Genomic DNA, 55026 nt, shown 5'->3' with positions numbered 1-55026 from the left:
CGTCATGGCTCGCGACGGTAAGACCAACCGGCAGAACATCGACATAAAAGACATTCCGCCGTCCATGCAGAATGCAGCGATCGCGGCGGAGAACGCGTCCTTCCGGACGGACTCCGGAGTGGACCCGATGGGTATCGCGCGTGCCGTGTTCAACATGGCCAGGGGCGGCGAGACCCAGGGTGGCTCGACCATCACTCAGCAGTACGTCAAGAACGCCATGCTGAACCAGCAGCAGACCTTCGATCGCAAGTTCAAGGAGCTGTTCATCGCGATCAAGGTCGGCTGGCGGATGGACAAGCCGAAGATCCTGCAGGGGTATCTGAACACCAGCTACTACGGTCGCGGTGCCTACGGGATCCAGGCGGCGGCCCAGGCGTACTACGGCAAGAACGCCGACAAGCTGAAGCCGGACGAGGGCGCATTCCTCGCGACCGTGCTCAAGGGCGCCGACCTGTACGACCCGGCGGGGGGCACCGGCCCGGGAGCCACTCGGGAGGCGAACACCAAGCGCGCCATCGCGCGGTGGAAGTGGATCCTCGACCGGGAGGTCGAGAACGGCCTCATGTCGAAGTCGGAGCGGGCCGAGTACACGACGTTCCCCAAGCCCATCACTCCCAAGCCGGTGGCCAGCAAGAGCGGTCAGATCGGCTATCTGATGGACACCGCCAAGAAGTACGTGCTGAAGCACGGGGACATCAGCGAGGCCCAGTTCGACAAGGGCGGCTACACGATCCGGACGACCTTCGACAAGAAGAAGACCCGTCAGCTCGCTGACTCCGTCAAGAAGGTCCACAAGCGGTACATCAACCCCAAGGAGCGCGAGAAGGACAAGTACGTCCAGTTCGGTGGTGCTTCCGTGGTGCCGGGGGACGGCAAGATCGTTGCCCTGTACGGCGGCGAGGGCTATGACAAGGGCCACTTCAGCAACAACGCCGACACCTTCGGTGTGCCGGTCGGCTCGACCTGGAAGCCGTTCGTGCTCGCGGCGGCGATGAAGTACGGCGTGCCCGCGACCGAGCCCCAGGGGCTCTCGCCCCTCAGCCGGTACAACGGCAATGACCATCTCAAGGTGAAGAAGGCGGACGGCACCTACGTCCTCAAGCGGGACAACTCGCCCTTCTACCAGGAGAACGAGAGCGCCCATCGCTGGGGCTACATCTCCTTGGTCAAGGCGATGGAGCAGTCCGTCAACACCCCGTTCGTGCAGCTCGGCATGGATGTCGGGATGGCGAAGGTCCGGGACATGGCGCAGGCCGCGGGCATCTCGCCAGCCAGCTTCGACAAGAACCTCAACCCGTCCTTCGCACTGGGCACCTCCACACCGAGCGCGATTCGCATGGCCGACGCCTATGCGACGTTCGCCGCGTCGGGCACGAAGGTGGAGCCGTACTCCGTGACCAAGGTGACGTTCGAGGGCGAGGACCAGCCGGGCTTCGAGAAGCCCAGCCAGGAGACGGCGATGGACTCCAACATCGCCAACAACGTGACCAAGGTCCTGGAGAACGTCATCGACAACGGCACGGCGAAGGACGCCAACCGGCTGAACATGCCGGCCGCGGGCAAGACCGGTACCACCGACGAGAACAAGTCGGCCTGGTTCGTCGGCTACACCAAGCAGCTCTCGACGGCCATCACGATGTTCCGCGAGGACGCGCAGAATCCGCGCCAGCTGTCCATGAACGGAGTCGGCGGCTTCGACTCGATTCACGGTGGTGCGCTGCCGACCGAGGTGTGGACCGAGTACATGCTGCAGGCGATGAACGGCGTCACCCCGGAGCCGTTCCCGGCCGCCATCCCGATCGGAGAGCGGGCGGACGAAGCGGGTATGCCGTCCCCGACGCCGACTCCCACCCCGTCGGACACCCCCTCGGCGACCCCGTCGGAGACTGCCACCGAGTCCGCTCCCCCGTCGGACAGCCCGAGCCCGACTCCGACCAAGCCCTGTTCTCCCTGGGACGTCAACTGCAACGACAACGGTGGGACGACCACCGGCGGCGGACCGGGTGGCGACACCGGGGGCGAGACGAGCACTCCCACCGTGGACCCGGGTAGCAGTGGCGGAGGCAACGGGAACGCCAACGGCGGAGGTAACGGAGGCTTGTTCGGTGGCCCGTCCGGCTCATAGGCACCGCGCCGGCCGTTTCACGTGAAACATGGCGCCGACCGTTTCACGTGAAACAACGGTGACCGTTTCACGTGAAACATGAGCCACGAAGCCCCTGCCCGGCTTGCCGGGACAGGGGCTTCGCCATGTTCTGCGCCTGGTCGTACGGCAGGATGGGGCCATGACGAGCGTGCGACAGGATGAGCCGGTACGGCCGACAAGGCGGGATGAGGTGGCGGCGGCCGGCAGCGAGCTGGTCGGAGGTCCGCTCGGCCGGCGCGCCCTGCTCGGTACGCACTGGCTGACACCGGTGCGGGTCGTCGCACTCGTCGCCATCGGGATGTTCGCGCTCGGCATGGTGCAGAAGCTGCCTTGCTACAACGGCGGCTGGTTCTTCGGGGCGACGAGCCAGTACACCCATGCCTGCTACTCCGACATCCCCCATCTCTATGCGGGGCGAGGCTTCGCGGACGGGCTGATCCCGTACTTCGACCGGCTGCCCGGCGATATGGAGTACCTCGAGTACCCGGTGCTCACCGGCGTCTTCATGGAGGTCGCCTCATGGATGACACCGAACGCGGGGACGATCCAGTACCGGGAGCAGATCTACTGGCTGGTCAACGCCGGGATGCTGATGATCTGCGCCGCCGTGATCGCGGTGTGCGTGGCCCGTACGCATCGGCGCCGCCCCTGGGACGGCCTCCTCGTCGCCCTGGCACCCGCCTTCGCCCTCACCGCGACCATCAACTGGGACCTGCTGGCCATCGCCCTGACCGCCGGCGGGATGCTGATGTGGTCACGCAGCCGCCCGCTGAAGGCAGGGATGCTGATCGGCCTGGCAACCGCGGCGAAGCTGTACCCGGTGCTGCTGCTGGGCCCGCTGCTGGTGCTGTGCTGGCGGGCGGGAGCCTGGCGCGCGTTCGGGAAGGCAGCGGCCGGAGCGGTGGGGTCCTGGCTGGTGGTGAACCTGCCGGTGATGATCACGCACGATGCGACGGGGTTCCATATCCGCGAGGGCTGGGCGAAGTTCTACACCTTCAGCCAGGAGCGGCCCATCGACTTCGGTTCGATCTGGTTGCTGATCTCGCAGCGCACCGGCAATCCGCTGGAGAACGCCAACACCTATGCCACGCTGCTGATGCTCCTGGGCTGTGCCGCCATCGGGGTGCTGACCCTCTACGCGCCTCGGCGGCCGCGGTTCGCCCAGCTCGCGTTCCTCGTCGTCGCGCTGTTCATCCTCACCAACAAGGTCTACTCGCCGCAGTACGTCCTGTGGCTGACCCCGCTCGCCGTGCTGGCCCGGCCACGCTGGCGGGACTTCCTCGTCTGGCAGGCCTGCGAGGTCATGTACTTCCTGGGGATCTGGATGTACCTCGCCTACACCGGCAGCGGCGACAAGCACCAAGGCCTGCCGCCGGAGGGCTACCAGCTGGCCATCGCGCTGCACCTCCTGGGCACCCTCTACCTGTGCGCCGTGGTCGTACGGGACATTCTGATGCCGGAGCGCGACGTGGTCCGCAGGGACGGTGACGACGATCCGTCGGGCGGTGTCCTGGACCGCAGCCCCGATGTCTTCGTGCTCGGCAGGACGTACCACCCGCCCCGGCACGCGGTGCACTTCGAGGGGGCGCCACGGGTGCGCTGGGGCGTCGTACGGGACTGAGCCGGGGCCGGTGGCGCATGCACGGGGCCCGGTGCCGCAGAGAAGGTCTGCGGCACCGGGCCCTTGGTGTGCGGTGGAGCGCCGGCGGCTCAGCGGTCCACGAGGCGGTCGAACTGCGTGGTGGTGTGCCGCAGATGGGCCACCAGCTCCTCGCCGACCTGCGGCTGCGGAGCGTCCCCCGGCACGAACAGGATCGACACCTGCATGTGCGGCGGCTCCGCGAACCAGCGCTGCTTCCCGGCCCAGACATACGGCGCGAGATTGCGGTTGACGGTCGCCAGACCGGCCCGGGCCACGCCCTTGGCACGCGGCATCACACCGTGCAGCGCCTTGGGGGACTCCAGGCCCACACCGTGCGAGGTGCCGCCCGCCACCACGACCAGGTAGCCGTCGGAGGCCGCCTTCTGCTGGCGGTAGCCGAAGCGCTCGCCCTTCGACACCCGGGTGACGTCGAGCACCGAGCCGCGGTACTCGGTGGCTTCGTGGTCGCCGAGCCACAGCCGCGTACCGATCCGCGCGCGGAAGCGGGTCTGCGGGAACTGCTGCTGGAGGCGGGCGAGTTCATCGGCCTTGAGGTGGCTGACGAACATGGTGTGCAGTGGGAGGCGGGCGGCGCGGAGCCGGTCCATCCAGCCGATGACCTCATCGACCGCGTCGGAGCCGTCGGCACGGTCCAGCGGCAGGTGGATCGCGAAGCCCTCGAGCCGGACGTCCTCGATGGCCGTGGCCAGTTTCGGCAGGTCCTCCGGCTTGACGCCATGGCGCTTCATGCTGCTCATGACCTCGATGACGACCCGGGCGCCGACCAGGCCGCCGACGCCCTCGACCGAGGAGACCGAGCGGATCGCCCGGTCGGGCAGCGGCACCGGCTCCTCGCCGTGCCGGAACGGGGTCAGGACGAGCAGGTCACCGCTGAAGAAGTCCTTGATACGGGCCGCTTCGTAGGTCGTCCCGACCGCGAGGATGTCGGCGCCCAGGCGGGTCGCCTCGTCGGCGAGGCGCTCATGGCCGAAGCCGTAGCCGTTGCCTTTGCAGACCGGGACCAACCCGGGGAACTGCTGGAGAACGCTCTGCTGATGCGCCCGCCAGCGCGCGGTGTCGACGTAGAGGGTGAGCGCCATGGCCGGGGCCGGAACCTTTCTCGTAGCGGAGTGTCTCAGGGTACGAAACGGTGCGGGGGAGCTGCCGCCGGTGCGCAGGCTATCCGCGGAGCGACATCGCGATGTCGAACGCCTTCTGCAGGACCTTGCTGAGCGGGAAGTCCCACTCGCCGAGGTACTCCGCCGCCTGCCCACCCGTGCCGACCTTGAACTGGATCAGACCGAAGAGGTGGTCGTTCTCGTCCAGGGAGTCGCTGATGCCGCGGAGGTCGTAGACCGAGGCGTCGAGCTTGTAGGCGTCCTGCAGCATCTGCCACTGCATGGCGTTGGAGGGACGGACCTCCCGGCCGATGTTGTCGGAGGCGCCGTAGGAGTACCAGACGTGCCCGCCGACGACCAGCATCGTCGCGGCCGACAGGTTCACACCGTTGTGCCGCGCGAAGTACAGCCGCATGCGGTTGGGGTCCTCGGCGTTGAGCGCCTTCCACATGCGCTGGAAGTAGCCGAGGGGGCGCGGCGTGAACCGGTCGCGCTCCGCGGTGATCTCGTAGAGGCGCTGCCATTCGGCCAGATCGTCGTAGCCGCCCTGGACGACCTCGACGCCGGCCTTCTCGGCCTTCTTGATGTTCCGGCGCCACAGCTGGTTGAAGCCCTTGTGGACCTCTTCGAGGGAACGATTGGCCAGGGGCACCTGGAAGACATAGCGGGGCTGCACGTCGGCGAAGCCGGCGCCGTCCTCCTCACCCTGCTGCCAGCCCATACGGCGCAGCTGGTCGGCCACCTCGAAGGCGCGCGGCTCGATGTGCGTCGCCTCGACCTGACGCAGGCGCTTGACGTCCGGGTCCTGGATGCCGGCCTTGATCGCTGCGGCGTCCCAGCGGCGGATGACGACCGGAGGACCCATCTTCACGGTGAAGGCGCCCTGCTTCTTGAGGTGCGCCAGCATCGGCTCGAGCCAGTCCTTGAGGTTCGGCGTGAACCAGTTGATGACCGGCCCCTCGGGCAGATACGCGAGGTAGCGCTTGACCTTGGGCACCTGGCGGTAGAGCACCAGGCCGGCGCCGACCAGCTCGCCGCTCGCGTCGAACCAGCCCAGGCTCTCCGAACGCCATTCGGCCTTCACGTCCGCCCAGGCCGGAACCTGCATGTGGCTCGCCGCGGGCAGGCTCTGGATGTACGCCAGATGCTGCTCTCGGCTGATGGTCCTCAGGGTCAGGCTCATGCGGGGCGCTCCTCGGCAGGTGTGTCCCCATGGTCGGGGCTCCGGCTCTCGCGCCGAAGCCTACTGTGACCGGGGAGCGCCCCGTCTGGGCCGTACGGGCTGGGCCCCGTATGCCACACGGTGAGACGGCCGGGCGCCTCAGCCGATGAGTCCGCCGAATGCCACACCTAGGTAGAAACCGAAGGCGGACGCGCCCAGCCCGATGATCAACAGGAAGCGTTCGCCTGTCGTCGACGAGATGAACTGGCCCCACAGGCCGGTGCCGATTCCGATGAGACCGACCCAGGAACTGATCAGGTGCAGACTGGGAGAGAGCGTGGTGAAGGCGGCGATCGCGCCGAGCACCAGGGTGACGAGGGCGAAGGTGTTCTCGACGGGATGCTCCTTGCCGTCGCTGTTGAGAAGCGAGAGCAGGTCGCGCTGGGTCCTAGCTGCCTGTGCCATGCGGCACCTCCGATGACAGGGCGGCGCACTGTAACGCCGCTCACACCCGTTGTGTTCCAGATTGAGGGGTGCACCGGCCGGATTTCAACCGGAAGGCTTCAGGCAGGTACTCTGTACGGTCTGCGCCCATGTCTGTCCGGATGACCGGCCGGGCTCGGCGCGGAAACGCATATTGACCCTCCTGCCACGGAACGACCGTGGCCGCTGAGTCCAAAGGAGGTGGGTTCACCATGCGTCACTACGAGGTGATGGTCATCCTCGACCCCGATCTCGAGGAGCGCGCTGTCTCCCCGCTGATCGAGAACTTCCTCTCCGTCGTCCGCGAGGGCAACGGAAAGGTCGAGAAGGTCGACACCTGGGGCCGTCGTCGTCTCTCTTACGAGATCAAGAAGAAGCCCGAGGGCATCTACTCGGTCATCGACCTGCAGGCCGAGCCTGCGGTCGTCAAGGAGCTCGACCGTCAGATGAACCTGAACGAGTCGGTCCTCCGGACCAAGGTCCTCCGTCCCGAGACCCACTGAGCGCCTCAGCGTTCAGCGGTAACCGGGTCCGAGTAGCAGCAACACCAGCAGCCAGCAGCACACCCGCCGAGAGGTTCCCCTAATGGCAGGCGAGACCGTCATCACGGTTGTCGGCAATCTTGTCGACGACCCCGAGCTGCGCTTCACCCCGTCCGGTGCGGCGGTTGCGAAGTTCCGCGTCGCATCCACCCCCCGCACCTTCGACCGTCAGACCAATGAGTGGAAGGACGGCGAGAGCCTGTTCCTGACCTGCTCGGTGTGGCGTCAGGCGGCTGAGAACGTCGCCGAGTCCCTTACGCGGGGTACCCGCGTGGTCGTACAGGGCCGCCTCAAGCAGCGCTCGTACGAGGACCGCGAGGGCGTGAAGCGCACGGTCTACGAGCTCGACGTCGAGGAAGTGGGCGCGAGCCTCAAGAACGCCACGGCCAAGATCACCAAGACCAGCGGTCGTGGTGGCCAGGGCGGCGGCTTCGGCGGCGGTCAGCAGGGCGGTGGCCAGGGTGGCGGCGGCTGGGGCGGCGGCCCCGGCGGCGGTCAGCAGGGCGGCGGCGCTCCTGCCGACGACCCGTGGGCGACCAGCGGCCCTGCCGGCGGCGGCCAGCAGGGTGGCGGCGGCGGTGGCTGGGGCGGTAGCTCCGGCGGTGGCTACTCGGACGAGCCGCCCTTCTAGGTCTCTGTATCCGGACCGGATCCGCGTTGTTTCACGTGAAACAGCGCCGTGAAACGGCCGGGGGCCTTGAGGGCGTCAGCACAAACTTCTTGAACTCATTGGAGAGAGACAATGGCGAAGCCGCCTGCTCGCAAGCCTAAGAAGAAGGTTTGCGTGTTCTGCAAGGAGAAGATCTCCTACGTCGACTACAAGGACACGAACCTGCTGCGGAAGTTCATCTCCGACCGCGGCAAGATCCGTGCCCGCCGAGTCACCGGCAACTGCACTCAGCACCAGCGTGACGTCGCCACGGCCGTGAAGAACAGCCGTGAGATGGCGCTGCTGCCCTACACGTCCACCGCGCGATAAGGGAAGGGTGACCGACTCATGAAGATCATCCTCACCCACGAGGTCTCCGGCCTCGGCACCGCCGGCGACGTCGTTGACGTCAAGGACGGATACGCCCGCAACTACCTGGTCCCGCGCGGTTTCGCGATCCGCTGGACCAAGGGTGGCGAGAAGGACGTCGAGCAGATCCGCCGCGGTCGCAAGATCCGCGAGATCGCCACGATCGAGCAGGCCAACGAGATCAAGGGCCAGCTCGAGGGCGTCAGCGTGAAGCTGGCCGTCCGTGCCGGCGACGCGGGCCGCCTGTTCGGCTCCGTCACCCCGGCCGACGTCGCTGCGGCGATCAAGGCCGCTGGTGGTCCGGACGTCGACAAGCGTCGTGTCGAGCTCGGCTCGCCGATCAAGACCCTGGGCGCGCACCAGGTCTCCGTGCGTCTGCACGCCGAGGTCGTTGCGAAGCTGGGCGTCGAGGTCGTCGCCGCCTGATCGCAGGACACCGCAGAAGGGCCGCACTCCGTCATCGGGGTGCGGCCCTTCGCCGTGCCGGGGTGTAAGAGGCCCGGGCTCAGTCCTCGTCCTGGGCGTGCTTGTACAGCTCGGCGATGTCGTCGTCGAAGTACGCCGCGTAGGAGACATCGTCCTCGTCGCCGCCGCCCTCATGGCCGCCCAGGACGCCGATGACCGTGCCGGTGTGGCTCTTGGGGTCGTAGTCGGCGAGCCAGGGGCTGCCGCTCGTACCGCCCTCGAAGTCGGTGCACTGGACGCGCATCTGGGTGTCGCTGTACTTCGTGGTGCGGTTCTGGCACGAGATCGGGGAGTTTCGGCTGGTGGGATAGCCGGTGATCTTGACCTCGTTGTCGAAGCCACGGTCTATGCCCAGCGTGTTCCCGCCCAGGACGTCCTGGATCTGCTCGCCGTCCTTCTTGTCGAGGATGAGGAAGGCGACGTCGAGGTCCTCGTCCTGCGACTTGGCCCAGCGGTCGTCGACGATCACCTTCCTGACCTTCCACAGGCCCGAGGGCTCTTCGCCGTCGCGGTAGTCGGGAGCGAAGAGGAGATCGTCCACCGTGGAACCGGCGTCGGCGTCGAAGGCGCAGTGCGCCGCCGTGATCAGCATGTTGCGGCCCGGGCTCTGCACCACACTCGCGGTGCAGAAGTGGTCGCCGGAGTCGTTCTTCTCGAAGACCACGCCGACCCGGGCGTTCTGCTCGGTCCGGCGCGGGGTGTACGCATTGCCGATGTCGGCCGGCGCCGTCGCGGCGGGATCCTGGTCCTGGGGGTCCTGGCCCGCCTCGCCGGACTTGCCGAAGCTGCTGTGGCCGATGCCGCCGTGGGTATCGGACTCCTCCGCGGCGTAGCCCACCACGGCAGCGGCCATGATGACGACGAACGTCATGGGCAGCACGGACTTCCTGGCAAGCGAGCGCACCCCGTCATTATCGACATGCACTGTGTGTTGCGGGAGGTGGTTCAGCGGGAGGCCCCGGTCACAATCCACCGGCCGGAGCGGGTGCGCAGCCAGAGCGTCGCCATACGGACGGCCATCATCAGCGCCATCGCCCACCACAGGGCGACCAGTCCGCCGCCGAAGGCCGGTACGGCGAGCGCGGCCGGCACGAACAGGGCCAGCGTCACCACCATCGCCCAGGCGAGATACGGGCCGTCGCCCGCGCCCATCAGGACGCCGTCGAGTACGAAGACGATCCCGGCGACCGGCTGGGTCACGGCCACGACCAGGAGCGTGGTCAGCAGCGGGTCCTGCACGGCGGGGTCGGCGGTGAACAGCGGAGTGAACACCGGGCGGGCGAGCGCGACCAGCACACCGAGCACCAGGCCCGAGGCGATGCCCCACTGGATCATGCGGCGGCAGGCGGCCCGGGCTCCGTCGCGGTCGCCCGCGCCGAGGTAGCGGCCTATGATGGCCTGCCCCGCTATGGCTATCGCGTCCAGCGCGAAGGCCAGCAGGGACCACAGCGTGAGCACGATCTGGTGGGCGGCGACCTCGGCGTCGCCGAGCCGGGCGGCGATGGCGGTGGCGATCATCAGCACAGCGCGCAGCGAGAGCGTACGGACCAGCAGCGGAACGCCGGCCTGGGCACAGGCGCGGATCCCCACGGCGTCGGGGCGGAGCGAGGCACCGTGCCGTCGGGCGCCGCGGATCACCACGGCGAGGTAGGCGGCGGCCATGGCGCACTGGGCGATGACCGTGCCCCAGGCGGAGCCCGCGATGCCGAGGCCGGCGCCGTAGACCAGGGCGACATTGAGCGCGGCGTTGGCGGAGAAGCCGCCGAGGGCGACGTAGAGCGGGGTCTTGGTGTCCTGGAGGCCGCGGAGCACGCCGGTGGCGGCCAGCACGACGAGCATCGCGGGTATGCCGAGCGCGCTGATGCGCAGATAGACGGTGGCGTGCGGGGCGGCGGTGGCCGAGGCACCGAAGGCTTCGACGAGCCAGGGGGCGGTGGGCAGCACGGCCGCGACGACCCCCGCGCCGAGCAGCAGGGCGAGCCAGATGCCGTCCATGCCCTGGCGGATCGCCGCGGGCAGGTCGCCCGCGCCGACCCGTCGGGCGACCGCCGCGGTGGTGGCGTAGGCGAGGAAGACGAAGACGGCGACGGCGGTGGTCAGCAGGCCGGCGGCGACGCCGAGGCCGGCGAGCTGGGAGGTGCCGAGGTGGCCGATGACGGCGCTGTCGACCATGACGAAGAGGGGTTCCGCGACCAGTGAGCCGAAGGCGGGCAGGGCCAGAGCGATGATCTCGCGGTCGTGGCGGCGGTCGGAGCGCCGCCGGGTCGCGGGAGCCGGTGTCATGGACTCAATCTAATCTTCCACAGGTAAGAGACGCAAACCCTTTGTGATCCTTACTTTCCGTTGGGCGGAGCCTCCTCCTCCGTGCCGTTTGTCGTGATCTTGAACGGCTGGCAGAAGTTTTTCTCCCCCACAGCCTATGGATGAGAAAACTGCAGGTCAGGAGGGTGGGGGTGGGGTGATTGTGTGCTTGTCCACAGAAGTTTCCCCCGCGCCGTGCACAGGATCTGGGGACTTCTCCACAGCTGTGGGGCGGTCATCCACATGGCCTGTGGATAACCAGATTGGCGGACGGTGCCCACGGGCCTACCGTGGTCCGGCACCCGCCGCCTGTTCCGGCCTGAGACATCGTCCGAACTCGACGCGCCGTAACCGGAGTCGGGCGTCTCGATTGTCAGAGCTGTGCCGTATGAAAGAACAGCACAGCAAGGTCCGCGCCGCGGACGGGAGGAGGTGCCGGGGTGAGCATTCCCGAGCCCATGGAAGACCCCTGGGCGGACTCCGGTCCGAGCGACCGGCTGCCGGCTCCCCGCTCCCGCCGAGGCGACGGCAAGGGCCGCGGCCGCGGTGACAGACCGGACCGCGACGACGACGGCGGTTCCTGGGCCGGCGGCTTCGAGCGGGTTCCCCCGCAGGACCTGGACGCCGAGCAGTCCGTGCTCGGCGGCATGCTGCTGTCCAAGGACGCCATCGCGGACGTCGTCGAGGTCCTCAAGGGCGAGGACTTCTACCGCCCCGCCCACGAGCTGGTCTTCCAGGCGATCCTCGACCTCTACGCCAAGGGTGAGCCGGCCGACCCGATCACCATCGCCGCCGAGCTGACCAAGCGCGGCGAGATCGGCCGGGTCGGCGGCGCCTCGTATCTGCACACCCTCGTCCAGTCCGTCCCCACGGCCGCGAACGCCGAGTACTACGCCGAGATCGTCCACGAGCGTGCCGTGCTCCGCCGGCTGGTCGAGGCCGGCACCCGTATCACGCAGATGGGATACGCCGCGGACGGCGATGTCGACGAGATCGTCAACAGCGCCCAGGCGGAGATCTACGCCGTCACCGAGCAGCGGACCAGCGAGGACTATCTGCCGCTCGGCGACATCATGGAGGGCGCTCTCGACGAGATCGAGGCGATCGGCTCACGCCAGGGCCAGATGACGGGCGTGCCGACGGGGTTCACCGACCTGGATTCCCTCACGAACGGTCTGCACCCGGGGCAGATGATCGTCATCGCGGCGCGTCCGGCCATGGGTAAGTCGACCCTTGCGCTGGACTTCGCGCGGGCCTGCTCGATCAAGAGCAATCTGCCGAGCGTGATCTTCTCCCTGGAAATGGGGCGCAACGAGATCGCGATGCGTCTGCTGTCCGCCGAGGCACGGGTGGCGCTGCATCACATGCGCTCCGGCAGCATGACGGACGAGGACTGGACACGGCTGGCCCGGCGGATGCCCGACGTCTCGGCCGCGCCCCTGTACATCGACGACTCGCCGAACCTGTCGATGATGGAGATCCGTGCCAAGTGCCGACGGCTCAAGCAGCGCAACGAGCTGAAGCTGGTGGTGATCGACTACCTCCAGCTGATGCAGTCCGGCGGTTCGAAGCGCGCCGAGAGCCGCCAGCAGGAGGTCTCGGACATGTCGCGAAACCTCAAGCTGCTGGCGAAGGAGCTGGAGCTCCCGGTCATCGCGCTCTCCCAGCTGAACCGTGGCCCCGAGCAGCGCACGGACAAGAAGCCGATGGTCTCCGACCTCCGTGAATCCGGTTCGATCGAGCAGGACGCCGACATGGTCATCCTGCTGCACCGCGAGGACGCCTACGAGAAGGAGTCCCCCCGGGCGGGCGAGGCCGACCTGATCGTGGCCAAGCACCGTAACGGCCCCACGGCCACGATCACGGTGGCGTTCCAGGGTCACTACTCGCGCTTCGTGGACATGGCGCAGACCTGAGCGGACGCGCGGTGGGCTCTTGGGCTCCGTGCCTGTTTCTGCGCTGTCGTGCCGTGGCGACGGCAGTCGTGACGCTCCAGCTCACGCCGTGACGGGCAGGCACTCGGCGAGCAGGCCGACGACGTCGCGCCAGGCTCGCTGCGCGTGCTGCGGGTGGTAGCCGACGCCGGGGGGCGTGGTGTGGTCGACCGGTGGGTGGTGGAAGGCGTGCAGGGCTCCGCCGTAGACCGCGAGACGCCAGTCGACGCCCGCGGCCTGCATCTCGGCGGCGAAGGCGTCCCGTTGCTCGGCGGGCATGATCGGGTCCTCCGAGCCGACCCCGGCCCATACGGGGCAACGGATGCGCGCCGCTTCGCCCGGCCGGCCGGTGGTCAGTGCGTTGACCGTCCCGATCGCGCGCAGGTCGACGCCGTCGCGCCCGAGTTCCAGCGCGATCGCGCCCCCGGTGCCGTAGCCGATAGCGGCGATCCGGTCGGGGTCGGTCCGCGGTTCGGCGCGCAGCACATCGAGTGCCGCGTGGCCGATACCCCGCATCCGGTCGGGGTCGGCGAGCAGCGGCATGCAACGGGCCAGCATCTCCTCGGGGTCGGCCACATAGCGCCCGCCGTGGAGGTCAAAGGCCAGCGCCACGTACCCCAGCTCGGCCAGGGCATCGGCTCGGCGGCGCTCGACGTCGCTGAGTCCCATCCCCTCGGGTCCGATCAGGACTGCGGGCCGGCGGTCGGCACCGGCGGGGAGTGCGAGGTGCCCGAACATCGTCAGGCCGTCGGCCGGGTAGGCGACCGTGTGCGTGGTGACCGTCGTCATGGGACTGGACTGTAGTGATCGTCGAGCCCGGGTAGGCCGGTCTTCACCGTCGGCAGAACAGTGCGGTGGCACGACCTGTCAGCAGGAGACCCAGGGGGCGTTCGGCGATCGCGCCTTGCCGGCACCCGGGGCGCGCTGTGGGCACCGCGTCCGGCCGGGGATCGGTGGCCGGCCCGCCGAGGCGGCCAGGCCGTTTGAGCGCACCGGTCATCGGTGCGCTCAGAACGACCTGGCAGCGGACGGTCCTTCCCCATCGGCATGGTCTTCGTGCACAGCGCCAACCCCATCGGTGCCGAAACCGTCGTCCGGTCGCTCGCGCGCTGGAACCACCGAGTCCGGCGGACGACGCTTGGCGAACCTGGCACTGGGTGGGGACGCCCAGGTCAGAGCAGCCGTCTGGCGATGAGCTGGACCAGGCCCTCCTCGTTGCGGGTGCGGGGGGCCGCCGGGCGCTGTCGGACGTTCTGGCTGTCCTCCTTGAAGTCCTTGAAGTCCTTGAAGTCCTTGGAGGGTGGCACCTTGTTGGAGCAGTTCATGACGGGTCCGACCCTTGTGGTCTGTGGGGCCTCGTTCAGCAGGCCGATGCGGGGCAGCACCAGGATGTGCCGGGAGTTCGTCGAGCATTGGTGCGTCTGCCTGACGATGCGCTTGCCGTCCTTGTTGGTGTAGACGGACTGGCTCTTGTGCATGCAGGTGATGCCCTGTGCGGTGCGGGTGCAGTCGCTGGGCGTTGCTGCGGCGTAGGCCTGGGTGGCACCGGCGCCGGTCACGGCGAGGCCGCTCAGGAGCACCGAGACGGCTGCGATCTTCTTTCGACTGAACATGTTGCGGGGTTCCTTTGCGATCGATGCCGGGGCGTCATGCGCGGCGCACCGGATTGCGCCCAGGCCCTGATGAAGCTCGGAGAGGGCCCCGGCGCCGAGCCGGTGGCTCGGGCGCCGGGACATGTGCCAGTTGTCAGTGGCCGTTGCAGCCCATGCTCGAGCCGACCCCGCCGAACTGTCCGCCCGGGCCGCCCTCGCCGTTGAGCGCGTTGCCCAGCAGGCCGTTGAGGATGCCGACCTGGCCGAGGACGTCGACGTTCAGGTCGTGGGAACGGCACCAGTTGCCGCCCCCGCCGGCGTTGGCGGTGCCCGCGCCGAGGAAGCTGACGCTGCCGATGACTGCGGCCACGACGGCAGCCTTGCGAAGCTTGCGCATTTCTCCTCCAGAGATTGACGGATGCGATCTGTAACAGATCAACTTCGTACAGTGACTGGGATGCTAATATGAAAAATGCGACATCGCGCATCGGTACTGCCATCCGGGTTCTCGGGGGCTCTGCCTACGGCGGCGAGGGGACTGGGCAGCGGACGCCGGCGCTCCGTCCTGTGGGTGACGGAGCCAGTTGGCCACTCGGCGAACGGAATTGAGAGCGCCGCTCCTCAACGGAAGCCCCAACTTCGCGCGCTGGCAGCGGTGTTGGCCGAAGTCGTGGGTGGTGAGATACCGATGGTCGGAGCGGAGCCGGAGACGGCAGAGGTCCGCCAGGTGGAGCACCGCCGCCGCGGTAGGGGCTTTGACCTTCAAGCTGGTTGAAGCTCCACAATCGCGTCCATGGACGACAGCGAGGAACTGCTGGGCATCGGCGCATTTGCGCGACGGGTAGGGCTGGCGCCGAGTGCTCTGCGGTTCTACGACGACTGCGGGATGCTGCGGCCGGCTCAGGTGGATGCCGTGACGGGCTACCGGCGCTATGCGGCGGGGCAGGCGGCGCGGGCGGTACGGCTGCGGCGGTTGCGGGAGGCGGGGCTGCCGCTGGTGGATGCCGCAGTCGTGCTGGACGGGCGGGAGGAGGCGGCGCGGAACGTGCTGCGGGCGCACCTGGAGCGGACGCGGCGGACGGCGGACGCGGCGCGGGCGGCGGTGGAGGGGCTTCTCCGGGAGGCGGTCGGCGGCTCGCAGAGCGGTCGGCGATGGGCCAGGGCGAGGGTGGGAGGTGCCGAACTCGCCAGTGCGGTACGGCAGGTGGCCCCCGCGGCCGCGACCGGGGCGCCCCGGAAGGAGTATCCGCCACTGGGCTGTGTGCTGCTGGAACTCGCCGACGGTGAGGTGCGGTTGGTGGCCACCGACCGCTATCGCCTGGCGGTACGGGTGCTGCGGCCGGTGGAGTTCGAGGGCGGGCCGCGACAGGTCCTGATCGGCGCGGAGACGGCGCGGAGTCTGGCGGAGTGGGCCGTACGGCAGGTGGCGGTCGAGGTGGAGTGTGCGAACGACGGCGCGAACGAGGGCGCGGGCGTTCGGCTTCGAAGCGAGGCGGACTGCCGCGAGGTGACGGAGAGCGCGGGTCGACGACAGGGCGACGACACGCCCGAGGTGTTTCCGGACTACCGGCTGATGCTGGAGGGCCTGGAGGCCGGGCGGCATCGCGTCATCGTCGACCGTTTGGCGCTACGGGATGCGGTGGCCGGACGGGCGGGGGTGGTGTCGTTGTCGACCACTGCGGGCGACGACGGCGGGGATGGTGCAGGCGGCCGGAGCGAGAGCGTTGTTTCACGTGAAACAACGCCTGAGCCCACGGCAGAGCAGCCCGGACCCTTGGCGGAGCAGGCGTTGTTGGTGTCGGGCGGTGGGCGTGAGCCCGTCCTGCTGCGGATGGTTCGTACGGGGCCTGGGCTACGGATCGCCTTTGATCCGGCGGTACTTGTGCCCGCGCTGGAGGCCGGGGTGGGGCCCGATGTGCTGCTGGAGAGCGTTTCGGCCGACCGCCCCGTCGTGGTCCGCTCCGCCGACCAGGGAAGTTTCACCACGTTGGTGATGCCGGTGCGCGAGACCGAGGCCAAGGACTGACTGCTGGTGACTGCTGAGGGGAATGAGCCGATGGATCCGGAACTGCCTGTGGTGCGATGGTGCGTGGAAGGGATGCAGGCCGAGGCGGAGGGTGACGCCGAGGCGGCGCTCGGGCTCTTCCAGCGGGCCTGGGACATCGCCGCCGACGACTATGAGGCGTGTATCGCCGCGCACTATCTCGCCCGGCACCAGACCCTGCCCGAAGCGACGCTGCGGTGGAACCAGGAGTGCCTGACCCGGGCCGACCGGGTGGGCGACGAGCGGGTCCAGGGGTTCTATCCGTCGTTGTACGTGAACATCGGGCTCGCCTATCGGCAGCTCGGCCAACCGGCGCCGGCGCATGCGTACTTCCTGCGCGCGGCGGAACGGGTGAGGGACGCCCCCGAGGGGCAGTACGGCGACTGGAACCGGTTCGCGATCGCGGAGGGCCTGCGGGGTACGGCCTCTGCGCCGTCCGAGAAGGGAGCCTGGCAAGGCGGCGAAACCGGAGTGGACGCGGCGCCATGGGCTCTCGACGCGGTGGTCGACGCACGCGTCCGGGAGCTTCTGTCGCGTTGGTGTGCGCGGGCCGATCTCAAGGCGCTGGGACTGACGCTCCCGGCCTACCTCGGGTACCTCGGTACGGACGAGGACCGCGTGCGGCTGCGTACCGCGCTGCACATGGTGCATGCGGCGCGCTGGCTGCCGGAGGCGGAGCAGACCGAGCTGGGTAGCGTGCTCGGGGCGGCGGCGCTGCGCTGAAGAGCCGATGCGCGGCTGTGGGCGAACGGGGAATCGGCTGAGGTGGATCGACCGGGGCCGGACAGGCGAAGCTGTCCGCCTGAACTGATCGGTTGCATCGCATCCGCCGTTGAGGAGCACCATGACCATCACCCAGTCCGCCGAGCCTCAGGAGCCCGGGGCGGAGGAGCCCGCGCCGGTCGGCCAGGTGCCGGTGCCCGTCGACACCTGCGAAGCCTTCGTGGGGCTGCTGCCCCAGACACGGCGGTCGCTGCTGCGGCGGCTGGCGATCGGGCAGGCGGAGGGGCGGGCGCCCTCGATGATGGGTGCGGTGGTCCGCGACGGCCGAGCGGTGTGGAGCGGAGCCAGGACGTCGGTGGAGGGAGAGGTGCCGCACGGTGATGTGCAGTACCGGATCGGTTCGCTCACCAAGACCTTCGTCGCCGTGCTGGTGATGAGGCTCCGGGACGAGGAGCTGCTGCGGCTGGAGGACCCGGTCGGCAGGCATCTGGAGGGCACTCCGGTGCCCGACGCGACGATCGCTCAACTGCTCGCGCACAGCTCGGGGTTGGCGGCGGAGGCGAGAGCTCCCTGGTGGGAGCGGACCTCGGGTGAACTGCGGCCGGAGCCGGCCGATCTGTTCGGCGACCGGCCGCAGCGGCTCCCCGCCGGGCGGTGGCACCACTACTCCAACCCCGGCTATGCGCTGCTGGGTGCGCTGGTCGAACGCCTTCGGGGCGGTACGCCATGGGAAGAGGTGCTGCGGCGCGAGGTGCTGCAACCGCTGGGCATGGGCCGTACGACGCTGCAGCCGGAGACGCCGCACGCGGGCGGCTGGGCGGTGCACCCATGGGCCGATGCGATGCTGCCGGAACCAGCTCACGACACCGGATTGATGGGCCCGGCGGGGCAGCTGTGGTCCACGCTGGACGATCTGTGCCGGTGGGCGACGTTCCTGCTCAGGGGCGATGAGCGGGTGCTGAGTGCGGCGAGTCTGGCCGAGATGCGGACACCGGCCGTGCCACCGGAGGGGAGCGGGTGGGAGGCGGGGTACGGGCTGGGGCTTCAGCTGGTGCGCCGAGAAGGACGGACGCTGGTGGGCCACAGCGGCTCGATGCCCGGCTTCCTGGCGGCGCTCTGGGCCGATGTCGAGGAGGACGTCGCCGGGGTCGTGCTCGCCAACTGCACTTCCGGCCCGGCGGTTCTGGCGATCGCCGCAGATCTCACCGGGATCGTGATCGAGCACGAACCCCGGATTCCCGAGCCCTGGCGACCGCTGCCCGGCCCACTGGATCCGGACCTGCTGGCGCTGACCGGCCTCTGGTACTGGGGAGCGAACCCGCACACGCTGCGGCTGCGGGCCGAGCGCGGACTTGAACTCGCTCCGCTGTCCCGTGCGGGGCGCGCCTCGCGGTTCCGGGCCGAGGAGGACGGCACCTGGACCGGACTGGAGGGCTATTACGCGGGCGAGACCCTGCGAGCGGTGCGGGGCCCGGACGGTTCGGTCAGCCATCTGGATCTCGGCACCTTCGTCTTCACCCGCGGCCCGTACGAGCCGGCGGAGCCGGTGCCGGGGGGCGTGGATCCGGAGGGCTGGCGGGTGTGAGGCCCGTGCTGTGGGCGGCGATGCCTGTGCGGTGAGGGCGCGGGCGTCGGGCCGTACAGTCGAGCGAGACGTCAGGAGCCGCGTCGAGGCGGCTCGCTACCGCTGGAAGGCCCTGTGACTGCCGTGTCTGACCCGACCGCGAACTCCGCCGCCCCGCACCTGCTCGACCTACCTCCTCTCACCGCGTCCCACTTCGCGCGGATCGAGGACAAGGTCGCCGCGCTGCTGCGCACCCGCTGCGATGTCGTGGCGATGCAGGGCGAGGCGCTGCTGCCCCTGGAAGCCTGTATCCGCTCGGCCGTGCGTCCCGGCAGCACGGCGCTCAACATCATCACCGGACCGTACGGGGAGACCTTCGGCGGCTGGCTGCGGTCCTGCGGCGCCGAGGTGATCACCATCAGTGCGCCGTTCACAGGTGCGGTCGCGCCGCAGCAGGTGGCGGATGCGCTGCGGAAGCACCCCGAGATCGACTTTGTGAGCCTGGTGCACGCCGAGGCCGCCACCGGCAACACCAACCCGGTCGGTGAGATCGGTGCGGTGGTGCGGGAGCACGGCGCGCTGTTCATGCTCGATGCGGTCGCGTCCGTGGGCGCCGAGCCGCTGCTGACCGACGAGTGGGGCGTGGACCTGTGCGTGATCGGCGGGCAGAAGGCGATGGCCGGCCCCGCCGGCGTGTCCGCGGTATCGGTCAGTGCCCGTGCGTGGGAGCGGATCGCCGCCAACGAGCAGGCTCCGCGCCGCTCGTACCTCTCGCTGCTGGACTGGAAGGAGCGCTGGATCGACGGCGGCCGAGCCGCGCTGCCGCACGCTCCGGCGCAACTGGAGATGCTCGCTCTGGAGCAGGCCGCCGACCGTATCGACGCCGAGGGGCTGGACGCGGTGATCGTCCGACACCGGGCGGCGGCCGCGGCTACCCGGGCCGGTGCGCGGGCGATGGGTGGGCTCGCCCCGTACGTCGTGCGCGATGAGGACGCGGCGCCGGCTGCGACGACGCTCCGTGCGCCGGAGGGAACGGACGCCCGGGAGATCGTCGCCGCTGCGCTCGCGGTGGACGCCGCAGTGCCGGTACAGGCCGCGGCGGGCACGCTGGCCAAGGAGATGATCAGGGTGAACCACTATGGCCGCGCGGCCGATCACGCGGTGGTCAGGGCCTCGCTGATGGCACTGGCGGGCGGGCTGCGTGCGCTGGGGGTGGCCGTGGACGCCGAGGGCGCCGCTGTGGCTGCGGACGAGGCCTGGGATGAGGTCGCCGGTAGCTGAAGGCATTGGTGGGGCCGTGTTTCACGTGAAACACGGCCCCACGTGTGTATGCGTAACGCGGCCGTGTGGAGGTGCAACGCGGCTTCGTTTCACGTGAAACGGGGCTCGGGCTCCCGCGCGGGACAGCCGCCTCGTTTCGCATAGGTCGAGGTCGAGGTCGAGGTCGAGGTCGAGGTCGAGGTCGAGGTTCGCGGGCGGGTTCCTTTGCGCTCGACTATTTCGCCAAGGCCCTTATCCTGGGCCCGAGTTGGGCGCCGTCGACAGAGGCGCGCGGTCGAGGCGCGTACGCCCGGGGGGCACGTCGACGGCCTCACAGAGAGCGCCGGTACTGGCCAGCTGCAGCTGCCTGACATCCGTCATTCACCACCCGTCATCTGCTCTCCGTAGTCTGCCGTTCGCTGCCCGCTGCCCGCTGCCTGCCTTCCGCCGTCCGCCATTAGGCGGCGGTTCGCCGCGCCTCCCCCTCGCGCCCTGCTCCCTCCTCTTCGCCGTACTTCCTCCTCCTCGCCCCGGCTCCCTCCTGCTCACCTGCTTCCGCTCACCTCGCTCCCTCCCGCTAGCCGTGCTTGCCCCACTCGCTTGGTCGACCCGGTCGCCACGACCGCGTCCGAGCCTTAAGGATCATGTGTAGATCCCTCCCGTAGAATCGGAATGGTCGACCCGTTTAAAACGGCGGTTCTCGACGCGGACGTCGATGGTTCTCAGGAGGCCCGGGAAATGGCGGACGGCGGTGCCGCACGTGGTGTCCCGTACGCGCGTGCGGATGCGCGGCGCAACAGGGCACTGGTGCTCCAGGCAGCCCGATTCGCCTTCGAGGAACAGGGGTTGGGGGTTCCGCTCGGGGAGATCGCACGCCGCGCGGGCGTCGGGGCGGGCACCGTCTACCGCCATTTTCCTTCCAAGGAAGCCCTGTTCAGGGCGACCATCGTGGAACGGATCGAGCTTTTCACCGACACCGCAAGGGACTTGATCGATGTCGAGGACCCCGGCGAGGTCTTCTTTCGCTTCCTGTCGTCGGTGGTGCGGCTCGCCTCACGGAACAAGGCGTTGTGCGACGCGCTCGTGGCGGCCGGCGCAGGGCGCTTCGAGCCGTCGCCGGGGGTGGGGCGGGACTTCGACGAGGCGCTGGAGGCCCTGCTCGCCAGGGCTCAACAGGCGGGTGCGGTGCGGAAGGACGTCGGGATAAGGGACCTCAGGGCCCTGCTGGTGGGCTGTCTTGCCATGGAGCAGGCCGCATCGGCGGCGGATCCGGAGTCCGCGGCGCGGGGACGGATGACGGTGCTGATGTGTGATGCGCTGCGGGCGGGCCCCGCCGTAACGAAACTTCCACCTGGTGTGGTGAACCGTAACGAATCGCGGTGTGAGGTGTGCGGTACGGCGATTGCCGTGGCTCGTACGGGACGGCCCGCGCGCTTCTGCGGCGGCGCCTGCCGGCAGAAGGCCCACCGGGCGCGGCGGCGGACGCGGCGGAGCTGAAGGCCACCGTGGAGTGAACGCGCCCATCAGAGTGAGCGCGTCCTTCACGGCGTGCGCGCATCCTTCAGAGCGTGAGCTTGAAGCCCAGGTGGGAGGCCTCGAACCCGAGGCGCTCATAGAAGCGGTGCGCATCGATCCGGGTCGCGTCAGAGGTGAGCTGCACCATCTGGCAGCCGAGCGTGCGGGACTCCGCTACCGCCCACTCGATGAGCTGGCTGCCCAGGCCGCCGCCCCGCTCGTCGTGGTGTATCCGTACGCCCTCGATGATCGAACGGGTGGCGCCGCGCCGCGACAGGCCGGGGATGACCGTCAGCTGGAGGGTGCCGATCGTCCGCCCCTCGCGCACGGCGACCACCAGGTGCTGCTGCGGGTCGGCGGCGAGTGCCGCGTATGCGGCGTGATACGGGGCGAGGTCGTCGGGCGACTCGCGGGCGGCGCCCAAGGGGTCGTCGGCGAGCATCGCGACGATGGCGGGCAGGTCGGCTTCGGTCGCGCGGCGTATCTCGATGTCGCTCATGGGCGCGACCCTATGCCGCGCGCTCACAGGGCGGCAGGCGGGTGACCGGGCCGGACGCCCGGCCACCGGACCGTACTCGTCCCCGCGGTCAGTGTTCCGTCGAAGGTGCGAGCGTCTCGACGGCGGTGACCAGCGGCGCCAGCTCAGGACGCTGAGCGGCGTCGTGGAGGGCCTCACGCAGTGCGCCGTCGTGCGTGGGCCGGGCCTCCACCAGGAGCGCGAGCCCGTCAGGCGTGACGTTGGTGTAGATGCCGCGCCGGTCGTCGGGGCACAGGTAGCGCGAGAGGAGCCCCCGATCCTCGAGCCGGGTGACCAGGCGGGTGGTCGCGCTCTGGCTGAGGACGACGGAGTCCGCCACCTGGTGCATCCGCAGATGGCCGCCCGGTCCGTCGTGCTGCTCGCTGAGCACGTTGAGGACCGAGAACTCGCGGACGCTGAGGTCGTGCTGCGTCTGCAGGGCGCGCTCGATGTGCGACTCGATCCGGCCGTGCAGGGCGGAGAGCGCGCACCAGCCCTGCGCGAGCCCGGGGGGCGACGCCGGCGGGCAACCGGGCTCGGCCGTCGCCGGCTGCTGGGCCGCCGCCTGCTCCCGCGTTTCCAGCTTCTCCCGCGTCTGCTGCGTCATCGAAGACCTCCTCAAGGGGCGCACGAACCAGGATAGGGCACTTTCGAAATATCCGGCGCTTGCAATTAACCCGCGTCTGCAATTATTGTGAACGCTCGTAAAGGACGGACGCAATGATCTGAAGGGATCCGTCATGCCTCTCGCGCTCCTGGCCCTTGCCATCGGCGCCTTCGGGATCGGAACGACCGAGTTCGCGGTCATGGGCCTGCTGCCCGACATGGCGGCCGGTTTCGGTGTCTCCATCCCGCTCGCCGGATACGCGACCACCCTCTACGCCCTCGGCGTGGTCATCGGCGCCCCGCTGATGACCGCTCTCGGCACGCGCTTCACGCGCAAGCAGATGCTGACGCTGCTCATGGGCCTGTTCATCGTGGGCAACCTGCTCACGGGCCTCGCGCCCAACTTCGGGATCATGCTGGCCGGGCGGATCGTCTCGGCGTTCACGCATGGCGCTTTCTTCGGCATCGGCGCGCTCGTGGCCGCCGACCTGGTCGCGCCCCAGAAGCGCGCCAGCGCCATCTCGCTGATGTTCAGCGGCCTGACCATCGCGAACGTCGTGGGTGTCCCGGCTGGCACGATGCTCAGCCAGCAGTTCGGCTGGCGCACCACCTTCTACGCCATCACGGCGCTGGGTGTGATCGGCCTGCTGGGCATCGTCAAGCTCGTTCCCGCGCAGCGGGCGAGGGCGGCCTCCCCCATAGGCAGCGAACTGGCGGTCTTCCGCAACCCCCAGGTCGGCCTCGCGATGCTGATGACGATCCTCGGCTTCGGCGGTGTCTTCGCAGCCGTCACCTACCTCGCCTCGATGATGACCGAGGTCACCGGCTTCGCACCGTCCTCCGTCATCTGGCTGACGGCCATCTTCGGCCTCGGCATGGTCGGCGGGAACCTGGTCTCCGGCCGCTTCACCGACCGCGCCATGATGCCGATGCTCTACGTGTCCCTGACCGGTCTGGCGCTCTCACTGGCCGCCTTCCCCTTCACCGCGCACAACAAGATCGCCGCAACCCTCACCATCGCGCTGATCGGCGTCTTCGGCTTCGCGACCGTGCCGCCGCTGCAGAAGCGGGTGATGGACCAGGCGGCCGCGGCGCCCACTCTGGCCTCGGCCGGCAATATCGCGGCCTTCAACTTCGGCAACGCACTGGCCGCCTGGCTCGGCGGGATCGTCATCTCGGCCGGCCTCGGCTACACCGCACCCAACTGGGTCGGTGCGCTGATGACCGTCGCGGCGCTCGTGGTGGCGATATTCGCCTCCGCCCTGGAGCGGCGTCAGACGGGCCGTGGCCGGGTCGTGGCCACCGGGCTTCCCGGTGCGATCGCCGACGAGCCCGTACCGGCGGCGCAGAGCTGACGGTTCCGGACACCGCGCCGGCAGACGCCCCTCCGCACTACTCGCAACACCAGCAATGCCAGCAACACCAGCACCAGCGGCGCCCCGAGCGCCAGCGCCACCCGCACCACACCCCCAAGGACACTTCTCATGAGCACCACCGCCCCCCAGGCCTCCAACCCCCAGGTCTCCACCGCCGATGCCGCCCCCGCTGTCCGCCCCCTCACGGCCCGCGATGCCGACGTCCTCATCGAGGCCGCCGTGCGGGCCGCCGAGGACCTCGGGGTCCGAGGCAGCGTGACCGTTGTCGACGCGGGTGGCCATCTGCTCGGCTTCCGGCGGGACGACACGGCCGTGCTGATCTCCGGGGAGACCAGCACCCGCAAGGCCTACACCGCCCTGCAACTGGACGCGCCGACCGCCGACCTCGTCGATCTCGTGCGGCCTGACGGCCTCTTCCACACGCTGCCCACCGCGTTGGACCGGCCGCTGCTCTTCCTCGCGGGCGGCGTGCCGCTGCACAGGGACGGCCGGCTGATCGGCGCGATCGGCGTCGGCGGCGGTGCCCCCGACCAGGACCACCGGATCGCCACCACGGCGATAGCGGAGGCCGACCTCGCCTGACGACGGTCTTGCCCCGTCCGCTAGCGGACGCCCGCGCCCTCCTTGCCGCTTCGTCGCGCCTGGGGGGTGCGGGTCCCGGTCGACTGCGCCGCACGCAGTCGGCGGCCGTGTTTGGTCAGTCCCCAGGGCTTGAGGACGGAGATCGCGGTGATGAAGAGGTAGGTGGCCGTGGCGACCGCCGGTGCGACGACGAGGCTGAAGTCGGGGGTGGGGCTGCCCGCGGCCGCTTCGGCGGCCAGTTGGTCGATGCCCGGGCGGAGGGAGAAGACCGTCAGCAGCACGGTGACGAGCGTCAACCAGAACTTGATGAAGACCCAGCGGTGCCTGGCCAGTCCCCATGCGGTGCCCAGCGACAGCACCAGTCCGCTGACCAGCGTGGCCAGGGCGATCGGGAGGACCAACCAGTCGCTGAAGATCTTCATCGCGCGGTAGGCGATCGCCGCCGTCTCGGGGGAGCCGGCGGTGAAGCCGGTGACGCTGAGGGTCAGAAGCCCGAGAGTGAGCCCGAGCCAGCTGACGGATACGGCGACATGGAGGACGAGGAGGGCCCGGCGGGCGGGCCGGCGAAGCTGCTGCATACGGTCCACGGTGGCCTCCGCGGCCCCGCCGTACATCTGCCGCCGGGAGTATCCGCGCATACGCGCACCTGAGTACGGCCTCCGTGTCCGCTCCCCTACGGCACCAGGGCCCGTCCGATGGGCCAGAACGCGCAGGCCCTAAGCTCCGCCCCATGGGCACGCTGCATCTGTTCGACATGGACGGGACTCTGCTCCACGGGTCCGCGGCCGCCATCGAGATCTCCCGGCAGCTCGGGCTGGACCGGGAGATCGCCGAGCTGGAGCGCGGTTTCGTGACGGGGGAGCTGACGCCGCTGCAGTATGCGCAGCGGGCATGTGATCTCTGGGCCGCCGAACTGACCGAACTCCATGTGGCCGCGGCCTTCGACGGCGCACCCTGGCTGGCCGGAATTCAGGAGGTCTGGGCGGATATCCGAGCGCGGGGTGAACGGTGCGCGGTGATCTCCCTCTCGCCCAGCTTCTTCGTCGACCGGCTGGTGGGCTGGGGGGCCGACACCGCGCACGCGTCGCGTTGGCCCGCGGTGCCGATCCGGCAGCCGATGGACCCGACCGGCATCCTCTCGCCGGCGGCGAAGGTGCGGATCGCGGATGAACTCTGTGTGAGATACGGGCTGACCCGGGCCGACTGCGTGGCGTACGGCGATTCGCAGTCGGATGCCGAACTGTTCGCGGCGGTGCCCCGATCCGTGGCCGTGAATGCCGATCACCACGTCAGTGACCTGGCCTTCTATGCCTACGCGGGACGCGATCTGCGCGAGGCATACGAACTGGTGCGTACTGGCCGGTAATTCCGAGTTCTCTGCCGGGGATTCGCCCACTGTGTGTGCTGAAAATGCACTCTGTGGGGAGGAACACGCTTATCGGAAGGGCCGTTCGGAGTGTTCCAAGATCAGGTCTTGTGGTTTCAACTACTGCCGGTATGGTCGAGTCCGGCTTGGCGGGGGTGAGGGCTCCCGCGGGTCACTAAGCGCGGGCAAAGCTCGTCAGCATAGCGGTGAAGCGGCCCGTGACGACCGGACTTCCGACTGTTTGTCCGTTGTGATGGGCGGGACTGTCATGCTGCTGACGCGGCGTCTGCTCCGCATTGTCGCAAGGGAGTGGGGTCTGTCCGCTTTGGAGGGGGTTGCCGGAATCGCTTGAGTCGATTAAGAATTCCGGGGCAGGACGGGGGAATTCCGGGCAGTTCCGATCCGCGGAAGTGCTAAGTCAACCGAAAGACGTTCGAGGCGAGGCAGACCATGGACGCTCCGACCACCACGTCGGCCGATGGCGGCTCTTCTGGCGGCAACAGTGGCGGTTGGGGTTGGTTCAATCCGCCGACGAAGAAGTCCTCCGGAGAACAGCAGGAGCGACAGGACGTCCAGGACCGGCAGGACCAGGACGGCCGGCCCGAAGCGAACGACCGGGGCGCACACGACGACCGCGGCCGGCACGCGGACTTCGGCGAGCGGTACGAACCCGGCGAACGGGATGAACGGAACGAACGGGAACGGATACCCAGCCGGCCGGTCAATCCGATCCGGCCGGTAGGCACCGCTGCCACGCGTGAACGCGAGGCGGAGCCGCCGCAGGTTCCTCAACCGCGGCGCGATACGGGCCGTCGGCCCACCGCATCCCCTTATGCCGAGCAGGCCGCCGCATCCCCCTATGCCGAGCAGGCCGCAGCGGGCCACGGGTACGGCGCCCCCTCGTCTCCGTTCGACCCGCCGCACCTCGTGCCCGAGCCCGCCCAGGAACGCGAGCCGTCCCGGGGCCGTGAGCCCGAACCCGTCCACGAGTCGATACGCCGCCCGGCAGCCCCCGCCGGCGGCGTCCCCGCCGCGCAGAACACGGCCCCCGCCCCCTCCGTCTTCACCCCTCAGCGCCCCGCCGCCCCTGCTCCGGAGCCCTCCCTCGACACTCTGGAAGCCTCGGCCTCCGACGCGGCACCGGCCTCTCCCGACGCGATCCTCATCCGCCGCACCATGGCCGAGATCGGGCCGGTGGCGGACAAGGTCACCTCGTACTTCTACGCGCTGCTCTTCGTCCAGCATCCCGACCTGCGGGCGCTGTTCCCCGCCTCGATGGACACCCAGCGCGACCGGCTGTTCAAGGCGCTGCTCACCGCGGCCCAGCACGTCGACAACGGCGAAGTGCTCACCGCGTACCTGTCGAACCTCGGCCGTGGGCATCGCAAGTACGGCACCCAGCCCGACCACTACCCCGCGGTCGGCGAATGCCTGCTCAGGTCGCTCGCGCGCTATGCGACCTCCAGTTGGGGCCCGGAGACCGAGGCCGCATGGGTGCGCGCGTACACCGCGATCTCGCAGATCATGATCGACGCCGCTGCCGAGGACGAGGCCGTGGCACCCGCCTGGTGGCAGGCCGAGGTCGTCTCGCACGAGCTGCGCACGCCCGAGATCGCGGTGGTGACGGTCCGCCCCGACCAGCCCTACCCGTTCCTTGCCGGTCAGTACACCAGCGTCGAAACCCCCTGGTGGCCGCGGGTCTGGCGGCACTACTCCTTCGCCTCCGCGCCGCGCTCGGACGGCCTGCTCTCGTTCCACGTCAAGGCGGTCCCGGCCGGCTGGGTCTCCAATGCCATGGTCCACCGCGCGCGGCCCGGTGACGTCATCCGGCTCGGTGCCCCGGCCGGCTCGATGACCGTCGACCACACCACCCGCAACGGTCTGCTGTGCGTCGGCGGCGGCACCGGCATCGCCCCGATCAAGGCCCTGGTCCAGGACGTCGCCGAACACGGCATCCGGCGCCCGGTCGAGGTCTTCTACGGCGCCCGCAGCGATCACGACCTCTACGACCTCGACACCATGCTGAACCTCGAACAGACCCACCCCTGGCTCTCGGTCCGCCCGGTCGTCGCCACCGGGCCCGCGGTCCGGGGCGGGACCAGCAGTGAGACCGGTCAGCTTCCGGACGCAGTACGGCAATACGGGCCGTTCCGGGAGTACGACGCCTATCTTTCCGGGCCGCCCGGGTTGATCCGCAGCGGCGTGGACGCTTTGGTGGGGGTCGGTATTCCGACCGACCGCATACGGCACGACTCCATAGAAGAGCTGGTCTCGGCAGGAGATTGAGGTCTTGGCAGCACAGGGTGAATTCGAGCCGACAGGCGAGGGGTGGGGCATGCGCGCGCAGGCGCGCCCCGGAAGCGACGGCGAGCACTTGGTGCAGCAGAGGCTTGGCACGACCGAGCGCGCCGACCGCTTCTACCGGGACCAGGTCCTGGACCATCTCAACGCCCGTATGCAGGAGTTCGTGTCCCGGCAGGAGATGTTCTTCCTGTCCACGGCCGACCGGCACGGCGACTGCGATGCGACGTTCCGGGCCGGGCCGCCCGGGTTCCTCCAGGTGCTCGACGAACGGACGCTGGCCTACCCGGAGTACCGCGGCAACGGTGTCATGGCGTCCATCGGCAACATCTCGGAGAACCCCCGCCTGGGCATGCTGCTGGTCGACTTCACCCGCGACCGCATCGGGCTGCACGTCAACGGCCGGGCGCGGGTCGTGATGGACGACGAGATGCGGGCGCACCACGCGGGTCTGCCGGCTGACCCGGTCCCCGGCCGCCGCGCCCAGCTGTGGGTCATGGTCGAGGTCGAGGAGGCGTACATCCACTGCGCCAAGCACATTCCGCATCTGCAGAAGGTCCCGGCGCACCAGCGCGGGGCGCGGGCCTGGGGAACGGACGACTTCAAGCGCAAGGGCGGCGACTTCTTCGGCGCGGCGGCCGAGGTGGGCGAGCGATCGCCGTTCCGGCGCGCGGAGCGCAAGAACGAGCACCTTCGGGGCGGGCTGCACGAGGACACCGGCCCGGCGCCGCGGGGCGCGGGCCGGGAGGACTTCGTGCAGGAGCTGAATGCGGAGTTCCTCGACCGGGTCGAGCGGGTGCTGGCGCGCGCCCAGCCGCGCCGCCCCGCGGAGGACGAACCCGAATTCCGCGGGTGGTTCGACCGGCGCGACGACTGACGTATCCGCCACTGCCGCGGGTGCTGCGGTGCGGCCGCGCGGACTCAGCCCAGATCGGGGGCGTGCATCGCCCGTACGCCTTCGATGTTGCCGTCCAGGTAGTGCCGCAGTGACAGCGGCACGACCTCGACGGAGGCGATCCCGACTCGGGTGAAGGGCACCCGCACGATCTCGTAGTCCCCGCAGGGCTCCTCGACCTCCGGTCCGTGGCGGCGCGCGGGGTCCATCGAGTCGAGCCGGCACACGAAGAAGTGCTGTACCTTCACGCCGTCCACCCCGCCGTCGCTGATGTGCTCGACGGTGTCGACGAAGACCGGCACCACGTCCTTGATCTTCGCGCCCAGCTCTTCGTCCAGTTCACGGTGGAGGGCGTCGATGACGGTAGCGTCCTCGGGCTCGACCCCGCCGCCGGGGGTGATCCAGTACGGGGCCCGGCCCGGTTTGGTGCGCTTGATCAGAACAAGATCCGCGCCGTCGAGCAGAATCGCGCGGGCGGTGCGTTTGACGACTGGCCGTACGGTCATAGTCGACAGATGCCGCAACCGCAGCCTGGTGAAACCCCTGCCCCTTCGTCACCAGTCGACGGCGGACCGCAGCAGCGACTCATGCGCCCGGGCGATATGCGGCAGGCCCAGGGTCCCGGTCCGTACGGCGAGGAAGTAGGTGCGCAGCGGGGGCACCGGCGGGTCGAGCAGTGCGACGACCTCTCCGCAGTCCAGTGCCTCGGCACACAGATAGCGGGGCAGCACGGCGAGCCCCGCACCGGCCGTGACGCAGGACAGCACTGCCCGGAGATCGGCGGCGATCACGGCGGCGGAGGCCGCCGGCTTGGCGTCGAAGACCGCCGACCAATAGCGGGCGATCAGCGGCAGGCTCTCATGGACCTCCACGAGCGGTACGGGTTCCAGCACGCGGACGCCCCCGGCCTGCAGCACCGCCGGACCGCCCAACTGGGCCGCCCAGCGCGGTGCGGCGATCAGGACATGCTCCTCGTCGCACAGCGGGGTCGCGGTGAGCAGTCCGCCACGCGGCCGGGTGGTGGTGACGGTCAGGTCGTGGTGGCCGGCGGCCAGACCGGTCAGCAGCTCGTCGGTGGCGCCGAAGGCGGTGCGTATGGAAAGGCCCTGGGCGATGAGCGGCGTCAGTGCGGGGAGCGCGCGCTCGGCGAGGAACTCCGGGGGGCCGGCGAGATGGAGGGTGCGGGTGACGGAGTCCCGGTCCAGGCCGGTCTCGGTGATCTCGGTGAGCGCGTCCAGATGCGGCGCCACTTTGTGGGCGAGCTCGTCGCCGATGGTGGTGGGGGTGACGCCACGGGCGTAACGCAGGAAGAGCGGGCGGCCCAACTGGCGTTCCAGCGCCCGGATCTGGCTGGTCACCGCGGGTTGGGAGAGGCCGAGTAACGCTGCGGCACGGGTGAAGGAGCCGGCTCGGTGCACCGTGACGAAGGTGCGCAGCAGAGCCAGATCCATCGCGTACCTCCTGCGCCCCTCGGAAGCCTGGTCGCGGGCCAACTATAAATTTGTCGATAGGGCTGTGTCGCTAGCGTGATTGGACACTGACGCTCAGTCAACTAGCCTTGTCTCAGCGGTTCGTTTCACGTGAAACAGCTGGTTTCACGTGAAACACGTGGACTTGGTCCACGCGAGCCGCGGCCGGCAGGGTGACGAGGGGGGATACCCTGCCGGCCAGTTACGTCCGGTCAGCTCTGCGCGGCCTCGTGCGCCGCGACATCCAGTGCGCGGAGAACGTCCGCGACCAGGTCCTCCGGTTCCTCGACGCCGACCGACAGACGAATGAAGCCCTCGGGCACGGCGTCGCCGCCCCAGCGGGCGCGTCGCTCGGCGCTGGACCGAACGCCGCCGAAGCTCGTTGCATCGTCGACCAAGGTCAGCGCGGCCAGGAACCGCTCCGCGTGCGCCTTGTCCGGCAGTACGAACGAGACCACGGAGCCGAAGCGGCCAGGGCGCATCTGCTGGGCGGCGAGGAGGTGGGAGGGGTCGGACGGCAGTCCGGGGTGGCGCAGGCCGGTGACCTCGGGGCGGCCGGCCAGCGCCGTGGCAAGCGTCAGTGCGCCGGCCGATTGCTGACGGACGCGCAGTGCGAGGGTGGCGAGTGAGCGATGCGCGAGCCAGCTCTCCATGGGGCCCGGGATCGCGCCCACGGTCTTGCGCCACAGCCGTACGGACTCGGCCAGCGCGGCATCGCGGGTGCTGACATACCCCAGCAGGACATCGCCATGGCCGGTCAGCGCCTTGGTGCCGCTGGCGACCGAGAAGTCCGCGCCCAGGTCCAGTGGGCGCTGGCCGAGTGGGGTGGCGAGGGTGTTGTCGACGGCGACGAGGGCGCCGCGCCGGTGCGCCCCGTCGGCCAGCCGCCGGATGTCGCAGACATCGAGCCCGGGGTTGGAGGGCGTCTCGATCCACAGCAGCCGGGCACCGTCCAGCACGTCGAGCTGCGCGTCATGTGCCGTGGGTGCCGTACGGACCTCGATGCCGTAGCTCTCCAGGCGGGTGCGGACGGCCGGCAGCAGCTGGTAGCCGTCGCTGGGCAGGACCACCGCGTCGCCGGAGCGCAGATGGGAGAAGAGGACGGCGGTGATCGCCGCCATCCCGGACGCGAAGGTGACGGTATGGGCGCTCCCGTCCGGCGACTCGAGCTCACCGATGGCCCTCTCCAGGCGGGTCCATGTCGGATTGGCGTCCCGTCCGTACGTGTAGGGGCCGACGGCGTCGCCGGGCAGGTGGAAGTGCGCCGCGAAGACCGGACCGGGGAGGGCCGGCTCGAATGCCTCCGGCTCCGGAAGCCCGGCTCGTACGACGCGGGTGCCGTCGCCCGTCATATGTCCTCCTTCTCCTGCGGGTGGTGCGGGACCCGCACCGGGCGTCGGTCGTCGTGCCCGGGCGCGCGGGCCGGGACGACGGTGCGGGCGGTGACCGCGGTGCGTACCGCTGCCAGCAGGCCCTCGCTCGCCGCCTCGATCATCTCCAGGCACTCCTCGAAGTCCGCGAAACCGCCGTAATACGGATCGGGTACGTCGAGATCACCCGCCGTGTCTGCCGCGTAGGAGCGCAGCAGGCGGACCTTGGCGGCGGCGTCGGCCGTGGGGGCCAGCCGCCGCAGCTCGCGCAGATGCCCGGAGTCGAGCGCGATGACCAGGTCGAGGCGGTCGAACCAGGCGGCACGGAACTGCCGGGCGGTGTGGGCGGAGGGGTAGCCGCCCGCGCGCAGCACGGCGACCGTGCGCGGGTCGGCTCCGTCGCCCTCGTGCCAGCCGCCGGTGCCGGCGCTGTCCACCTCGACCAGGGCGTCGAGCCCGTCCTCCGCGAGGTGGGCGCGGAAGACGGACTCCGCCATCGGCGAACGGCAGATGTTGCCCGTGCAGACGAAGCAGATACGGAACGCGGCGGTCAAGGATCAGTCCTCGTCGGGAAGGATCACATGCATCGCCCAGGAGACGATGGAGATGATCACGCCGCCGAGCAGGGCCGTCCAGAAGCCGTTCACATGGAAGGCGAGGTCGACCTTGCCGGCGAGCCAGGATGTCAGCAGCAGCATCAGCGCGTTCACGACCAGCGTGATCAGGCCGAGCGTGAGGATGAACAGGGGGAAGGACAGCAGCTTCACCACGGGCTTGACGAGGAAGTTGACCAACCCGAAGAGCAGTGCGACGAGGATCAGGGTCAGTACCTGGCGGCCGGTGTTCTCGCCGGTGAGCGTGATGTCCTTGAGCAGCCAGATGGCCACGGCAAGCGCCGCGGCGTTGGCGATCGTCTTGACCAGAAAATGCTTCATGGTGAGATCGTCGCAGACGAGTCTGAACCATCAAGGGGTGCGAACGGCATGAAGGCCTTCAGGCTGGATGAACTGGAAGCGGAGCGGGCCGCCAACGACGGCGCGTACCTGCAGTTCATCAGGGAACGCAACATGTCGGTCGGGCTGTACGCGCTGGACGCCGGCAGCATCGATCCGCAGCAGCCGCACGCCCAGGACGAGGTGTACTTCGTGGTCAGCGGCCGGGGAGCGATCACCGTCGGCGCGGAGACGGAGCCGGTGGCGCGCGGAAGCGTGGTCTATGTGCCGGCCGGGGTTCCCCACAAGTTCCACCACATCAGCGAGGATCTCAGGGTGATGGTGGTCTTCTCTCCTCCTGAGAGCTAAGGGTCGAAGCCCGATACCCGTAGGGGATGGCTCAGGGGAGGACCGGGGCTGCGAAGCCCCCACGGCCGTGCTCCGCGCCCTAGCATCGTTGGTGATGGGAGAACCGGAGACGGCCAGGCAGCGGCCCGGCGCGCGGACGGTGCCATCGGCGCACAGCACAGACAGTGCGGTGGACAGATAGCGCGGTACAGACACCGTTACAGACAGAAAGCAGGGCAGAGCAGTGGCTGGTAAGGGGATATTCGCAGGGCTTCCGTGGTGGGTCACCTGGGTCGTGGTGCCTGTCGTCCTGATCGTGGTCTTCGGAGGATTTCTCGCCTCGGCGCTCGGGTTCCTGGTCGGCGTGCTGTTCAAGCTCCTTATCGCGGCGGCCCTCATTGCCGGAGTCGTCTACCTCGTCCGCAGGTTCAACGGCTCGTCGTCGTCCTCGTCGAAGAGCGACTGGTAAGCCACACCCTCCGTCCGGACGACTGCGTCCGGACGACCCTGTCCGTGCCGACGCATCACCCGACGTGCACCACCCGACGCGCACCGCCCCACTCCGTTCAACGGCGGCCCCGCACGTCGAATGTCGGCCCGACCCTGCCTCCGCACGCCAACTAGTGCGCCAGGTGGGTTAACTCCTCTGCCTTTCGGCTTACTGCCCCGATCGGCGGAGTTAGAGTGCGGATCGCAGGCGTCTTCCGGATGGTGACGTTCCGGAAAATACCGAGTGAGGCGAGGCCGGGCCGGCGTCATCGCGGAAGCCTGGGAGACGCGCGCGGTCGTGGGAGCGGGTCCTGCGACCGGGGCCCCCGTGCCCCACGGCGAGCGGATCTGGGGGTTGGCGTTGGCAATGGTGAACGGCGAATCCACCTCACACCCCACCTTGATCGGTTCGGTGCAGCGAGCGCTCCGACTGCTGGAGGCGGTGAGCGCACACGCCGATGGAGCGCCGGCCAAACAACTCGCCAGGGAAACCGGACTGCCGCTGCCGACGACCTATCACCTGTTGCGGACCCTGACATACGAGGGCTATCTGCAGCGCGAGAACGGCGTCTTCGTCATCGGTGCGGCGGCGGAGGCCATCGGCCAGGCAGGAGCCAGGCACCGGCAGCGGGCCCAGATCTCCGAAGCGCTGGCCGTGGCGGGCCGGAAGCTGGGCGCCGCCGTCTACTTCGCCGTCTACCGGGAGGGTGAAGTGGAGGTAGTGGCGGTCGCCGACAACCCGGATCGGCCGCCGGTGGTGGAATGGGTTGATTTTCGTACCACCGCCCACGCTCATGCGATCGGGCAGTGTCTGCTCGCGCAGCTTGACGAGGCATCGAGGAAGGAGCATCTGTCGCGGTATCCCCTGCAGTCGATAACGCCCTATTCCCTGCGATCTGAGGACGAATTGCTGCGCCGCTTGGATACGGTGCGTCGCGGTCAGGTGGCCTTCGAGCAACAGGAATATGCCCTGGGCACGGTGTGTTCGGCCATCCCCATCCAGGTCGGCGCGGCCGCGGCGACGTTGGCGGTGTCACTTCCCGCCAACGAACTGCACCGATTGCGGTCCGTTACGGATCGACTACGAAAAATGGCGGAGGCGACACTAACGACACTCGCCTTCTCTATCAGTATCTGAAAACTCACTCCTTGTGATCTGCCTGCACGTGGCCGACGATGGCGGCAATAGGGCTACGGGGGATGTTTCCCGGCCATCTCCGATCAAGTGCGGGGCAGTGGTTGATGACCGACACAGTTCAGGCAGAAGTGATCATGAGCTTCGTCGTCTCCGAGGAGCTCGCGTTCCGGATTCCGGTGGAGCTGGACTTCGACAGCGCCGATCCCTACGCCGTCCGCCTCACCTTCGACCTGCCCGGTGATGCGCCCGTCACCTGGGCCTTCGGACGTGAGCTGCTGCTGGACGGCTTAAGCCGGCCGTCCGGTGAGGGTGATGTGCGGATCGAGCCGGCCTCGCCCGAGCATCTCAGCGATGTCTTCATCAGCCTCCAAGTAGGCGCCGAGCGCGCCCTGTTCCGGGTGAGCGCGGCGCCGCTGGTCGCCTTCCTGGACCGTACGGACCGGCTCGTGCCGCTCGGCAAGGAAGAGGTCTGCGACACGTTGGAGGCCGTACTGGACCGGATCCTCACGGAGGCGCCCGCCGGCTGACCCCGGCCCCAACGCCCCGTCCACACCGGCGCCACACGGGTCCGCCGGTCCCTTTACATGCCCGCGCGCCCTTCCGAGCCTCGTGTGCGGCATGCCCGTACCGCTACTGCTTGCGTCGTCTGCCATGCCCTCCACGCCGTCCCGACCGGCCGCGCGACGCAACGTCGGCGCCCCCTGCCCCCGAAGTCCCTGCCCCCGAACCCGCTGTCCCCGGCGCGCCGCGTGTGCCGTCGTTCTTGCGGTCCGCCGAGACGACGAGCGCCGCCAGAAGCGTCGTCAGTGGCACCGAGGCGACCAGGCCGATGCTGCCGACCAGCGTGCGGACGATCTCCTCCGCCACCACCTCGCTCGTGGTGACCGTACCGACGCTGCTCTGTGCGATCGAGAACAGCAAAAGCAACGGCAGCGCGGCACCCGCGTAGGCCAGGACGAGAGTGTTGACGACGGACGCGATGTGGTCACGGCCGATCCGCATCGCCGCGCCGTAGAGCTTGCGCCAGCCCGCCGTCGGGTCCGCCTCCTTCAGCTCCCACACCGCGGCGGTCTGGGTCACCGTCACATCGTCGAGCACACCCAGCGACCCGATGATGATCCCCGCCAGGAGCAGACCGCGGATCTCGATGTTCGGGTAGAGCCCGTGCACCAGCCCGGTCGTGTCGTCCGTATTGCCCGTCAGCAGCGCCCAGCCGATGAAGACCGAACCGAGCAGTGCGATCAGCAGTAGCGAGGCGAGGGTGCCGAGTACCGCCACGGATGTACGGGCCGTCAGCCCATGACACAGGTAGAGGGCGATCAGCATGATCGCGGAGCCCCCCACCACGGCCACCACCAGCGGATTGGAGCCCTGCAGGATCGCCGGGAGGATGAACAGCGTCAGGACGACGAAGCTGGCCGCCAGTGCGACCAGCGCGAGCACCCCGCGCAGGCGGCCGACGACCACGACGGCGATGGCGAAGATGCCTGCCAGTACCCACATCGGAAGAGACCGGTCGACATCGGTGACCGAGTACTGCAGTTCCCTGGGTGCCTTGGGGGAGTACGACACCACCACCTCCTGCCCGGTGGTGTAGTGCCGCAGGGCGTCCGGCGTCACCACCGTCTGGAAGGTGCGCCCGGCGTTCTCGCCCGTGATGACCTTGATGGTCGCCTGCTGGCAGGGCTTGTCCGGTGCCGCTCCCCCGGCCGGTGGCCGCCCCGTCGGCGACGGAGGCTGAGGCTGCTGCTCGGCATGGACATCCGCGCAGTTCACCTCCGCCACCTTCACCACTCTGGCCCGCTCGGTGGGTTGGTCGAAGCCGACGCCGGAGGGTTTGTGCCCCGGTGCGCCGCCCGGCCAGAGCACGACCAGGCCGACCGCGACCGCGGTGGCGAACGGGATCAGTACCGCCGCGATGACCTTGCGCAGATGCCGCGAGACGGGCGCGGCAGGGCCGTGTCCGTGACCGTGCGAGTGCGCGGCAGGATGGGGGTGGGATTCGTGAGAGCTCACCCACAGATCATTGCAACAACTCATGGGGCCCCCTGTTCACCCCGCTACGTCGGCCGCTACCGTGGTGCCACCTTTGCAATCGCGGGAGCTCGGAGCACCGGGCTGAGAGGGCGCTGACCTTCGTCCCAGTGATGTTTCACGTGAAACGTCGATGGACGAAAGCCGCTGCGTCGACCGCCGAACCTGTTACCGGGTAATGCCGGCGTAGGGAGTTGGGTCTCATGACTCTGCAGGATGCACGCACGCCCAAAAACGAAAACGGTGCCGGCAGCGAGCCGCAGATCGGCTGGCACAAGGGCTATGTCTCCGGATCGCGCCCGGATCTTCGGGTCCCGGTCCGGCGGGTGCACCTCACCAACGGCAAGCACGTGACGCTCTACGACACGTCCGGGCCGTACACCGACCCCAACATCGAAACCGATGTCCGTCGTGGCCTCGCGCCGCTGCGGGAGAACTGGATCATCGCTCGCGGCGACACCGAGGAGTATGCGGGCCGCCCCATGCGGCCGGAGGACGACGGCCTCAAGCACACCTCACCGCGCGGTGGCCTCAAGAACCTGGACGCGGTCTTCCCCGGCCGTCCGCGCCAGCCCCGCCGTGGCCGCAACGGCGCCGCCGTCACCCAGCTCGCATACGCCCGGCGCGGCGAGATCACCGCGGAGATGGAGTACGTCGCCCTCCGCGAGAACGTCACGCCCGAGTTCGTACGGGACGAGATCGCGGCCGGCCGCGCCGTGCTGCCGTCCAACGTCAACCACCCGGAGATCGAGCCGATGATCATCGGCAAGAACTTCCTGGTGAAGGTGAACGCCAACATCGGTAACTCGGCGGTCACCTCCTCCATCGAGGAGGAGGTGGAGAAGATGACCTGGGCGACCCGCTGGGGCGCCGACACGGTCATGGATCTGTCCACCGGACGCAACATCCACACCACCCGCGAGTGGGTGCTGCGCAACTCCCCCGTCCCGATCGGCACCGTCCCCCTGTACCAGGCGCTGGAGAAGGTCGACGGCAAGGCCGAGGAGCTGACCTGGGAGATCTACAAGGACACCGTCATCGAACAGGCCGAGCAGGGCGTCGACTACATGACGGTGCACGCCGGTGTGCTGCTCCGCTACGTCCCGCTCACGGCCCGCCGCAAAACCGGCATCGTCTCCCGAGGCGGCTCGATCATGGCCGCCTGGTGCCTCGCGCACCATCAGGAGTCGTTCCTGTACACGCACTTCGAGGAGCTCTGCGAGATCCTCGCCTCGTACGACGTCACCTACTCGCTCGGTGACGGACTGCGCCCCGGCTCCATCGCGGACGCCAACGACGAGGCGCAGTTCGCCGAGCTGCGGACACTCGGCGAGCTGAACACCATCGCCAAGCGGCACGGCGTGCAGACCATGATCGAGGGCCCGGGCCATGTCCCGATGCACAAGATCAAGGAGAACATCGACCTCCAGCAGGAAATCTGCGAAGAGGCACCGTTCTACACGCTCGGTCCGCTGACCACCGACATCGCGCCCGCCTACGACCACATCACCTCCGGCATCGGCGCGGCGATGATCGCCTGGTGGGGCACCGCGATGCTCTGCTACGTCACGCCCAAGGAGCACCTGGGCCTGCCCGACCGCGACGACGTCAAGACCGGCGTCATCACGTACAAGATCGCGGCCCATGCGGCGGACCTGGCCAAGGGCCACCCGGGAGCCCAGGAATGGGATGACGCGCTCTCCGACGCCCGCTTCGAGTTCCGCTGGGAGGACCAGTTCAACCTGGCCCTCGACCCGGACACGGCACGCGCGTTCCACGACGCGACGCTGCCCGCGGAGCCGGCGAAGACGGCCCACTTCTGCTCGATGTGCGGCCCGAAGTTCTGCTCGATGAAGATCAGCCGAAGCATCACCGAGCAGTTCGGCGGCGACGCGGACGCGACGCCGGAGGAGATCGAGGCGGGAATGCTGGAGAAGTCCAAGGAGTTCGCGGCCGCGGGCAACCGTGTGTACCTGCCGCTGGCGGACTGACTTCCGCGCCTGAGAGTAACGGCGGAGGCCCAGATGGGGCCCCGCCGTTACGGTGCGCTGGCTGGGCTCCGGGTGTCGGCCGGCCGCGGACGAGGCCCTTCCGTGAACGGATTCTGATCGGCGTCGGCCTTGACGACGTAGACCTCCCAGGGCTCCTTGCCGGGCCCGTGGACCCAGACCTTGTCCTGGAGGGCGTAGCAGCAGGAGGTGTCGTTCTCTGTGAACGTCGCCAGTCCGGCTTCCGTGAGGCGGTCGGTGGCTGCGGTGACCTGCTCGGTGGAGGTGACTTCGATGCCGAGGTGGTCCAGGCGGGTCTCCTGGTCGGCTTCGCCCTCGATCAGGACGAGCTTGAGCGGCGGTTCGGCGATGGCGAAGTTGGCGTATCCCGGGCGGCGCTTGGCCGGCTCGACGCCGAAGAGCTTGGCGTAGAACGCCACCGAAGCGTCGAGGTCGGAAACGCTGAGGGCGAGCTGAACGCGGGACATCACGGCCTCCTCGGCACGTTGTATTGACGTCTTTCGATTCAAGCTTGCGCCGTGGATCGAAGTTCGTCAACATAGACATATGTCGAATCAAGAGCTTGAGGTGCTCGGTCAGGTCCAGGAGTGCTGCCCGGGGCTGCTGACCGCGCCGTTGGACGAGGAGCAGGCCGGCGAGCTGGCGAAGGTCTTCAAGGCCCTCGGGGATCCGGTGCGGCTGCGACTGCTGTCGATGATCGCCTCCCGGGCCGGCGGCGAGGTGTGCGTGTGTGATCTGACGCCGGCCTTCGAGCTGTCCCAGCCGACGATCTCCCACCACCTCAAGCTCTTGAAGCAGGCCGGGCTGATCGACTCCGAACGCCGCGGGACGTGGGTGTACTACCGGCTGCTTCCCGAGATGACCGACCGGTTGGCCGGCATCCTCACCCGCCCCGTCGGCCGGCCCCTCTCCCCGCCCGCCGAGGCGCCCGCGGAGGCCGCCTCGTGACCACGCGGAACAGCGCTGCGGGGCCGGTCGCGGCCCGACTGTCGTTCCTTGACCGCTTCCTGGCCGTATGGATCCTGCTGGCCATGGCCGCCGGCCTGGTCCTGGGCCGCGCGGTGCCGGGCCTGGGGGACGCGCTGGCACAAGTGACCGTCACCGGCGTCTCCCTGCCGATCGCGCTGGGCCTGCTGGTGATGATGTATCCGGTGCTGGCCAAGGTCCGCTATGACCGTCTGGACAGTGTCACCCGGGACCGCCGCCTGCTGATCCCCTCCCTGGTGATCAACTGGATCGCCGGCCCCGCCGTGATGTTCGCGCTCGCCTGGCTCTGCCTGCCCGACCTGCCGGAGTACCGGACCGGGTTGATCATCGTGGGGCTGGCCCGGTGCATCGCCATGGTCATCATCTGGAACGACCTGGCCTGCGGCGACCGCGAAGCCGCCGCCGTCCTGGTGGCCCTGAACTCCGTCTTCCAGGTCCTCGCGTTCGGCCTGCTGGGGTGGTTCTACCTCTCCGTCCTGCCCGGCTGGCTCGGCCTGCAACAGACCGGACTGAACGTCGGCGTGTGGGAGATCGCCCGGAGCGTGCTGATCTTCCTCGGCGTCCCCCTGGCCGCAGGGTTCCTCACCCGCCGCTTGGGCGAGAAGACCAAGGGCCGCACCTGGTACGAGACGAAGCTGATCCCCCGCATCGGCCCCTTCGCGCTCTACGGGCTGCTGTTCACCATCGTCGTGCTCTTCGCCCTCCAGGGGGACGCGATCGTCTCCCGCCCGCTGGACGTCGCACGCATCGCACTGCCGCTGCTGGTGTACTTCGCGCTCATGTGGGCCGGTTCCATGGCACTGGGCAAGGCCGTCGGCCTGAACTATCCGAGGGCGACGACGCTGGCGTTCACGGCGGCCGGCAACAACTTCGAACTGGCCATCGCCGTCGCCATCGCGACCTTCGGCGCCACGTCCGGCCAGGCCCTGGCCGGCGTCGTCGGCCCTCTCATCGAGGTGCCGGTACTGATCGGCCTGGTCTACGTCGCCCTGGCCGCCCGCCGCCTCTTCCCTGACACCCCCGCCCCGGCCGCCGTGCCGGCCGGTCTCCAGGAGCATGTCCATGACTGACTCCCGCAAGCCATCGGTGCTGTTCGTGTGCGTCCACAACGCCGGACGCTCGCAGATGGCCGCTGCCTTCCTCGCCGACCTCGCCCAGGGCAAGGTGGAGGTCCGCTCGGCCGGTTCCGCCCCCGCCGACACCGTCAACCCGGCCGTCGTCCAGGCGATGGCCGAGATCGGTATCGATCTCTCGGCCGAGACGCCAAAGGTGCTGACTGCCGAGATGGTGCAGGCATCCGACGTGGTGATCACCATGGGCTGCGGCGACGCCTGCCCGGTCTTCCCCGGCAAGAGGTATCTCGACTGGACGTTGGCGGACCCGGCAGGCCGGGGTGTGGCAGCCGTCCGGCCGATCCGCGACGAGATCCGGGCCCGCATCCGGGAGTTGCTGACCGACCTCACTGACTGAGCGACGCCGACGGACCTCGGGCTCACCGGCGGAACGAGCCTCCCGAAGCCCCAGCGACGGCGGACGTGGCCGGTGTCAGGCGTCGCAGGCCCACGGAGACCGGCGAGACACGCCCTACCTAGGGCCTGACCCATCGGACACGCCCTAGTCCGGCGTGTGATCCGGCCTCCCGTAATCCGGGCTGGTGAAGTCCGGGCTGGAGTAGCGGGGGCGGGAGCCCGACGAGCCGCTGTCGGGGCTGGTGAATTCGGGGCGGGTGTAGCCGAGGGTGGGTATGCGGCTCTCGGGGGCCGTGGTGCGGCGCGGGACGTAGCGGACCGGGTCGTCGTCGGGGGCGGCCGCCGGATCGGCCAGCGCTTCACGGAGAAAGGGCAGCAGACCGCGCTCCAGGAGGGCGCACCGCCAGGCCTCGCGGGCGTCGTCCAGCGCCTCGCCCAGCTCGTCGGCTCTGGTGGACCGGGCGGACGGGCCGTTGCGCAGCGCCGTGACGAGCAGGCCGCCCATCGCGACGAGGGACCCGGCGGCGGCCAGCGCGGCGAAGATCCAGCCGACGCTGATCAGCGGCTCCGCAAGGGACTTGTCGGGGCTGATGGTGCGCAGGACGTAGCCGATGAGGAGGAAGAGGACCGCGGCGATGCCCGCGAGGACCGGGGCGAGGACGGTGATCATCGCGGCCAGCCCGGCACCGGTGGTTTCGGCCTCGCCCATGGCCGCGGCGGTGGCCAGTCCCAGCCCCCCGTCGGCGGCCTCGCCCAGCTCCTCGCCGCTCACGCCGGCGCCGGACGATGCGGGCGCCGGCGCGCGCAACTCGGCGCGGAGCTGCACAAAGCGCTGGTATTCGGCCGTTGCGCAGGCGGCGATGGCGGTGGTCGCGCTGAGCGCCATCGTGCGCAACTGCTCGGTGCTCAGGTGCTTTCCCGCGGCGGCGGTGGGGTCGTCCGGGCGGTATTCGGCGGTACGCAGCGCCTCATCGAGGAGCCGCGTGAATTCCGCGCGATCCTCGTTCAGCAGGTGCGGAGCGCTGTTCATGTGCATCCCCCGATGCTCCGTAGGGCCGTACGGCCGGCGTTGGCCGGGCAGTGGGCGGAAACGGAGGAGAGCCTGCTACGGATAGCCCGATGGTAGAGCGACTCCGGCATGGGGTGACAGAGAGTTTGCGGAAATTGAGTAATGCCACGACCGGATTCCGTCTGTGCCGCCCCCCGATTCCGACCCGGCCGACCAGCCGCCAGGCTTGCCGTACACCTGCCCCCGGAACGCTCAGCCAGTCAGCGGAAGTTGAACGACCAGCAGCTTTCCGGCCATCGTGATGCCGCCGTCCATGGCGATCGCCAGACCGTCGGCGTAGACATGCGGACCGTCGACGGCGATGCCGTCGCCCTCGCTGTCCTCCGTGCCGACCTCGCCCAGCAGATACGGGATCGGGCTGTGGCCGTGGACGACGCGGTCGCCGCCGTAGGCGTCCAGCAGCTCGCGTACGGCCTGCGAGCCGGACTCGTCGCGGAAGGCGAAGCGCTTGGTGAACTTGCGGAACAGGTCCCAGACTTCGTCGGCGTCGCTGCGGGTGAGCACGTCGTGGACGTTGTCGTTGACGGCCTCGATGGAGTCGCCGTAGTCGAGGTAGGCGGTGGTGTCGGAGTGCACGAGCAGATGCCCGTCCTCCTCCATCACGGCGTCCAGCCGGGCCATCCACTGGAGGTGGTGGTCCTGCAGCCGGTCCATATCGGTCTTCTGACCGCCGTTCAGGAGCCAGGCCGCCTGGAAGGAGGCGGTGCCGGCACCGGACTGCACGGGGGTGTCGCCGAACCGCTTGGCGCCCAGCAGCAGGAGCTCGTGGTTGCCCATCAGGGCCTTGCAGTAGCCGCCGGCCGCCGCGGCCTGGGCGGACAGCTGCATGACCAGGTCGATCACGCCGATGCCGTCCGGGCCGCGGTCGGTGAAGTCGCCGAGGAACCAGAGCCGGGCGTTGCCGGCCGCCCAGTTGCCGTCGGCGTCGATCAGGCCCTCGGCGGCCAGCGCCTCGCGCAGCTCGTCGTAGTAGCCGTGCACATCGCCGACGACGTACAGCGGGCCCATGCCCTCGGGCGCGTCGGTGTCCTCGGCCGTCTCGGGCGCCGGGACGACGGCCGGGCGGTCGATGAGGGTGTCGGTGCGGCCCGGGGTGATGACCGGCAGGTCGCGCGCGGTCGGGGTGTACTCCTCGGGCAGCTCGACCGGCTGGGCCGCGGGCGGCGCCACGGGGGGCGCGGCCGGGGGGCCGGCGGGCAGATGGAGCGGCGGACCGGCAGGCGGGACGGGCGACCCGGCGGACATTCCGGGCAACGGAGCGGACTCCGGAGTGCGTCCCCCCATGGTCCACACCATGGGTCCCTGACTGGCCCCCTGAGTCATCGACCCCTCCACCGTTGCGCCGCCGTGCACCTCTCGGACCTTTGCCTGGTCGACGGCGGTCCGCGGTGTCGTCCGCCCATCATAGGAATGCCGATCGCGGGTTGTGACGCACCCGGGGGTGGTCAATCCGGCGGAGCCCGCCGTTCACGGCTGATTTCTCCCGTGATCGACCAGTTTTTTCCTGGCCGACGAGGCGCCCGGTATTGGCCGGAACGCCCGCTCGTCCGTATATGGCAGCACGCTCACTCGCCTGCGGGTTTCCGTGGCGGGCTGACCGTCGTCCTGGGGGACCGTCGCTGGGACGAGGTCCGCACGATCAGATCGGTCGGTATCACCTGTTCGATGGGCCGCCCGTTGTCGAGTCCTTCGATGGCGTCGATGAGGATCTGGACGACGGCGGTGCCGATGCGGCGCGGCTTGAGGGACAGGGTGGTGATGGGCGGCTCGGTGGTGGCGTAGACGGTGGACTCGCTGCAGCAGACCAGCAGCAGGTCCTCCGGAACCCGCAGGCCGTAGCGCCGGGCGGCGGCGAGCAGGTCGGTGCCGTTGGGGTCGAAGAGCCCGTAGACGGCGTCCGGCCGGTCCGGGCGGGCCAGCAGCCGGTCGGCGGCGACGGCTCCCGCGCACGGGTCGTGCGCCGGGTAGGACTCGTAGACCGGGTCCTGGCCTACCCGCTCGCACCAGCTCAGATAGGCGGTCGTCGACAGCCGGGTGTAGGTGTCGGTGGTGGTGCCCGTGAGCAGGCCGATGCGGCGGGCGCCGGCGTCGGCGAGGTGGTCGAGCAGGCCGAGCACGGCGGCTTCGTGATCGTTGTCGACCCAGCCGGTGACCGGCAGGGTGCCGCCGGGGCGGCCGTCGGAGACGACGGGGATGCCGTGCCGGACGAGCTCGGTGACGACGGGGTCCCCGTCGGCGGGGTCGATGACGACGGTGCCGTCCAGGGCGACGTTCGACCACACGTCGTGGCGGGAGGTCGCGGGGAGGATGACCAGCGCGTAGCCGCGGGCCAGGGCCGCGGAGGTGGCGGCTCTGGCCATTTCCGCGAAGTACGCGAATTCGGTGAAGGTGAAAGGTTCATCCCCGTACGTGGTCACGGTCAGGCCGAGGAGCCCTGACTTGCCGGTACGGAGCGTGCGGGCGGCTGCGGACGGGCGGTAGCCCAGCCGGTCGGCCACCTCGCGGACGTGGCTACGGGTGGCATCCGGAAGCCGGCCCTTGCCGTTGAGCGCGTCGGAGACGGTCGTGATCGACACACCGGCTGCGGCGGCCACGTCCCGGATGCCCGCCCGCCCCAGCCGGCGACCGGTCGACCGGCTCACCTGGTGCTTCCCTGCTGCTGTCATGGCGAGCCGATAGTAGGGCTCGATAGGGCCAATCGCGGGGCTCGAACGAAGACGGTGAAAAGGCACGTTTCTGCATGGTGATGAAGAGTCAACTCCCTATCAAATAAAGGGCGTTGAGGTAATCGTCGATCATTTGGGGGGTGATCTGACGTCCTTGCCTGGCGATCGGTTCAGGTCTCGAAGCGGTCTCAAGTCACCTTGACGAGGGATGCGCGCCACGGCGCGAGCCACCGGCGCGCGCTGGTTCGGGGAGCGCGCCCCGGAGGCTGTGCGCGGGGTTGCGTCGAGCGGCCGGGCGGGGGCGGACGCGGTGCGTGCGGCGATCCGGGGCCCGGCCGGGGCTGACGCCGAGCGGGCCAATCCTCATAAGGTGTGCAGTATTGAAGAGGAGCGGGACGGTCGAGGAGGACCTGCGGTGAGCGAGAAGACCCCGAAGCTGCGCGCTGCGCTGGGCGGTATCCCCACCTACAAGCCGGGCCGGCCGGCGTCGACCGGTGGCCCGGTGGCGTACAAGCTGTCCTCCAACGAGAACCCCTATCCGCCGCTGCCGGGCGTCCTGGAGCAGGCGGTGACCGCCGCCGGTTCCTTCAACCGTTACCCGGACATGGCCTGCACGGGCCTGATGGCGGAGCTGTCCGAGCGGTTCTCGGTGCCGGTGGAGCATCTGGCGACCGGGACCGGATCGGTGGGCGTGGCCCAGCAGCTGGTCCAGTCGACGGCCGGGCCCGGCGATGAAGTGATCTACGCCTGGCGGTCGTTCGAGGCGTACCCGATCGTCACCCAGATCTCCGGCGCCACTCCGGTGCAGATCCCGCTGACCTCCGGCGAGGTGCACGATCTGGACGCAATGCTCGCGGCGATCACCGACCGGACCCGGCTGATCTTCGTCTGCAACCCCAACAACCCCACGGGCACCGTCGTGCGCCGTGCGGAGCTGGAGTCCTTCCTGGACCAGGTGCCGGGCGATGTGCTGGTGGTGCTGGACGAGGCGTACCGCGAGTTCATCCGTGACGCAGAGGTGCCCGACGGCATCGACCTCTACCGCGACCGCCCCAACGTCTGTGTGCTGCGCACCTTCTCCAAGGCGTACGGCCTGGCGGGCCTGCGGGTCGGCTTCGCGGTGGCGCACGAGCCGGTGGCCGCCGCGCTGCGCAAGACGGCGGTGCCGTTCGGGGTGAGCCAGCTCGCGCAGGAGGCTGCGGTGGCGTCGCTGCGCAGCGAGCAGGCCCTGATGGAGCGGGTCGACGCGCTGGTGGCCGATCGCTCACGGGTGGTCGACGGTCTGCTCGGGCAGGGCTGGACGGTCCCCGAGACGCAGGCCAACTTCGTCTGGCTGCGGCTGGGGGACCGTACGACCGACTTCGCGGCGGCCTGCGAGCGGGCCGGTGTGGTCGTGCGCCCGTTCCCCGGCGAGGGCGTGCGGGTCACGATCGGCGAGAAGCCGGCGATGGACCTGTTCCTGCAGGCCGCGGAGGAGTTTCGCAAGGCGCTGTAAGCCGTCGTAAGGCTTTGCGGGAGGCCGTGGGTCGTTGACCTGCGGCCTCAGGCTTTTTGGACGTGGAGGGGGTCGCCGCTGCGGACGGTGGCCAGTGCGCGGGGGTCGCCGTCGATGCGGCCCAGCACATTGCAGGGGGAGGCGAGGCGCGGCTTGTCCCCCTCGGATATCGGCGTGGGGCCGTAGGGCAGCGCGAGGGCGTTGCCCGGGGGCCAGAAGGCGACCGTGCCGGGTTCGACGACCTGGCGGGCGTCGGCCTCCAGCGCGGGTGTGAGTCCGGTGTCGAAGTAGACCTCTTCGCCCCAGGTGTGGGCGGTGGAGTCGACCGGCAGTGCGGCGATGAGTGCCGCGGCGGTCGGGGTGTCGTCGAGGGTGGCGGTCAATTGCCCTGCGGGCCATGTGATGCGGATCTTCATGGCGATGAATTCAACAATATGTTGAAGCCCTGGGGAAGAGGGTGCGCGGGCGCGCTCGGCGGGTTCGGCAGACGCGTTCATACGCCATGGAATCGAGCGTGACCGCGGTCACGCACCCCCCTGGGTGTAGCGATTCGGCCATAGGAGATAATGCTTGTGAATGTGAACGCGTTCACAAGCCCGTCCCGGTATGTACCGCTTTATGTGACGCAAAAGGGACATTGCCCCTTGGGTAATGGCGACGTAAGGAGAGTAAGGCGTGGAACTGGCGTTGGCGCCAGAGACACTGGCGCGATGGCAATTCGGCATCACGACCGTCTACCACTACCTGTTCGTCCCCCTGACGATCTCCCTCGCCGCTCTGGTGGCCGGACTTGAGACCGCATGGGTGCGAACGGGCAAGGAGAAGTACCTCAAGGCCACCAAGTTCTGGGGCAAGCTGTTTCTGATCAATATCGCGATGGGTGTCGTCACCGGCATCGTCCAGGAGTTCCAGTTCGGTATGAACTGGTCCGACTACTCGCGGTTCGTCGGCGACGTCTTCGGTGCCCCGCTGGCCTTCGAGGCGCTCATCGCGTTCTTCTTCGAGTCCACCTTCATCGGACTGTGGATCTTCGGCTGGGACAAGCTGCCCAAGAAGATCCACTGCTTCTGCATGTGGATGGTCTCGATCGGCACGATCCTCTCGGCGTACTTCATCCTCGCCGCGAACTCCTGGATGCAGCACCCGGTCGGCTACAAGTACAACGCCACCAACGGGCGCGCCGAACTCACCGACTTCTGGAAGGTGCTGACCCAGGACACCACCCTGGTCGTGGTCTTCCACACGCTGACCGCGGCCTTCCTGACCGGCGCCGCGTTCATGGTCGGCATCTCCGCGTTCCACCTGATGCGCAAGAAGCACATCAAGGTCATGCGGACATCGCTGCGGCTCGGGCTGATCACCCTGGTCATATCCGGCATCCTCACCGCGGTGAGCGGCGACGAGCTGGGCAAGGTGATGTACAAGCAGCAGCCCATGAAGATGGCCGCCGCAGAGGCGCTGTGGGAAACGGAGAAGCCTGCGCCGTTCTCGGTCTTCGCCTACGGCGACGTCGACAGGGGCCACAACAAGGTCGCCATCGAGGTGCCCGGCCTGCTCTCCTTCCTCGCGCACAACGACTTCTCCTCGCCGGTCCCGGGCATCAACGACGTCAACAGGGCCGAGCAGCAGAAGTTCGGGCCCGGCGACTACCGGCCCAACATCCCGGTCGCCTACTGGGGCTTCCGCTGGATGATCGGCTTCGGAATGTCGTCGTTCGCCCTCGGGCTCGCCGGGCTCTGGCTCACCCGTAAGAAGTTCTGGCTGGCGCCGGGGCTGCGCACGGGGGACGAGGAGCCACCCCGGCTCGCGCTCACCAAGAACAAGGAGCTCGGTACCCGGCTGAGCAAGGCGTACTGGTCGCTGGCCTTCGTCACCCTCGGCTTCCCGCTCCTCGCGAATTCGTGGGGCTGGATCTTCACCGAGATGGGCCGCCAGCCCTGGGTCGTCTACGGCGTGCTGCGCACCTCGGACGCGGTCTCCCCGGGCGTCTCGCAGGGCGAGGTGCTCACCTCCATGATCGTCTTCACCACGCTCTACGCGATCCTCGCCGTGGTCGAGGTAAAGCTGCTGGTGAAGTACGTCAAGGCCGGACCCCAGGAGCTCACCGACTCCGACCTCAACCCGCCCACCAAGATCGGCGGCGACAGCACCGACGCCGACCGGCCGATGGCCTTCTCGTACTAGGAGGCGACTGTGCAACTCCACGACGTCTGGTTCGTCCTTATCGCCTTCCTGTGGACCGGGTACTTCTTCCTCGAAGGGTTCGACTTCGGGATCGGCGTCCTGACCAAGCTCCTCGCCCGCGACCGCCGCGAGAAGCGCGTACTGATCAACACCATCGGGCCGGTCTGGGACGGCAACGAGGTCTGGCTGCTCTCCGCGGCCGGTGCGACCTTCGCCGCCTTCCCCGAGTGGTACGCCACCCTGTTCTCCGGCTTCTACCTCCCGCTGCTGGCCATCCTCGTCTGCCTGATCGTGCGCGGGGTCGCCTTCGAGTACCGCGCCAAGCGGAACGAGGAGCGCTGGCAGCGCAACTGGGAGCAGGCGATCTTCTGGACCTCGCTGCTGCCCGCGGTGCTGTGGGGTGTCGCGTTCGGCAACATCGTGCGCGGTGTGAAGATCGATGCGCACAAGGAGTACGTCGGAAGCCTTCTCGACCTGCTCAACCCGTATGCGCTCCTCGGCGGCCTGGTCACGCTGACGCTGTTCACCTTCCACGGCGCGGTCTTCGCCTCGCTCAAGACGGTCGGTGACATCCGGGAGCGAGCGCGCAGGACCGCGACCGTCCTCGGACTGATCGCCGCCGTGCTCGCGGTCGGCTTCCTGAGCTGGACCCAGGCCGACAAGGGCGATGGCAGCAGCCTGATCGCGATGATCGTCGCGGTGGTCGCCCTGGTCGCGGCGCTCGGGGCCAACAAGCTCGGGCGCGAGGGCTGGGCCTTCGCCTTCTCCGGCGTCACCATCGCGGCGGCGGTCGCGATGCTGTTCCTGACGCTCTTCCCGAACGTCATGCCGTCGACGCTGAACGAGAGCTGGAGTCTCACGGTCAGCAATGCCTCGTCCAGTCCCTACACCCTGAAGATCATGACCTGGTGTGCGGTGATCGCCGCGCCCCTCGTGATGCTCTACCAGGGGTGGACGTACTGGGTGTTCCGCAAGCGAATCGGCACCCAGCACATCGCCGATGCCCACTAGCTGAGCGGCCGCTGCTCGGGCGGCCTCGGCAGGATGGAATGTTTCACGTGAAACCCGTCGACCCGCGTCTGCTTCGATACGCCCGCGCCACCCGCGGCTTCCTTGTCGCGGTGGTGGTACTCGGGCTTGCCGGAGCGGGCCTGGTCGTCGGCCAGGCGATGCTGATCGCCGAGATCGTGGTCGGCGCCTTCCAGCACGACCTCGATCTCGGCGGCCTGACCACACCACTGGCGCTGCTCGCCGCGGTCTCCGTCGGACGCGGCCTGATCTCCTGGCTCACCGAGCTGGCCGCGCACCGCGCCAGCGCGGCGGTGAAGTCCGAGCTGCGGATGCGGCTGGTCGAGCGGGCGGCGCAGCTCGGGCCCGACGCGTCCGCCACGTCCCGTGCCGGCGCCACCGAGCTGCGCACCGGCGAGCTCACCACCCTCGCCACCCGCGGTATCGACGCCCTGGACGACTACTTCTCGCGCTATCTGCCGCAGCTGGGATTGGCGGTCGTCGTTCCCGTCGCGGTGCTCGCCCGGATCGTCACCGGCGACTGGGTCTCGGCACTGACGATCGTCCTCACCCTCCCGTTGATCCCGCTGTTCATGATCTTGATCGGCTGGGCCACCCAAGCCCGGATGGACCGCCAGTGGCGGCTGCTCGCCCGGCTCTCCGGGCACTTCCTCGACGTCGTCGAGGGCCTGCCCACCCTCAAGGTCTTCGGCCGGGCCAAGGCCCAGGCCGCCGCCATCCGCACCATCACCAGCGAGTACCGCCGCGCGACCCTGCGCACCCTGCGGATCGCCTTTCTCTCCTCCTTCGCGCTGGAGCTGCTCGCCACGATCTCGGTCGCGCTGGTCGCGGTCGGTATCGGGATGCGGCTGGTGCACGGCGAGCTCGACCTCTACACCGGGCTGATGGTGCTGGTGCTGGCGCCCGAGGCGTATCTGCCGCTGCGGCAGGTGGGCGCGCAGTACCACGCCGCGGCCGAGGGGCTCGCGGCCGCCGAGGAGATCTTCGAGGTGCTTCAGACGCCGCTGCCGGTGCCCGGCACCGCGCCCGCCCCTCGGGGCACCGCCCTCGCCGTCGAGGAGCTGGTGGTCCGCCACCCCGGGCGGGCCGCCGACTCCCTTCCCGCGACCTCGTTCGAGGTCCGCACGGGCGAGACCGTCGCGCTGGTCGGCCCCTCCGGCGCCGGCAAGACCACGCTGCTGAGCGTGCTGCTCGGCTTCACCGAGCCGTCCGAGGGCCGGGCCCTGGTCGACGGCCAGGACATCGCCTCCCTCGCCCCCGACAGCTGGCGGCGGCGGATCGCCTGGGTTCCGCAGCACCCGCATCTGTTCGCCGGCTCGATCGCCGAGAACGTACGGCTGGCGCGGCCGGACGCGGACGACGCCGCGGTACGCACCGCGCTCGCCGACGCCGGGGCGCTGGACTTCGTCGACGCGCTGCCAGACGGCACAGCGACCCGGCTCGGAGAGTCCGGCGCCGGACTCTCCGCCGGTCAGCGCCAGCGCCTCGCGCTCGCCCGGGCCTTCCTCGCCGACCGCCCGATCCTGCTCCTGGACGAGCCCACTGCGAACCTGGACGGCGAGACGGAGGAGGCGATCGTCGCCGCGGTCCGCCGGCTCGCGGTCGGCCGTACGGTGCTGCTCGTGGTCCACCGGCCCGCGCTGCTGGCGGTGGCGGACCGGGTCGTGCGGTTGCCCGATCCGGCAGCCGCCGCGGAGCCGGGACCGGTGACGGGCGCGGTCACGGCCCGCGACCGGGGCTCGGACTCCGCCGCGGCCCCGGGCGGGACCGCCGATCCCGCGTACGCGGGCGAGGCCGGGGCGGACGCCGCCCACGGTGGCGCGCTCACCCGTCTGCGCCGGATGGCGCGTGCCCGCCGGGCGCGGTTCGGGCTGGCGCTGCTGCTGGGCAGCCTCGCACTGGGCAGCGCGGTGGGCCTGATGGCGACCTCCGGGTGGCTGATCTCGCGGGCCGCGCAGCAGCCGCCGGTGCTGTATCTGATGGTGGCGGTGACCGCGACCAGGGCGTTCGGCATCGGGCGCGCGGTCTTCCGGTACGCCGAGCGGCTGGTCGCCCATGACGCGGTGTTCCGGATGCTCGCCGACGTACGCGTCGCCGTTTTTCAGCGGCTGGAGCGACTGGCGCCGGCCGGGCTCAAGGAGCGCACCCGCGGCGATCTGCTGTCGCGACTGGTCGCCGATGTCGACGCGGTGCAGGACTACTTCCTGCGGTGGCTGCTGCCCGTCGGGGCGGCGATGGTGGTCGGCGCGGGCGCCGTCGGCTTCACCGGCTGGCTGCTGCCGGAGGCGGGGGCGGTCCTCGCCGTCGGGCTGCTGCTCGCGGGTGCGGGGGTGCCGCTGCTCTCGGGCGCGCTGGCCCGGCGGGCGGAGCGCCAGCTGGCGCCGGCTCGCGGCCGGCTCGCCACCCGGGTCGTCGAGGTGCTCACCGGGACCGCCGAGTTGACGGTGGCCGGCGCGCTCAGGGCCCGTACGGAATCGGTGCGGCGCGCGGACCGTGAGCTGACCCGGATCGCCTCCCGCTCGGCCGCCGTGGCCGGGGCCGGTGCCGGGCTGTCGGCGCTGCTGTGCGGGCTGACGGTCGCCGCCGCCGCGGTCGTCGGCGTCCAGGCCGTGCACGCGGGCCGACTGGACGGGGTGGCGCTGGCGGTTGTCGTGCTCACCCCACTCGCCGCGTTCGAGGCGGTGACCGGGCTGCCGCTGGCGGTGCAGTACCGGCAGCGCACCCGGCACGCCGCGGAGCGGGTCTTCGAGGTGCTGGACGCCCCTGCGCCGGTGCACGAGCCGATCGCGCCCGCGGCGGCTCCCGAGACGCCGTTCCCGCTGGTCGTACGGGATCTGACCGCGCGCCACGGCGGCTCGGCCCGGCCGGCGCTGGACGGGGTCGGCCTCACCCTGACGGCCGGCCGCCGGGTCGCCGTCGTCGGTCCGTCCGGTTCCGGCAAGACCACGCTGGCGCAGGTGCTGCTGCGCTTCCTGGACCCCGAGTCGGGGGCGTACACATTGGGCGGGACGGACGCCCGGACGCTGGACGGCGACGCGGTACGGCGGCTGGTGGGGCTGTGCGCGCAGGACGCGCACCTCTTCGACAGCTCGCTGCGGGAGAACCTCAGGCTCGCCCGCCGGGACCGCCGCGCGGACCCGGGCGATGCCGATGACCAGGATCTTTGGGACGCCCTGGGCCGGGCGCGGCTCGCCGACTGGGTGCGCGGGCTGCCCGACGGCCTGGACACCATGGTCGGGGAGCACGGCGCCCGGCTGTCCGGTGGCCAGCGGCAGCGGCTGGCCCTGGCCCGTGCGCTGCTCGCGGACTTCCCGGTGCTGGTTCTGGACGAGCCCGCCGAGCATCTGGATCTGGCCACCGCCGATGCGCTGACCGCCGATCTGCTGGCCGCGACCGAGGGCCGTACGACGGTGCTGATCACCCACCGGCTCACCGGGCTCGACGCCGTCGACGAGGTGCTGGTGTTGGATCACGGACACGTCGTGCAGTGCGGGGGATACGCGGAGCTGGCGGCGGCCGACGGCCCGTTCCGGCGGATGCTGGAGCGCGAGCGGGCGGTGGATGCGGCCCTGCCGATGGCCGGCTCCGTAGAAATGGCTCCTTAAATGTCCCCTTATTAGGCTCTTGAGCATGGCAGCCACGGCAGGATCCGCACCCCCGGACCCCCTGGGCGCCGGACACGGTGACGCGAGCCCGGCTCCCGATCCCATGGACGCCGCCACCGAGGCCACCCGCAGCCTGCAGGGGCTGTCGTCCGAGCTGACCGCCCGGGTGCCGCAGCTGCTGGAGGCGATGCGCACCGTCGGCGCGGGTCTCGACCTGCACATCACCCTCGACCGGATCGTGGAGACCGCCGCCGAGCTCGCCGATGCCCGCTACGCCGCCATCGGCATCATCGACGACGCCCGCGAGGGGCTGTCGGACTTCGTGACGTACGGCGTGACCGCGCAGGAGCACAAGCGGATCGGTGCGCTGCCCGACGGGCACAAGGGCCTGCTCGGGGCCCTCATCCACGACCCCAAGCCGCTGCGACTCGCCGACCTCACCCAGGACTCCCGCTCGGCCGGATTCCCGCCGGGCCATCCGCCGATGCGGACGTTCCTGGGGGTGCCGGTCCGCGTCCAGGGCGAGATCTTCGGCAATCTCTATCTGACGGAGAAGCGCGGCGGCGGGGAGTTCAGCCAGGAGGACCTGCACATGGTGCGGGTGCTCGCCACCGAGGCCGGTATCGCGATCGGCAACGCCCGGCTGCACGCGGCCACCCGGCAGCGGGAGCGGTGGATCGACGGTTCGGTGGCGGTGACCACCGAACTTCTCGCCGGCAGCGACGTCGACGATGCGCTGGCGGTGGTCGCCGAGCAGGCGCGGAAGCTGGCGGACTCGGCGGCCGGCATCGTGCTGCTGCCCGACGACGAGGGTGGTCTGGAGATCGTCGCGGTCTCGGCGGACGAACCCGCCGGGATCATGGGGACACAGATTCCCCCCGACAGCCCGGTGGCCGAACAACTCCTCGCCGGGGAACCGGTGTTCGTGGACGACTCGGCCACCGACCCGCGCATGGTGACGGCCATCGCACCCCGCTTCGGGCCGAGCATGATGCTGCCGCTCAAGAGCGGCGGCCGGGTGCTCGGCACGCTGGCCACCCCGCGGTCCCGTGGCGCCCGCCCGTTCACCGGCGCCGAGCGGACGCTGGCCACCCAGTTCGCCGCGCAGGCCGCGCTGGCGCTGGTGCTGGCCGACGCCCAGCGCGACCGTGAGCGCCTCGCGGTCTATCAGGACCGCGACCGGATCGCCCGTGACCTGCACGATCTCGTCATCCAGCGGCTGTTCGCGACGGGCATGATGTTGGAGGGCGCCCAGCGCAGATCCGTCGTCCCCGAGGTGGTGCAGGGCGTCGGCAAGGCCGTCGACGAGCTGGACGTCACCATCCAGGAGATCAGGACCGCGATCTTCGCCCTCCAACAGGGCCCGGCTGAGGCGCCGTCCGGGCTGCGCACCCGCGTGCTGCGGGAGATCGGCACCGCCGCCGTACCGCTCGGCTTCCAGCCGTCGGCCAGTTTCGTCGGCGCGGTCGACTCGCGGGTCGGTGAGCTGACCGGCAAGAACCTGATCGCCGCGCTGCGTGAGGCGCTGTCGAACGCCTTCCGGCACGCTCAGGCCTCCCGGATCGAGGTCGTCGTCGACGC

Annotated in this window: 52 protein-coding genes (2 of these 52 only partly in view); 30 read left to right on the top strand and 22 right to left on the bottom strand. The window is 69.6% G+C overall.

Features of this window, described 5'->3' with window-relative positions; all coding sequences use genetic code 11:
* Together ACZ5XZ_RS09705 and ACZ5XZ_RS09700 are read left to right on the top strand one after the other, a co-directional pair.
* Positions 1–2125, top strand: the 3' portion of a protein-coding gene (locus ACZ5XZ_RS09705; protein WP_468975862.1) for a transglycosylase domain-containing protein. 542 nt of this gene lie to the left of the window's left edge; only the last 2125 of its 2667 coding nucleotides appear in the window; its start codon lies beyond the left edge, outside the window; it ends in the stop codon at positions 2123–2125.
* Positions 2126–2285: 160 nt separating this feature from the next.
* On the top strand, positions 2286–3767 hold the full coding sequence (locus tag ACZ5XZ_RS09700; RefSeq protein ID WP_468975860.1) for a glycosyltransferase family 87 protein: 1482 nt from the start codon (positions 2286–2288) through the stop codon (positions 3765–3767).
* 89 nt (positions 3768–3856) lie between these two features.
* On the opposite strand, the gene ACZ5XZ_RS09695 is transcribed toward ACZ5XZ_RS09700, so the two are convergent.
* The 3 genes from ACZ5XZ_RS09695 to ACZ5XZ_RS09685 form a co-directional block, all read right to left on the bottom strand.
* On the bottom strand, positions 3857–4888 hold the full coding sequence (locus tag ACZ5XZ_RS09695) for an alanine racemase (RefSeq protein WP_468975858.1): 1032 nt from the start codon (positions 4886–4888) through the stop codon (positions 3857–3859).
* Positions 4889–4967: 79 nt separating this feature from the next.
* Entirely contained in the window at positions 4968–6089 is a 1122-nt protein-coding gene (locus tag ACZ5XZ_RS09690) for a lipid II:glycine glycyltransferase FemX (protein WP_468975856.1), read from the bottom strand.
* Between the two features lie 138 nt (positions 6090–6227).
* Positions 6228–6533, bottom strand: coding sequence for a hypothetical protein (locus ACZ5XZ_RS09685; protein ID WP_468975854.1), 306 nt, complete (start codon positions 6531–6533; stop codon positions 6228–6230).
* A gap of 230 nt (positions 6534–6763) precedes the next feature.
* On the opposite strand from ACZ5XZ_RS09685, the gene rpsF reads away from it, so the two are divergent.
* The 4 genes from rpsF to rplI all read left to right on the top strand — a co-directional run bounded on the left by rpsF (position 6764) and on the right by rplI (position 8537).
* Positions 6764–7054 carry a 30S ribosomal protein S6 gene (gene rpsF / locus ACZ5XZ_RS09680; protein WP_006604399.1) on the top strand — a complete coding sequence of 97 codons (291 nt, stop codon included), beginning with the start codon at positions 6764–6766 and terminating at the stop codon, positions 7052–7054.
* Between the two features lie 82 nt (positions 7055–7136).
* Positions 7137–7724 (top strand): single-stranded DNA-binding protein, encoded by a 588-nt coding sequence (locus ACZ5XZ_RS09675; protein ID WP_384424252.1) that lies wholly within the window; start codon positions 7137–7139, stop codon positions 7722–7724.
* Positions 7725–7835: 111 nt separating this feature from the next.
* Positions 7836–8072 (top strand): 30S ribosomal protein S18, encoded by a 237-nt coding sequence (rpsR, locus tag ACZ5XZ_RS09670; protein ID WP_003978893.1) that lies wholly within the window; start codon positions 7836–7838, stop codon positions 8070–8072.
* A gap of 18 nt (positions 8073–8090) precedes the next feature.
* Positions 8091–8537 (top strand): 50S ribosomal protein L9, encoded by a 447-nt coding sequence (rplI, locus tag ACZ5XZ_RS09665; RefSeq protein WP_468975851.1) that lies wholly within the window; start codon positions 8091–8093, stop codon positions 8535–8537.
* A gap of 79 nt (positions 8538–8616) precedes the next feature.
* Here rplI and ACZ5XZ_RS09660 read toward each other — a convergent pair whose 3' ends face one another.
* Positions 8617–9480: a trypsin-like serine peptidase gene (locus tag ACZ5XZ_RS09660; protein WP_468975849.1), complete on the bottom strand. Its 864-nt coding sequence runs from the start codon at positions 9478–9480 to the stop codon at positions 8617–8619.
* 41 nt (positions 9481–9521) lie between these two features.
* Entirely contained in the window at positions 9522–10859 is a 1338-nt protein-coding gene (locus tag ACZ5XZ_RS09655; RefSeq protein ID WP_468975847.1) for an MATE family efflux transporter, read from the bottom strand.
* Between the two features lie 476 nt (positions 10860–11335).
* Between ACZ5XZ_RS09655 and dnaB the strand changes: the two genes are divergently transcribed.
* Positions 11336–12793, top strand: a complete 1458-nt coding sequence (gene dnaB, locus ACZ5XZ_RS09650; RefSeq protein WP_384424621.1) for a replicative DNA helicase — start codon at positions 11336–11338, stop codon at positions 12791–12793.
* Between the two features lie 81 nt (positions 12794–12874).
* Here dnaB and ACZ5XZ_RS09645 read toward each other — a convergent pair whose 3' ends face one another.
* From ACZ5XZ_RS09645 to ACZ5XZ_RS09635, 3 genes are all read right to left on the bottom strand, one after another.
* Positions 12875–13600, bottom strand: coding sequence for a dienelactone hydrolase family protein (locus tag ACZ5XZ_RS09645; protein WP_468975844.1), 726 nt, complete (start codon positions 13598–13600; stop codon positions 12875–12877).
* A 383-nt stretch (positions 13601–13983) separates the two neighbouring features.
* Positions 13984–14424, bottom strand: coding sequence for a hypothetical protein (locus ACZ5XZ_RS09640; protein ID WP_468975842.1), 441 nt, complete (start codon positions 14422–14424; stop codon positions 13984–13986).
* A gap of 133 nt (positions 14425–14557) precedes the next feature.
* Complete coding sequence (locus ACZ5XZ_RS09635; RefSeq protein WP_468975839.1) at positions 14558–14800, bottom strand: hypothetical protein; 243 nt, start codon at positions 14798–14800, stop codon at positions 14558–14560.
* A 396-nt stretch (positions 14801–15196) separates the two neighbouring features.
* On the opposite strand from ACZ5XZ_RS09635, the gene ACZ5XZ_RS09630 reads away from it, so the two are divergent.
* The 5 genes from ACZ5XZ_RS09630 to ACZ5XZ_RS09610 all read left to right on the top strand — a co-directional run bounded on the left by ACZ5XZ_RS09630 (position 15197) and on the right by ACZ5XZ_RS09610 (position 21491).
* The gene (locus tag ACZ5XZ_RS09630) at positions 15197–16429 is read left to right on the top strand and encodes a MerR family transcriptional regulator (RefSeq protein WP_468975837.1); all 1233 of its coding nucleotides are present in this window, start codon (positions 15197–15199) and stop codon (positions 16427–16429) included.
* 30 nt (positions 16430–16459) lie between these two features.
* Entirely contained in the window at positions 16460–17170 is a 711-nt protein-coding gene (locus ACZ5XZ_RS09625; RefSeq protein ID WP_468975834.1) for a hypothetical protein, read from the top strand.
* Positions 17171–17291: 121 nt separating this feature from the next.
* On the top strand, positions 17292–18755 hold the full coding sequence (locus ACZ5XZ_RS09620; protein WP_468975832.1) for a serine hydrolase domain-containing protein: 1464 nt from the start codon (positions 17292–17294) through the stop codon (positions 18753–18755).
* Between the two features lie 123 nt (positions 18756–18878).
* Positions 18879–20015 (top strand): pyridoxal-phosphate-dependent aminotransferase family protein, encoded by a 1137-nt coding sequence (locus ACZ5XZ_RS09615; protein ID WP_468975830.1) that lies wholly within the window; start codon positions 18879–18881, stop codon positions 20013–20015.
* A gap of 651 nt (positions 20016–20666) precedes the next feature.
* Positions 20667–21491: a TetR/AcrR family transcriptional regulator gene (locus ACZ5XZ_RS09610; protein ID WP_468975827.1), complete on the top strand. Its 825-nt coding sequence runs from the start codon at positions 20667–20669 to the stop codon at positions 21489–21491.
* A 64-nt stretch (positions 21492–21555) separates the two neighbouring features.
* On the opposite strand, the gene ACZ5XZ_RS09605 is transcribed toward ACZ5XZ_RS09610, so the two are convergent.
* Positions 21556–22008, bottom strand: coding sequence for a GNAT family N-acetyltransferase (locus ACZ5XZ_RS09605; RefSeq protein WP_468975824.1), 453 nt, complete (start codon positions 22006–22008; stop codon positions 21556–21558).
* A gap of 88 nt (positions 22009–22096) precedes the next feature.
* A complete protein-coding gene (locus tag ACZ5XZ_RS09600; RefSeq protein ID WP_468975822.1) occupies positions 22097–22633 on the bottom strand; it encodes a MarR family winged helix-turn-helix transcriptional regulator in 537 nt (178 codons plus the stop codon).
* A 133-nt stretch (positions 22634–22766) separates the two neighbouring features.
* Between ACZ5XZ_RS09600 and ACZ5XZ_RS09595 the strand changes: the two genes are divergently transcribed.
* On the top strand, positions 22767–23987 hold the full coding sequence (locus ACZ5XZ_RS09595) for an MFS transporter (RefSeq protein ID WP_468975819.1): 1221 nt from the start codon (positions 22767–22769) through the stop codon (positions 23985–23987).
* A 129-nt stretch (positions 23988–24116) separates the two neighbouring features.
* The gene (locus ACZ5XZ_RS09590; RefSeq protein ID WP_468975817.1) at positions 24117–24590 is read left to right on the top strand and encodes a GlcG/HbpS family heme-binding protein; all 474 of its coding nucleotides are present in this window, start codon (positions 24117–24119) and stop codon (positions 24588–24590) included.
* Positions 24591–24610: 20 nt separating this feature from the next.
* Here ACZ5XZ_RS09590 and ACZ5XZ_RS09585 read toward each other — a convergent pair whose 3' ends face one another.
* Positions 24611–25168, bottom strand: a complete 558-nt coding sequence (locus tag ACZ5XZ_RS09585) for a DUF2269 domain-containing protein (protein WP_468975985.1) — start codon at positions 25166–25168, stop codon at positions 24611–24613.
* A gap of 152 nt (positions 25169–25320) precedes the next feature.
* Here ACZ5XZ_RS09585 and ACZ5XZ_RS09580 point away from each other — a divergent pair, with 152 nt between their 5' ends.
* The 3 genes from ACZ5XZ_RS09580 (at position 25321) to ACZ5XZ_RS09570 (ending at position 29134) form a co-directional block, all read left to right on the top strand.
* Positions 25321–25956 (top strand): HAD family hydrolase, encoded by a 636-nt coding sequence (locus tag ACZ5XZ_RS09580; protein ID WP_468975814.1) that lies wholly within the window; start codon positions 25321–25323, stop codon positions 25954–25956.
* Between the two features lie 450 nt (positions 25957–26406).
* Positions 26407–28242, top strand: coding sequence for a globin domain-containing protein (locus ACZ5XZ_RS09575; RefSeq protein ID WP_468975812.1), 1836 nt, complete (start codon positions 26407–26409; stop codon positions 28240–28242).
* Positions 28243–28291: 49 nt separating this feature from the next.
* A complete protein-coding gene (locus tag ACZ5XZ_RS09570; RefSeq protein WP_468975810.1) occupies positions 28292–29134 on the top strand; it encodes a pyridoxamine 5'-phosphate oxidase family protein in 843 nt (280 codons plus the stop codon).
* 44 nt (positions 29135–29178) lie between these two features.
* Here the strand turns inward: ACZ5XZ_RS09570 and ACZ5XZ_RS09565 are convergent, their stop codons facing one another.
* The 5 genes from ACZ5XZ_RS09565 to ACZ5XZ_RS09545 form a co-directional block, all read right to left on the bottom strand.
* The gene (locus ACZ5XZ_RS09565) at positions 29179–29658 is read right to left on the bottom strand and encodes an NUDIX domain-containing protein (RefSeq protein WP_468975808.1); all 480 of its coding nucleotides are present in this window, start codon (positions 29656–29658) and stop codon (positions 29179–29181) included.
* A gap of 48 nt (positions 29659–29706) precedes the next feature.
* On the bottom strand, positions 29707–30603 hold the full coding sequence (locus ACZ5XZ_RS09560; RefSeq protein WP_468975806.1) for a LysR family transcriptional regulator: 897 nt from the start codon (positions 30601–30603) through the stop codon (positions 29707–29709).
* Between the two features lie 230 nt (positions 30604–30833).
* A complete protein-coding gene (locus tag ACZ5XZ_RS09555; protein WP_468975805.1) occupies positions 30834–31973 on the bottom strand; it encodes a cystathionine gamma-lyase in 1140 nt (379 codons plus the stop codon).
* Positions 31970–32545, bottom strand: a complete 576-nt coding sequence (locus ACZ5XZ_RS09550) for a low molecular weight protein-tyrosine-phosphatase (protein WP_468975803.1) — start codon at positions 32543–32545, stop codon at positions 31970–31972. The genes ACZ5XZ_RS09555 and ACZ5XZ_RS09550 overlap by 4 nt, the downstream gene beginning before the upstream one ends.
* Before the next feature lie 3 nt (positions 32546–32548).
* Positions 32549–32926 (bottom strand): phage holin family protein, encoded by a 378-nt coding sequence (locus tag ACZ5XZ_RS09545; protein WP_468975802.1) that lies wholly within the window; start codon positions 32924–32926, stop codon positions 32549–32551.
* Positions 32927–32974: 48 nt separating this feature from the next.
* Here ACZ5XZ_RS09545 and ACZ5XZ_RS09540 point away from each other — a divergent pair, with 48 nt between their 5' ends.
* The 4 genes from ACZ5XZ_RS09540 (at position 32975) to ACZ5XZ_RS09525 (ending at position 35425) form a co-directional block, all read left to right on the top strand.
* Positions 32975–33292 (top strand): cupin domain-containing protein, encoded by a 318-nt coding sequence (locus ACZ5XZ_RS09540; RefSeq protein WP_384424277.1) that lies wholly within the window; start codon positions 32975–32977, stop codon positions 33290–33292.
* Positions 33293–33515: 223 nt separating this feature from the next.
* Positions 33516–33740 carry a DUF5326 family protein gene (locus ACZ5XZ_RS09535; RefSeq protein WP_468975798.1) on the top strand — a complete coding sequence of 75 codons (225 nt, stop codon included), beginning with the start codon at positions 33516–33518 and terminating at the stop codon, positions 33738–33740.
* A gap of 387 nt (positions 33741–34127) precedes the next feature.
* Positions 34128–34898 (top strand): IclR family transcriptional regulator, encoded by a 771-nt coding sequence (locus ACZ5XZ_RS09530; protein WP_468975983.1) that lies wholly within the window; start codon positions 34128–34130, stop codon positions 34896–34898.
* A gap of 104 nt (positions 34899–35002) precedes the next feature.
* On the top strand, positions 35003–35425 hold the full coding sequence (locus ACZ5XZ_RS09525; RefSeq protein ID WP_384424280.1) for an SsgA family sporulation/cell division regulator: 423 nt from the start codon (positions 35003–35005) through the stop codon (positions 35423–35425).
* Between the two features lie 103 nt (positions 35426–35528).
* Here ACZ5XZ_RS09525 and ACZ5XZ_RS09520 read toward each other — a convergent pair whose 3' ends face one another.
* Positions 35529–36938, bottom strand: coding sequence for a YibE/F family protein (locus ACZ5XZ_RS09520; RefSeq protein WP_468975796.1), 1410 nt, complete (start codon positions 36936–36938; stop codon positions 35529–35531).
* Positions 36939–37135: 197 nt separating this feature from the next.
* Here ACZ5XZ_RS09520 and thiC point away from each other — a divergent pair, with 197 nt between their 5' ends.
* On the top strand, positions 37136–38923 hold the full coding sequence (gene thiC / locus ACZ5XZ_RS09515) for a phosphomethylpyrimidine synthase ThiC (protein ID WP_384424282.1): 1788 nt from the start codon (positions 37136–37138) through the stop codon (positions 38921–38923).
* 47 nt (positions 38924–38970) lie between these two features.
* Here the strand turns inward: thiC and ACZ5XZ_RS09510 are convergent, their stop codons facing one another.
* Positions 38971–39408, bottom strand: coding sequence for an ArsI/CadI family heavy metal resistance metalloenzyme (locus ACZ5XZ_RS09510; protein WP_468975793.1), 438 nt, complete (start codon positions 39406–39408; stop codon positions 38971–38973).
* A gap of 79 nt (positions 39409–39487) precedes the next feature.
* Here ACZ5XZ_RS09510 and ACZ5XZ_RS09505 point away from each other — a divergent pair, with 79 nt between their 5' ends.
* From ACZ5XZ_RS09505 to ACZ5XZ_RS09495, 3 genes are read left to right on the top strand one after another with little or no spacing between them, the layout of a single operon-like run.
* Positions 39488–39889, top strand: coding sequence for an ArsR/SmtB family transcription factor (locus tag ACZ5XZ_RS09505; protein ID WP_468975790.1), 402 nt, complete (start codon positions 39488–39490; stop codon positions 39887–39889).
* The gene (arsB, locus tag ACZ5XZ_RS09500; RefSeq protein ID WP_468975788.1) at positions 39886–40998 is read left to right on the top strand and encodes an ACR3 family arsenite efflux transporter; all 1113 of its coding nucleotides are present in this window, start codon (positions 39886–39888) and stop codon (positions 40996–40998) included. The genes ACZ5XZ_RS09505 and arsB overlap by 4 nt, the downstream gene beginning before the upstream one ends.
* Positions 40991–41398 carry an arsenate reductase ArsC gene (locus ACZ5XZ_RS09495; protein ID WP_468975785.1) on the top strand — a complete coding sequence of 136 codons (408 nt, stop codon included), beginning with the start codon at positions 40991–40993 and terminating at the stop codon, positions 41396–41398. The genes arsB and ACZ5XZ_RS09495 overlap by 8 nt, the downstream gene beginning before the upstream one ends.
* 144 nt (positions 41399–41542) lie before the next feature.
* Here the strand turns inward: ACZ5XZ_RS09495 and ACZ5XZ_RS09490 are convergent, their stop codons facing one another.
* From ACZ5XZ_RS09490 to ACZ5XZ_RS09480, 3 genes are all read right to left on the bottom strand, one after another.
* Complete coding sequence (locus tag ACZ5XZ_RS09490) at positions 41543–42433, bottom strand: hypothetical protein (RefSeq protein WP_468975782.1); 891 nt, start codon at positions 42431–42433, stop codon at positions 41543–41545.
* Between the two features lie 225 nt (positions 42434–42658).
* Positions 42659–43750 (bottom strand): metallophosphoesterase, encoded by a 1092-nt coding sequence (locus ACZ5XZ_RS09485; protein WP_468975780.1) that lies wholly within the window; start codon positions 43748–43750, stop codon positions 42659–42661.
* A gap of 281 nt (positions 43751–44031) precedes the next feature.
* Positions 44032–45132, bottom strand: a complete 1101-nt coding sequence (locus ACZ5XZ_RS09480) for a LacI family DNA-binding transcriptional regulator (protein ID WP_384424289.1) — start codon at positions 45130–45132, stop codon at positions 44032–44034.
* Between the two features lie 415 nt (positions 45133–45547).
* Between ACZ5XZ_RS09480 and hisC the strand changes: the two genes are divergently transcribed.
* The gene (hisC, locus tag ACZ5XZ_RS09475; RefSeq protein ID WP_468975775.1) at positions 45548–46627 is read left to right on the top strand and encodes a histidinol-phosphate transaminase; all 1080 of its coding nucleotides are present in this window, start codon (positions 45548–45550) and stop codon (positions 46625–46627) included.
* A 47-nt stretch (positions 46628–46674) separates the two neighbouring features.
* Here the strand turns inward: hisC and ACZ5XZ_RS09470 are convergent, their stop codons facing one another.
* The gene (locus ACZ5XZ_RS09470; RefSeq protein ID WP_468975773.1) at positions 46675–47043 is read right to left on the bottom strand and encodes a cyclophilin-like fold protein; all 369 of its coding nucleotides are present in this window, start codon (positions 47041–47043) and stop codon (positions 46675–46677) included.
* Between the two features lie 259 nt (positions 47044–47302).
* On the opposite strand from ACZ5XZ_RS09470, the gene ACZ5XZ_RS09465 reads away from it, so the two are divergent.
* The 4 genes from ACZ5XZ_RS09465 to ACZ5XZ_RS09450 form a co-directional block, all read left to right on the top strand.
* Complete coding sequence (locus ACZ5XZ_RS09465) at positions 47303–48811, top strand: cytochrome ubiquinol oxidase subunit I (RefSeq protein WP_468975770.1); 1509 nt, start codon at positions 47303–47305, stop codon at positions 48809–48811.
* A gap of 9 nt (positions 48812–48820) precedes the next feature.
* Positions 48821–49822 (top strand): cytochrome d ubiquinol oxidase subunit II, encoded by a 1002-nt coding sequence (gene cydB / locus ACZ5XZ_RS09460; protein ID WP_468975767.1) that lies wholly within the window; start codon positions 48821–48823, stop codon positions 49820–49822.
* Between the two features lie 38 nt (positions 49823–49860).
* Complete coding sequence (cydD, locus tag ACZ5XZ_RS09455) at positions 49861–53445, top strand: thiol reductant ABC exporter subunit CydD (protein WP_468975764.1); 3585 nt, start codon at positions 49861–49863, stop codon at positions 53443–53445.
* Between the two features lie 103 nt (positions 53446–53548).
* Positions 53549–55026, top strand: partial view of a GAF domain-containing sensor histidine kinase gene (locus ACZ5XZ_RS09450; protein WP_468975980.1) — the 5' portion only. 202 nt of this gene lie beyond the right edge of the window; the window shows 1478 of its 1680 coding nt (coding positions 1–1478); its start codon is at positions 53549–53551; the stop codon falls past the right edge of the window.

The sequence above is a fragment of the Streptomyces sp. NPDC033270 genome, from assembly GCF_055576575.1.
This window is presented reverse-complemented; position numbering and strand designations above follow the sequence as displayed.

What these genes read in the sequence shown, in the direction of transcription:
- ACZ5XZ_RS09630 (WP_468975837.1), top strand. Translation starts at nt 15,197, where the DNA reads ATGGACGACAGCGAGGAACTGCTGGGCATCGGCGCATTTGCGCGACGG.
- ACZ5XZ_RS09485 (WP_468975780.1), bottom strand. Translation starts at nt 43,750, where the DNA reads ATGGGGGGACGCACTCCGGAGTCCGCTCCGTTGCCCGGAATGTCCGCC.
- ACZ5XZ_RS09635 (WP_468975839.1), bottom strand. Translation starts at nt 14,800, where the DNA reads ATGCGCAAGCTTCGCAAGGCTGCCGTCGTGGCCGCAGTCATCGGCAGC.
- ACZ5XZ_RS09490 (WP_468975782.1), bottom strand. Translation starts at nt 42,433, where the DNA reads ATGCACATGAACAGCGCTCCGCACCTGCTGAACGAGGATCGCGCGGAA.
- ACZ5XZ_RS09685 (WP_468975854.1), bottom strand. Translation starts at nt 6,533, where the DNA reads ATGGCACAGGCAGCTAGGACCCAGCGCGACCTGCTCTCGCTTCTCAAC.
- ACZ5XZ_RS09510 (WP_468975793.1), bottom strand. Translation starts at nt 39,408, where the DNA reads ATGTCCCGCGTTCAGCTCGCCCTCAGCGTTTCCGACCTCGACGCTTCG.
- ACZ5XZ_RS09545 (WP_468975802.1), bottom strand. Translation starts at nt 32,926, where the DNA reads ATGAAGCATTTTCTGGTCAAGACGATCGCCAACGCCGCGGCGCTTGCC.
- ACZ5XZ_RS09625 (WP_468975834.1), top strand. Translation starts at nt 16,460, where the DNA reads ATGGATCCGGAACTGCCTGTGGTGCGATGGTGCGTGGAAGGGATGCAG.
- ACZ5XZ_RS09560 (WP_468975806.1), bottom strand. Translation starts at nt 30,603, where the DNA reads ATGGATCTGGCTCTGCTGCGCACCTTCGTCACGGTGCACCGAGCCGGC.
- thiC (WP_384424282.1), top strand. Translation starts at nt 37,136, where the DNA reads ATGACTCTGCAGGATGCACGCACGCCCAAAAACGAAAACGGTGCCGGC.
- ACZ5XZ_RS09530 (WP_468975983.1), top strand. Translation starts at nt 34,128, where the DNA reads ATGGTGAACGGCGAATCCACCTCACACCCCACCTTGATCGGTTCGGTG.
- ACZ5XZ_RS09555 (WP_468975805.1), bottom strand. Translation starts at nt 31,973, where the DNA reads ATGACGGGCGACGGCACCCGCGTCGTACGAGCCGGGCTTCCGGAGCCG.
- ACZ5XZ_RS09640 (WP_468975842.1), bottom strand. Translation starts at nt 14,424, where the DNA reads ATGTTCAGTCGAAAGAAGATCGCAGCCGTCTCGGTGCTCCTGAGCGGC.
- ACZ5XZ_RS09520 (WP_468975796.1), bottom strand. Translation starts at nt 36,938, where the DNA reads ATGAGTTGTTGCAATGATCTGTGGGTGAGCTCTCACGAATCCCACCCC.
- ACZ5XZ_RS09565 (WP_468975808.1), bottom strand. Translation starts at nt 29,658, where the DNA reads ATGACCGTACGGCCAGTCGTCAAACGCACCGCCCGCGCGATTCTGCTC.
- ACZ5XZ_RS09695 (WP_468975858.1), bottom strand. Translation starts at nt 4,888, where the DNA reads ATGGCGCTCACCCTCTACGTCGACACCGCGCGCTGGCGGGCGCATCAG.
- ACZ5XZ_RS09505 (WP_468975790.1), top strand. Translation starts at nt 39,488, where the DNA reads ATGTCGAATCAAGAGCTTGAGGTGCTCGGTCAGGTCCAGGAGTGCTGC.
- ACZ5XZ_RS09610 (WP_468975827.1), top strand. Translation starts at nt 20,667, where the DNA reads ATGGTCGACCCGTTTAAAACGGCGGTTCTCGACGCGGACGTCGATGGT.
- ACZ5XZ_RS09655 (WP_468975847.1), bottom strand. Translation starts at nt 10,859, where the DNA reads ATGACACCGGCTCCCGCGACCCGGCGGCGCTCCGACCGCCGCCACGAC.
- ACZ5XZ_RS09690 (WP_468975856.1), bottom strand. Translation starts at nt 6,089, where the DNA reads ATGAGCCTGACCCTGAGGACCATCAGCCGAGAGCAGCATCTGGCGTAC.
- rpsF (WP_006604399.1), top strand. Translation starts at nt 6,764, where the DNA reads ATGCGTCACTACGAGGTGATGGTCATCCTCGACCCCGATCTCGAGGAG.
- ACZ5XZ_RS09470 (WP_468975773.1), bottom strand. Translation starts at nt 47,043, where the DNA reads ATGAAGATCCGCATCACATGGCCCGCAGGGCAATTGACCGCCACCCTC.
- ACZ5XZ_RS09620 (WP_468975832.1), top strand. Translation starts at nt 17,292, where the DNA reads ATGACCATCACCCAGTCCGCCGAGCCTCAGGAGCCCGGGGCGGAGGAG.
- ACZ5XZ_RS09700 (WP_468975860.1), top strand. Translation starts at nt 2,286, where the DNA reads ATGACGAGCGTGCGACAGGATGAGCCGGTACGGCCGACAAGGCGGGAT.
- ACZ5XZ_RS09585 (WP_468975985.1), bottom strand. Translation starts at nt 25,168, where the DNA reads ATGCAGCAGCTTCGCCGGCCCGCCCGCCGGGCCCTCCTCGTCCTCCAT.
- ACZ5XZ_RS09600 (WP_468975822.1), bottom strand. Translation starts at nt 22,633, where the DNA reads ATGACGCAGCAGACGCGGGAGAAGCTGGAAACGCGGGAGCAGGCGGCG.
- ACZ5XZ_RS09645 (WP_468975844.1), bottom strand. Translation starts at nt 13,600, where the DNA reads ATGACGACGGTCACCACGCACACGGTCGCCTACCCGGCCGACGGCCTG.
- ACZ5XZ_RS09480 (WP_384424289.1), bottom strand. Translation starts at nt 45,132, where the DNA reads ATGACAGCAGCAGGGAAGCACCAGGTGAGCCGGTCGACCGGTCGCCGG.
- ACZ5XZ_RS09540 (WP_384424277.1), top strand. Translation starts at nt 32,975, where the DNA reads ATGAAGGCCTTCAGGCTGGATGAACTGGAAGCGGAGCGGGCCGCCAAC.
- rpsR (WP_003978893.1), top strand. Translation starts at nt 7,836, where the DNA reads ATGGCGAAGCCGCCTGCTCGCAAGCCTAAGAAGAAGGTTTGCGTGTTC.
- ACZ5XZ_RS09595 (WP_468975819.1), top strand. Translation starts at nt 22,767, where the DNA reads ATGCCTCTCGCGCTCCTGGCCCTTGCCATCGGCGCCTTCGGGATCGGA.
- rplI (WP_468975851.1), top strand. Translation starts at nt 8,091, where the DNA reads ATGAAGATCATCCTCACCCACGAGGTCTCCGGCCTCGGCACCGCCGGC.
- ACZ5XZ_RS09495 (WP_468975785.1), top strand. Translation starts at nt 40,991, where the DNA reads ATGACTGACTCCCGCAAGCCATCGGTGCTGTTCGTGTGCGTCCACAAC.
- ACZ5XZ_RS09590 (WP_468975817.1), top strand. Translation starts at nt 24,117, where the DNA reads ATGAGCACCACCGCCCCCCAGGCCTCCAACCCCCAGGTCTCCACCGCC.
- dnaB (WP_384424621.1), top strand. Translation starts at nt 11,336, where the DNA reads ATGGAAGACCCCTGGGCGGACTCCGGTCCGAGCGACCGGCTGCCGGCT.
- ACZ5XZ_RS09570 (WP_468975810.1), top strand. Translation starts at nt 28,292, where the DNA reads ATGCGCGCGCAGGCGCGCCCCGGAAGCGACGGCGAGCACTTGGTGCAG.
- ACZ5XZ_RS09575 (WP_468975812.1), top strand. Translation starts at nt 26,407, where the DNA reads ATGGACGCTCCGACCACCACGTCGGCCGATGGCGGCTCTTCTGGCGGC.
- ACZ5XZ_RS09525 (WP_384424280.1), top strand. Translation starts at nt 35,003, where the DNA reads ATGACCGACACAGTTCAGGCAGAAGTGATCATGAGCTTCGTCGTCTCC.
- ACZ5XZ_RS09675 (WP_384424252.1), top strand. Translation starts at nt 7,137, where the DNA reads ATGGCAGGCGAGACCGTCATCACGGTTGTCGGCAATCTTGTCGACGAC.
- ACZ5XZ_RS09605 (WP_468975824.1), bottom strand. Translation starts at nt 22,008, where the DNA reads ATGAGCGACATCGAGATACGCCGCGCGACCGAAGCCGACCTGCCCGCC.
- ACZ5XZ_RS09580 (WP_468975814.1), top strand. Translation starts at nt 25,321, where the DNA reads ATGGGCACGCTGCATCTGTTCGACATGGACGGGACTCTGCTCCACGGG.
- cydD (WP_468975764.1), top strand. Translation starts at nt 49,861, where the DNA reads ATGTTTCACGTGAAACCCGTCGACCCGCGTCTGCTTCGATACGCCCGC.